Origin of the sequence: Streptomyces phaeoluteigriseus (assembly GCF_001896135.2) — a bacterium.
GTDB classification, from domain to species: Bacteria; Actinomycetota; Actinomycetes; order Streptomycetales; family Streptomycetaceae; genus Streptomyces; species Streptomyces phaeoluteigriseus.
In genome coordinates this window covers 1-57671 of record NZ_MPOH02000004.1, presented here as the reverse complement: position 1 = coordinate 57671, position 57671 = coordinate 1, and the positions used below count along the sequence as shown (strand labels likewise).

The following is a 57671-nucleotide window of genomic DNA, read 5'->3' as shown; positions in this document are numbered from 1 at the left end:
GGAGCCGGGCACGCCGGAAGGCCACGGCGACAGCGACGCGCAGGAGCTGGTCCGGGCTGGGGTCCAGGAACGGGTTGCGCGGGTTCGGTCCGGGAAGTCCCGCGACCACCGCGGCCCGGCAGAAGTCCTCCAGTTGACGTCGGCCCTTCTCCCAGTGCACCGACATCAAGGTGAGGATGAAGTCGGACTGGTTGAGCTTCACTCCCTGGAAGTTGATACGGACGAAGATCTCCGCGACCTGCTCCTCGTCGGCTGCGGCGTCCAACTCCACCACCTGGAAACGGAAGTCGTGCAGGCCCCGGACACGGTCAATCCGCTCTTCCAGCTCGTCCCTCGTCGTGGTCGGCAGGGGCTCGCCTGCGGCCTGTTCGAGCCGGTGGAAGAACTCCCGGACGGCGCCACGGTGGCCGCTCGGGGCCCAGAGCTTGGTGATGTCCGGGATGTAGGCGGTGTCTCGCTCGATTGCCGCGTCCGTGACCTCGAACGTCTGGTCCTGCGGGTGGAAGGCGATCCGCAGTGTGACCTCGTCGAAGGACTTGTTGACGACCTTGCGCCCGGTGAGTACGGCGAACAATGCGGTAAGCCGCTGCTGCCCGTCCACGACCAGCCGTTGGGGCGCCCGGCCGCCCGTTCCCGTCCCGATCTGCCGGGTCCCCACCTCGGCTCCGGTCTCCCAGAACATCAGGGTGCCGATCGGGTAGCCGCGGTACATCGAGTCGAAGAGATCGCGGGTCTTTGTCGCGGACCAGACGAACGGCCGCTGAATGTCGGGAAGTCCGATCCTTCCACCCTCGATGTCCTCTATCAGGTGCCGAAGGGTATAACCCGTGTCGCGGTAGAGGGTGGGTGGCACGGTGCGGGCTCCTCACGTCAGCGGGTCAGTCAGGGCGGATGCTTCGGTTGCTTCAGCGACTGAGACAAACAGAGAAAGAGAACAACATCAGAGACCTACCACGTGAGTTGCTCTTGGTGCAGCAAAGTTGAGATGCCGATGGCTGACCGCTGGCCGTCGATCCAGCAGAGCTAGGTCGTCGTCGATGGCCATCGGGCTGATCTCTGCGGTCGTGCAAGTCACGGCGCTAAGCCGGGCCGTCGGATCATCGGCAGCAGCCCTGCCGCATAGTGGTACCGGCCCCCCGAGCGCCCCGGAGCAGGCGAGAATGGTGCACTCGATCCCGCGGGCCTGGATCCGGGAATACCTACAGCATCAACTGGGTGCCCCCCGATTACCTCTGACCCGCCGCGGGACTCAGTGAGCGTTTGATTCTTGCTTGTCCGTTTCATTTGGCTTAGTTGTCACGCCAGCTGGGGGTGGCTTCGTGGGTGAGGCGACGGGTCATGAGGTTGATGGCGGCGAGTTGGATCATGGCGGCTGAGCGGTGGGGGTGGGTTTCGTAGTCGCGGGCCAGGCGGCGGTGGTGCATAAGCCAGCCGAGGGTGCGTTCGATGACCCAGCGGCGGGGCTGGACGCGAAAGCCGCGGAGGGCGGGATCGCGCTGGACGATTTCCAGGTCGATGCCGATCTCGGCGGCGTGTTCGATGGCTTTGGTCTTGTAGCCGTTGTCGGCCCAGGCTTTGGTGATGGTGGGGTGGCGCTCGCGGACTTGGGTCAGGAGTTGGGTGCCGGCGGCGGAGTCGTGGACGCTGGCGGCGGTGACGGCCACGGCCAGCAGGAGGCCGAGCGTGTCGGTGACGATGTGCCGTTTGCGTCCGATGATTTTCTTGGCGGGGTCGATGCCTTGGCTGGTCAGGGGGACGGTGGCGGAGGTTTTGATGCTCTGGCTGTCGATCAGGCAGGCGCTGGGCTCGCTGGTGCGGCCTTCGGCCTGGCGGACTTTGCCGCGTAAGAGGCCGGTGAGCTGGTCGAAGATGCCGTCGGCTTCCCAGTGGGCGAAGTAGCCGTAGACGGTCTGGTGGGGTGGGAAGTCGTGGGGCAGGTAGCGCCAGGGGATGCCGGTGCGGTCGACGTAGAGGATGGCGTTCATCAGGGCGCGTAGGTCGTGGGTGGGTTTGCGGATGCCGTTGCGGGCTTGGCGCCAGGCTTCGAGGGTGGGGCGGATGAGTTCCCAGCGGGCGTCGGACAGGTCGCTGGGGTAGGGCCGTGAGGGCTGCATGATGCCTGGGTATGCGGTGGCGGCCGGTCTGAGCAGGGCGTGGGCGGGGGTGTTGGGTGCACCGGGGCGTGCGTTCTCCATCTCGGGTGAACCGGTAGGTTTCTAAATGAGACAGGAGCTTTGGTAAGGAACCCGGCGCATAGCTGGTCTGCTGATTGCCGCAGAAGCCGTATTTCCGGCGGATCGCTTGGATCGGCGCTCGCGCTTGGTCGCTGAGAAGCGCTATGAACCGCCCAATAGGCGTATCAAACGCTCACTTAGACGACATGAGTGAAGGCGCGGTACTCCCGAGCCACCAGCTCCACCTCGTGGGAATGCCTGTTGAGGTACTGCCCGATCGAGACGATCTCGCCATCAGCCGCAATGGTTGCGTAAGCCTGTGCGTACCCGCGAGGATCCGTGTCCGAGGAGTAGACGCGAGCACCCTGATCTTGATGTATCCAGATGCGGTGCTCTTCGGCCACTGTCGCCTCGGACCCAACGGGTCCGATTTTCTCCAGGAGCACGTAGTGCAGCCCCAGGAGATCCAAGAGCTCTCGGTCACGTTCCCACACGGCCCCCGCGTACATGTTGCTTATCAGGAACAGCGGATCGCGGTACACGAGCCGTACCGCATCGGGCAACGACATGCCTCGGCCGTTCCAACACAGGGCGCCACGTACCGAGTGGCATAGGCCGTGGCGGGGTACGGCTTCGCCCATGACCATGGGCAGGAGATTCTCCAGGCTGTCTGGCCACCCATGGGTGATTGTTTGCAGGAGGTCACAGGGGTTGTAGACGTGCAGTCCGACGTCTCCCTCACCAACCTTCGGGCCCACTTCGTCGAGCCAACCGGCCACCAGCGAATCCCACTCGTGGTTGCCGGCCAGGCTCTGCCGAGCCTCCTGCCGGAACGCCTTCCAACGGCTGGCTACCTGCGGGCTGGCGGTGCCCGTGTACAGGATCTGACTGTCTCCTCGTTCGTCCCCAGTAAGGAAGCGGAACAGGTCCTGCTCTTCGAAGGCGGCTGTGACGTCGTAGGCGCCGGTACCTCGGAAGCCTTGAATCACCCAGTTGGGGGCGTCACGGAGATTCTTCAACAGCCCTGGCCGTGCGGACTCCATGTTCATTCCGTGCAGCTTGCTGCGCGCAAGACGGTTGCAGATCTCGCAGAGGGCCAGGTACTCCGCCTGGTGCTCGTCGGCGAACGGCTCAGGCCCGTCGTAACCACCCAGGAGATCAACTGCGGCGAATTCCTCGTTCACTCGGCCGATCGCCAGGTAAAGGCCGAAAGGCGCAGGGATGTAGTGCTTCTCCGCTACGCGGTCCAGATCCGCCGCCAACAGGTCGAGCGACCCAAGCTCGTCCGCGACCTTGCTGATGATCCTCCAGCCCTGCTGCCGCTGTTCCTCCGTGGCGAAGAAGAACAGGTTGTGGATGGGGGTGATGCGGGGTTCAAACGCCGGGGGCAGGAGTTCCACCCGCTCAGTCCCGATGGGGGTGCCGTTGTTGTCCAAGAGCAGTCGGTATCCGCGAAGATCATGACTCCAGTCACGCGCGGCATGACTGACGGCGATCAGGAGTTCCTCCCAGTCATCCGGCATGGCGACGATCACCGCACGAATGCGGTCCGGCGCGAGGTTCTTTTCCCGGCAGAGAAGCTCGGTGTACTTGCTGACCTCGTGCAGGGCTTGCCGCGCGCTGGACCGGGACCGCTTCAGCTCGATGACCACCCACATCTGATGGCGATCACGGGCCAGGATGTCGATGCTGCCCCTAGTGCCGTGTGCGTTGGGCAGCGGGTACTCCTCGAACTGAACCGGCCGGAGCCCCGGCTCGATCAGCTCCAGGTTCTGTACAAGCGCATTGCGGAGAACGTTTTCGAGAGGCGGTCGCATGGCCGAAGGCTAGACCGAAGCACTGACAAGGGCCCTGGGGTGGGGCACAGTTGGCAAGTCCCCTGCACCCTTTCGGTCCCCGTGCCAAGCGCGACCGTATCTCGGGCTACTCGTTCTCTTTGCTCTCCGACCCGGGTGCGCCATAAGGCTGGCGATCAGCCTTGGCCTGCTCCAGCGTCTCGGCAATCGCAGCGAACTCCGAGAGAGCAGACTGGAGGTCCTCAACGATCTCAGCCACCAGAAGCTCAAAAGCGGGAGGACTGTCGACATCGTCGAGGCTCGGGTCACACAGTCAGGTGATGTCGAGGTTCGCCTGGCCACGGCCATCATCGTCGCTAGCGGCCTGACCACTCCGTCCCTGGAGGCCGGGCTGCGGGCGCTGTGGCCGAGCCGTGCTGCTCGACGCCCGCCTTCGGCACGCCGCGCTCGACCACGACACCAGCGCGCAGGGACTCCTGTACATCGTCGGGCCTCTGCTCATTGCCGTCCTCGCCTCCCAGTGCAACCCACCCCAACACCACAGATCACACATCAAGATCCGGACCAGGTGCGGGCCAGATCAGCTCAGAAGCAGATGATTTCACTCTTTGCCGCAGGTCAGAGGCGACGGTGAGCGTGTACCACCAGCAGACGATGAACATTCTTTGTTCCTACAGCCCGAAGAAGCTCGGCTTCTTCTAGGGCGTGAGGTCGGTCGCCCGGAGAGGGTCGACCGTCCTTGGATCCGGGAGGGACGTCGACGGAGTGGAGCCAGGATGATCCTGGCTCCACCCGTGGTACAGGCGTCACTGGAACTGTGCGAAGAACCTCCAGATCTCTGCTTTGGTCCAGGTGGCGACGCCGCTTTCGCCGGGGGAGCCGTCGACCGGACCGGGTATGTGGTCCCCGTCGAACGCGGCCCATTGGACCGGGTGTCCGGCACGGCAGCCCGCGTAGGTGGTGGTGAGGTGCGTTCGGCTGCCCGGCGCGGGCTCGCGCGGGCTCTGGGGGGTGCAGCCGTTGGTGCTGACGAATCTGTCGCGCAGGGACCGTCCTTGAGCGATGCTGAGGACGGAGTCGCTGATGCCGTGGATCCCGAAGTAGGCGATGGGCTGGGTGCCTCCGCTGCACCCGCTGATCTGAGCGCCGGAGATGACCGCGACGGCCCTGAAGACGTTCGCCCGGCTGCAGGCGAGGGCGTAACTCATACCGCCGCCCCAGCTGAATCCCGTGGCGAAGCGCTGTGCCGGGTTGACACAGAGGCCGCCCTCGATCCGCCGGATCATGTCGTCGACGAAGGTGACGTCCTCACCGCCCGCGTTGGCCCAGCCGTTGCCGAGGCCCTGGGGGGCGACGAGGATCGCGCCGTTGTTCGACTGTTCCTGTTGGCCGTAATAGGACCAGGCGTTCCCGCTCGTGCCGCCCGAGGCGACGTCGCCGGCGGTTCCGCCCCGCCAGTGGAACGCGAAGATCAGCCGGTACGGGCGGCTGTTGTCGTAGTTGGCGGGAACCCTGAGGATGAAGCTGCGGCTCTTGCCGCCACTCTGCAACGTGTGCGTACCACTCGCCAGAGTCGGGGCACTGCCGCATCCGCCGCCGCCACCGGACGACAGTTTGACCATCTGCCATTGCTGGTTGGCGCCGCCCCAGTCGGTGTACTGGACGACGCTGCCGCCGTCGGCGTGGAGGCGCCCTGCACCTCCACCGTTTTGCCGCTGCTGCGGTTGACCAGCCGGACGTGGCCCGCGTCGGAGTCGGCCAGGCGGAACTGCTGGTTGGCCCCGTTGTGGTCGGCCCACTGCTGGATCGCGGCACCGTCTGCGGTCGAGGCGCCGGCCACGTCGAGAACCTTGCCCGAATGCCGGGCCTTGAGGCGGTAGAAGCCGTCGCCGGAGTCCACGAACTGCCACTGCTGGTTGGCCGCGTCGTTGCGCGTCCACTGGCCGGCCCGCGCGCCGTCGGCGGTGGACGCGCCGGTGACGTCCAGCGCCTTGCCGCTGTTGCGATTGACCAGGACGTACCAGGCATTGGTGTCCACCGTCGCCGCCTCGGCGGGCGCCGGACGCACCGCGGCGAGCATGCCGATCGCGAGGGTCGCCGCCACCACGGCGGCGACCCGGGACCGCCAGGGATGTTTTCGTGGTGGGGCGGGGGAAGCCGCACCGTAGGTCTTCATCGATTCGCCCTTTCGCTCGTGGCAGGTCCCGTCAGGTGCGGGTCCAGCGTTGGTTGCTGCCGTTCGAGCAGGAGTAGAGCTGGATCAGGGTGCCGTTGGCGGTGCCGCCTGAGACGGCGTCGAGGCAGAGGCCGGACTGGACGCCGGCGATGGATCCGTCGGAGTTGAGGCGCCACTTCTGGTTGTCGCCGCCCCAGCAGCTGTAGATCTGGACCTTCGCGCCGTTGCCGGTTCCGGCGGCGTCCAGGCACTTGTTGCCGTAGACCCTCAGCTCGCCGGCGGCGGTGTACGTCCACTGCTGGTTGGTGCCGCTGTGGCAGTCCCACAACTGGAGCTGGGTGCCGTCGGTGGTGCTGGTGCCGGGCACGTCCAGGCAGCGCCCCGACGCGACGCTCTTGATCTGCCCGGAACCCTCAGGGGGCGTGGTGGAGCCGCCGTTGAGTGCGTTGAGGACGGCGGTGTAGGCGGGCTTCTTGCTGCCGTCGCCGTTGAACAGCAGCGGCGTGTGCTCCGGTCGCCAGGAGTCGGTGTCGCGCACACCCCAGACGGTGATGCCGAGGCAGCGCGGGACGGCCAGGCAGTCGTTGGTGACGTTGGCGTAGGTCGTCGCCGGGGCGCCCTGGATGTCGAGTTCGGTGATGGCCACGTCGACGCCGAGGGCGGCGAAGTTCTGCAGTGTGGTGCGGAAGTTGCTGTTGTAGGGGCTGCCGCTGTTGAAGTGCGACTGGAAGCCGACGCAGTCGATCGGCACGCCGCGCTGCTTGAAGTCTCGGACCATGGCGTACATGGCCTGGGTTTTCGCCCAGGTCCAGTCCTCGACGTTGTAGTCGTTGTAGCAGAGCTTGGCTGCCGGGTCGGCGGCGCGCGCGGTGCGGAAGGCGACCTCGATCCAGTCGTTGCCGGTGCGCTGCAGGTTGGAGTCGCGCCGGGCTCCCGAACTGCCGTCGGCGAAGGCCTCGTTCACGACGTCCCACTGGGCGATCTTGCCCTTGTAGTGGGCCATCACGCCGTTGATGTGGCCGATCATCGCCTGGCGCAGCGCGCTGCCGCTGAGGCTCTGCATCCAGCCGGGCTGCTGGGAGTGCCAGGCCAGGGTGTGTCCGCGCACCTGCTTGCCGTTCTGCACCGCCCAGTTGTAGACGCGGTCACCTGCGGTGAAGTTGAACTGGCCCCGCTGCGGTTCGGTGGCGTCGATCTTCATCTCGTTCTCGGCCGTCACCGAGTTGAACTCACGGTTCGCGATCGTCGTGTACGCCGAGTCGCCCAGCCTGCCCGAGGCGATGGCGGTGCCGAAGTAACGGCCGCTCTGCGCCGCCGCGGCGCCGAGGGTGTTCTCGGCGGCGTGTGCGGTCGGCGGCGCGACCAGCGCGGCGACCGTACCAAGGACGCCGACGACCAGCGCCAACAGCAGGCTGCGGATCTTCCGGCGGACAACGGGTCCGAGAAGGGCATACGAGCCCATGACTGTGCCTCCAGGGTGGACATCACGGAAGGACTGAAGCGCGGGGAAGGCGTCGGCCGCTCCCACTCGGCAGACGGACGGGGCGTCCCGAACCCGGTCAGCACGGGTTACCGGACACCGAGGTCATGGAACCGGGACGATCTCAACCGGCAGCGACGTCACCCGCTCGGCCGTCGGGTGACGTACGGCGGGCGGCGTCGGTGTCTCGACACAGGTGTGCGTGGATTCACCGTGCAGCACCCATTGCTCAGGGCCGCCCTAGTTCGACATCTCGAACCAGGGCCGGTTTCTCAGACGGGATGATTGAGGTCTTGACGATGGATCGTCAAGACTCAGCGCAGGAAAACTTTCCGTTCCACCAACGAAACTTTCTGGAATCCCGGCGGGCCGGTCGGCGGACCCCGGCGCTGCCGTCAGCGGATGCCGTACGGGCTGAGGCCCAGACAAGCATGCGGACGCCGCATGCTGGACTTCTCTCCCGCACGCACACCTTGGACCGGTGAGCCGTATCCGGACCCAGGAGTGCCTCCGCTCGGCGCGACAGCTTGCCGATCACGAAGGGGAGGCGCTGTTTGTGGACAGATCGGCGACAGGCCTTGACCGGAGGGCCCCGCATTCCTAGCTTGTGGCGTCGAAGCTTCCGGGAATTCTTCGAAATGTTTCGAGATTACCCCCGCCCCGGCAGCCCCTCCGTGGTTCGTCGGGGTCCTCTCACCCCTGCCCCCAAAGGAGTGCCCTCCGATGTGGTTTCGCCACCCGTCCCCGGTCCGTCCAAGACGCTTACTAGCCGTCCTGGCGCCCCTGCTGCTCGTGGCCACCTTCCTCGGTGCCCAGCCCGCCGGCGCGGCGACCGTAGACCCCAACGCCTCGTATGTGCTGGTCAACCGCAACAGCGGCAAGGCCCTGGACGTCTACAACATGGCGACCAACGACGGCGCCCGCATCACGCAGTGGACCAGGAACGACCAGAACCAGCAGCAGTGGCAGTTCGTCGATTCCGGGGACGGCTACTACCGCATCAAGTCCCGCCACTCGGGCAAGGTGCTGGACGTACACAACTGGTCCACCGCGAACGGCGGCCCGATCGTCCAGTGGACCGACCTGAACGCCACCAACCAGCAGTGGCGGATGGCCGACAGCTCGGACGGCTACGTCAGGTTCATCTCACGCCACAGCAACAAGGCCCTCGAAGTACAGGGCGCCTCCACCGCCGACAACGCGAACACCGTCCAGTACGACGACTGGGGCGGCGCCAACCAGCAGTGGCAGCTCGTCAAGGTCGGCGGCGCCACCCCCGGCCCGTGCGATCTTCCGTCGACATACCGCTGGACATCTACGGGCGCGCTGGCACAGCCCAAGCCGGGGTGGGTCTCGCTCAAGGACTTCACCGTCGTCCCCTACAACGGCAGGCAACTCGTCTATGCGACGACGCACGACACGGGGACGAGTTGGGGTTCGATGAACTTCGGCCTGTTCACCAACTGGTCGGAGATGGCCTCGGCCGGCCAGAACACGATGTCGGCTTCCACCGTCGCGCCCACGCTCTTCTACTTCGCGCCGAAGAACACCTGGGTGCTCGCCTACCAGTGGGGCGGGACCGCCTTCTCCTACCGGACGTCGAGCGACCCCACCAACCCGAATGGCTGGTCATCCCAGCAGGTGCTCTTCTCCGGAAGCATCACCGGCTCCGGAACAGGCCCCATCGACCAGACACTCATCGGCGACGGGACGAACATGTACCTGTTCTTCGCCGGTGACAACGGCAAGATCTACCGGGCCAGTATGCCGATCGGGAACTTCCCTGGCAGCTTCGGCACGACCTCGACAGTGGTCATGAGCGACACGACGAACAACCTGTTCGAGGCCCCGCAGGTCTACAAGCTGCAGGGCCAGAACCGCTACCTCATGATCGTCGAGGCGATCGGCGCGCAGGGCCGCTACTTCCGCTCGTTCACGGCCACCAGTCTGAACGGCTCATGGACCCCCCAGGCCGCGACCGAGAGCAATCCCTTCGCCGGCAAGGCCAACAGCGGCGCCACCTGGACCAACGACATCAGCCACGGCGAACTGATCCGCACCAGCCCCGATCAGACCATGACCGTCGATCCCTGCAATCTGCAGTTGCTCTACCAGGGGCGCAGCCCCAACTCCGGCGGCGACTACGGCCTCCTGCCCTACCGTCCGGGTCTGCTGACACTGCAGCGCTGACGGTGTGACACCGGTCCGGCTCCGGTGGGGAGCCGGCGTCGCGGGCTCGGCGGAAGGCCGAGCCCGCCCGGGTCGCGCGACAACGCCGGCACTCAAACGGCGACGGAGCGCGGGGGCGGACAACGCTTACCAGCCCGAGGGCCATCCCGGTAACGCGGTGCCGCCGCCGGTGGCACTCGCCACGGTCCGGTCCAAGCGCACCGAGCCCCTGGTGCGCCGCGGCGGACGAGTCACCCTTCGGTGCTGTACGTGAACACGCCGCAGCCGCACCGCTCGGGTCCTGGGCGGCGATGCGCACGTACACACGCGGCGATGGCCGTACCAAGCAGGGGCAGTAGCGCCCTGATCGCGGCTCATGCCAAGGGCAGGTGTCTGCGGCGGAGTCCTGCCATCCCGCAGAGAACCTCTCGCCCCAAGGGTCCGCGCCCATGAACGCCGGTCCGGGCGGCCCGAGGGCGACCGGATACAGTGCGCGGGACGGCACCCTGGTCAGGGAGGCAAAGCGTGACCGACACCAGCGACACCCGACCCGCCGACAGTGAAGCGCGGGCTCCGCGGCAGAGCCGACTGCACCGCCTGATGCGCTACCTCCCCCTCATCGCCCCCGTACTGCTGTGGGCCGTGCCCTGCGGGGTGCTCCTGCACACCGGCCAGCACTGGCCGCTGCCCGTCACCCTGGTCGGCACCGCCCTGTTCGCCCTCGGCCTCGTTGGTATGCCGCTCGCGATGGCGCGCGGCCACGGCCGACGTCAGCAGGACCGGGCGGCGATCGTCGGTGACACCCTGCTGGGCACCAGCTGGGTTCTGTTCACCTGGTCCATCCTGCTCGGCGTCCCCTTGCGGCTCGCCCTGACCGTGGCCGGCGTCGACGAGGGTCAGGACCGGGCCCGCATCGTCACCTGGGCCGTCCTCGGCATAACCGCCGTACTACTCGCCTGGGGGTACACCGAAGCCCGCCGCGTGCCGCGCGTGCGGCGACTCGACGTGGAACTCCCGCGACTGGGCGCCGGGTTGGACGGCGTTCGTGTCGTCCTCATCACCGACACCCACTACGGCCCGCTCGATCGCAGGCGCTGGTCGGCGCGGGTGTGCGAGACGGTGAACACTCTGGAAGCCGACCTGGTCTGCCACACCGGCAACATCGCGGACGGTACGGCCGAACGCCGCCGCGCCCAGGCCGTCCCCCTCGGTACCGTGCGGGCCACCCGGGCCCGGGTCTACGTCACCGGCAACCACGAGTACTACAGCGAGGCCCAGGGCTGGGTCGACCTGATGGGCGAGCTGGGCTGGGAGCCGCTGCGCAACCGCCATCTACTGCTCGAACGCGGCGGCGACACCCTCGTGGTCGCCGGCGTGGATGACGTCACCGCCGAGTCCTCCGGTCTGGCAGGCCACCGCGCCCACCTCGCCGGAGCCCTGAACGGCGCCGACCCCGACCTGCCCGTCCTGCTCCTGGCACACCAGCCCAAGTTCGTCGACCGGGCGGCAGCAGCCGGCATCGACCTCCAGCTCTCCGGCCACACCCACGGCGGCCAGATCTGGCCCTTCCATCATCTGGTCCGCGTCGACCAGCCCGCCCTAGCCGGCCTCAGCCACCACGGCACCCGCACCCTCCTCTACACCAGCCGCGGCACCGGCTTCTGGGGCCCGCCGTTCCGTGTCTTCGCCCCCAGCGAGATCACCCTGCTCGTACTCCGCTCCCCGCACCTGCCCACCTCGCCGTAACACTGGGCACTGGGCACTGGGCAGGCCGGCACATCCGCGAGCAGGGCTCGCATCGCCACGCCGTTGCCGTTGTTGTTGGCGTTGTTGTTGCCGTTGCCGTTGTTGTTGGCGTTGTTGTTGCCGTTGCCGTTGCCGTGGTGATCACGACGGTGGCCCGCTCAAGTCGAGCACGGGCCACCGAAAGCCGGCCGACGTGCGCAGGGGGGCGGGCTCCGTGACGTCGCTCGCGGGACCGACGGCGAGCATGCTCCGGCCCTGGCTCGGGGCCGTCCCCATGGCCGGCTCGAAGGCGACGACCTCCGTTCCAACCACCGTCGCAGCAAACGGGCTTGGGCGCGGGCCCAGGGTGATCTCGTCATCGGGCACACCGCCCGGCCCCCCTGACACGAGCCAGGCCGAGGAGGCCGCCACGGCTCGGGCTCCGGGCGGGTGCGGACCGAGTGTCGCCGGGGGCGGCGTCCGCGGTCAACACTTCAAGCAAGACCGAGGCTGCGGACTCCCTCGCGTTCAGCACCCGAATGACCCGATCGTGCGCAGGTCACCGGGAGGGCCACCGCAGGGCCACCGGCTTCAGAGAGACCTCGCACACCCGCCGGCAGCTGATGGGGACGTTCTCGAAGTGGGTGCCCACCTACGCCTACGAGTTCGCCGAGAGCTACACCCCGCACTTCGCCTCCATCGACCTCATCCAGCAGCAGAGCGCGGCCCCCCGGGACTTCCCGTTCGGCGGGGCCATCCACGTGGACGACCTCGGCTACCTCTGGGACTACCTCGGCCAGTCCCTGCCCTACGATCAGCGTGCGCTCCGGTTCCGTGAGGTCTCCGCGGTCGGCCGTACGTGACCTGGGTCGCGCTGTCGTGGCCCCCTCACAGGCGGGGGCCACGACGCCACGCGTCAGGCGTGGTCCGTTCCTGTCGGCTCAGGTGGTCACGCCTTCGCCTTGGTCACCACCCACTTGCCGTGGACCCAGTTGCCGACCGTCTCGTAGCCGGAGCGGAATGAGCCGAGCCAGTCGAGGGTCAGGCCGGCTTCCGCCGTGGACCGGACCGGGGTGTAGCTGGCCGGGTCGTCGGCGGATCCACCGGTGGTGTTCTCGGCGACGTAGGGGAAGGGGTAGGCCGGACGGGCGGAGATGACCTTTCCGCCGCTGTCGAGCGACTCGGTGAGCAGGCTGTCCGGGGCCTGCCCCTCGGTGACCCAGTCGACGATGGCGGTCAGGGCGTCGAGGGTGTCCGGGCCCTGGCCACCGCCGCAGTGCGCGACGCCCGGGAGGAGGAACAGCCGGGCGAAGTCGCTGGTCGCCTCCGCGCCGCCCATCGTCTTCTGCACGGCCTTGTAGTACGCCATGGTGCCGACCGCCGGGATGTGCTGGTCACCCAGTCCGTGCCAGAGGATCAGCTTGCCGCCGGCCTTCTTGAACGCCCTCAGGTCGGGGTCGGTGGCGTCGTACATGCCCTCGCCCAGCCCCATGACCTTCTCGTAGTAGGCCTTGGTGAACTTGATGTCCTTGTAGGTCAGGGTGGGCTGCGGGCTGTCGAAGATCTGGTAGCGGATGGTCTCGCGGACGAAGTTCATGTCGCCGGTGATGCCGGTGGCGGTGGTGGGCACGATGACGTTCGACCAGTTCAGCTCGGAGCCGCGCAGTTGGTAACCCGGGTAGAGCAGCTTGCCGTGTTCGTCGGTCGGGCCGGCGTAGACGCGGCGCAGGGTGGTGACCTGGTCCGCGGTCAGGCAGTAGTCCGAGGCCGTGGAGGTCTGCCCGGTCCTGCACCGGATGCTTGCCGGGTCCCACTGGCAGGCCAGCGGGTCGGCGATGATGCCGTCGGCGGGTGCGCCGCAGCCCTTGAGCACGGCCGCGTGCAGAGGGGCGAGGTCGGCCGTGGTGATGGTCGCCGGGCCGCCGTCGAGGAAGACCGACTGTGCGGTCCAGGCGTGCGAGAAGGTGTTCAGCGCGGTGAAGTTGTTGGCCGGCGCTCCGGCGACGATGCCGTCGAAGTCGGTCGGGTAGCGCTGGGCCTCGGTCAGGGCCTGGTTGCCGCCTTGCGAGCAGCCGTCGAAGTAGGAGTGGGTCGCGGGACGGCCGTAGTACTTCTTGATGATGGCCTTGGCCGCCAGGGCGAGTTCGTGGTCGGACTCGTAGCCGAAGTCGGCGCGCAGGGTGGGGTCGGTGGAGAACAGGCCGTTGCCCTGGTAGTGGCCCTCGTCGCTGGAGGCGACGGCGAAGGCGCCGTCGGTCAGCGGCACGCAGCCGCTGGAGGCGGCGACCCGGTCCGTGTTCACATTGCCGCACAGGCCACCGCAGCCCAGTTGCAGATAGTTCGCCTGCCAGGTCGACCGCGGAAGCCGGAGCTGGAAGTGGATCTGCGGGGCGATCACGCCCTGCACGTCGCAGTACGCCCAGTCGCCGAGGGTGTTGTCGGCGGCGGCCACCTCCTTGGCCGAGGTCACCTGGAAGGGAACGCCGGGAACCGCGGCGGCCAGGTCCAGCGAGGCGACTCCCGAACAGGCCATGGCCGGTGCGATGCCGGAGGCGCCGCTCACGGCGGTGACGGAGGCGGGAGTGGAGGTCCGCGCGCGGTCCGCCGCGGCGTTGGCGAGCGTCATGCTCGCGCCTGTCACGATCGCCAGGCAGGCGGCGAGGACCGCCAGGAACGGCGCGGTCATCCGCCGGCGCCATCTCGAGAGCATGGGCATGCTCAGTCTCCGTTCGATCGTCGCGTGGAAGCCGAGTGGCCGGATCGACAAGACGATGCGGCCATCTGCGGGTACGGGTTGACGTCAAGGAACGTAGTCTCGAGCCTCATCCTCAACAAGAGCGTCGACGAAATTGTTGACGATAATTCCCACCGGCTCCGGCTCCCCGACCCCCTTTGCCACCTGGCCTTCTTCGGAACCTGCCACCGCCAACGGCCACACCGGGAACGAGGACGAGGCCGAAGAGGGCGGCCGCATCCACAGGCCGCGGCGAGGCGGACGAGGGTGCGGTCGGCTCGTACGGATATCACCGATGACGGACGAGGTCATTGACGCGCCCGCGACCACGCCCTAGCTTCTGACCGGCTCACCGAACCATGTTCGGTATTTCGAAGACGTGTCCCTCCCCTTGACCTCGTCCTGAGTGCCCCTCCACCCCCCTTGGAGCACGCATGCCCCCTCGCCCCCTCCCCTCCCGCCGTCTCGTTCTCGGCATGGCAGCCGCCACACCCCTGGCCATGACCGGTGCCCTGACGCTCGGTGCCGGCACCGCGTACGCCGCCGACTCGGCGTACGTGATGTGCTACTTCACCGAGTCGACCAGTCTTGGCGAGGGGACCGACTACGGCCTCCACCTCGCCGTCAGCAAGGACTCCCTGAACTGGACGCCGCTCAACCAGAACAACGCGGTGGTCACCCCCACCGCCGGCGCGCTGGGTCTGCGTGACCCGTTCGTCCTGCGCAAGCAGGACGGCACCTTCGTGGTCCTCGCCACCGACCTGAGGGGCACGGACTGGAACTACGTCAGCCAGTACATCCACGTGTGGGACTCGGCCGACCTGCGCACCTTCACCGGCTATCGGCGGCTGAGGCTGCACGACATGAACACGCACTCCTGGGCACCGGAGGCGTTCTGGGACGCGGGCCGCGGCCAGTACGCGGTCATCTACTCCGCGGTCGACAGCAGCGGCCACAACGTCATCATGGTCAACTACACGACCGACTTCCTGACCGCCTCCGCCCCCCAGGTCTTCTTCGATCCCGGTTACGACGTGATCGACGGTGACATGGCCGTCGGCGTGAACGGCGTCAACTACCTCTACTTCAAGAAGAACCAGACGCTCGTCGGGGCGAGATCCACCTCCCTCGCCCCGGGCAGCTTCCGGGAGTTCACCGCGGGTGTCGCCCACGGCGGCACGGAAGCTCCCACCCTCGTCAAGTCCCTGACGTCCAGCACCTGGTACCTCTGGGGAGACACCTACACCCCCAACGGCGTCTTCTACGTCTGGCAGTCCACCGACCTCGCCTCGGGCACCTGGACCGCCCTCGACCAGAAGACCTACACGCAGCCCCTGAACTCCAAACACTGCGGCATCACGACGATCAGCACGACCGAGTACGACAACCTCGTCGCCAAGTGGGGTGCGCCGGCCTGGAACCGCCTCAAGTCGTACAACTTCCCGGCGCGTTACGTCCGCCACGCCAACTACATCGGCCGCGTCGACGAGTACCCCATCGACCCGCCCTCCGACTCCCAGTGGAAACTCGTCCCCGGTCTCGCCGACCCCACCGGCGTCTCGTTCCAGTCCGTGAAGTTCCCGACGCGGTACCTGCGCCACTACAACTACCAGCTCCAACTCGACGTCAACGACGGTACGTCGACGTTCTCGGCGGACGCCACGTTCCACCGCACGGCGGGCCTGGCGGACGCGAGCTGGGCGTCGTTCCGGTCGTACAACTACCCGACCCGCTACCTCCGCCACTCGAACAACGTGCTGCGCATCGACCCCGTCTCCACGACCACTGAACGGCAGGACGCCACCTTCCGCGTCGGATACTGACCGCGCGCGGTCGCCATCCACACCGGCATGGCCCCACGGCTGCCCGCGCGAAAGGCCGCCGCGAGCCGCGGCGGCGGCTCCGGCGTCACGTGCCGCGGCGCGGCCCGCCCGCGGCCCCGCCACCGTGCGCACGGGCAGCCATGCGGCGGCGGCCACCACGTCGGCGGTGCCGAAAGCTCCCCAGCCGTTCGGCTTCCGCCTCGATGCCGTGCCCTCATGTGACCGCTGTCGGGGCCGGTGCACCGAGGTTGCGGTCAGGAACGCTGCCGGCGGTCGAAGGCCCGCACGCGTCCCGGCCGCTTCTCGACGTCGCGCGCTCCCTCGCTCGCGGACGGCGCGAAGGCCGGTCGGCCGGTCTCCGAGGCGCCCTCCCGCCCCGGTAGGACCCGACCCTCGGTTCACGACACCGTGATCAGAGCATCACCCGATAGTGGCCACCCGAGCCCACCCGGCCGTCCCGTCCGGCCGAGAGCCGGGCGCGGGGGCGTAGGGCGAAAAAGGGGCCGGAAATATAGTTCCGAAGTCGGGCATACCGGCGGTTCGGCCTCCACGGAGACCGCCTCGTCCGTATCCCCCGTACCCTTGACGGTGTCTACGGCGTCACATAGCGGGCGCCAAACCACTGGAGGCAACACCCCGTGCTGATTGCTCAGCGTCCGTCATTGACCGAAGAGGTCGTCGACGAGTTCCGCTCCCGTTTCGTGATCGAGCCGCTGGAGCCGGGCTTCGGCTACACCCTCGGCAACTCCCTGCGTCGTACGCTCCTCTCCTCGATTCCGGGTGCGGCGGTCACGTCCATCCGCGTCGACGGCGTCCTGCACGAGTTCACCACCGTGCCGGGCGTCAAGGAGGACGTCACCGACCTGATCCTCAACATCAAGCAGCTGGTCGTCTCCTCGGAGCACGACGAGCCGGTCGTGATGTACCTGCGCAAGCAGGTCCGGGTCTGGTCACCGCCGCCGACATCGCGCCGCCGGCCGGTGTCGAGGTGCACAACCCCGACCTGGTCCTCGCCACGCTCAACGGCAAGGGTTCCGCCGCCTGCGCATCCGCTGGGAACGACGCGACGACATCCACGAAGCCTTCCTCGGCCTCGCCACCTGCCTCATCACCCACCGACACGTCCAACGCTTTTGTTAGGACCTCTTAGCGGGGCCTGAGTCCGTCGACGACAACGTCCATCATGCGGTTTAGTTGGGGGCGCTGCTCGGGTGCGCCGGCTACGGAAAGCAAACCGGCGAGTATGCCGCCTACGTCGGTCGGGTCGATGTCGCTGCGCAGTTCTCCTGCTGTGGCGCCGGCCTCGAGCACCATCGCCAGGACCTGCTGGACCTCGTCACAGACCGGTCCGGTGCCGAAGCGGCCGGAAGCGCTCATGGCGACCAGGGCCTCGCAGATGCCGCGTCGTTCGCCGGCCCAGTCGGCGAATCGGAGCATCCACGCGTGGAGGGCCTGTGCGGGCGGCTCGGTAGCCAGCAGGGTGCGCGCGTCTTCGCGCAAGGGGCGGATCTGGTCCCGGTAGACCTCTTCCACCAGATCCTCTCGGGTGGGGAAGTGCCGGTACAGGGTGGCGTTCCCTACTCCCGCGCGCTTGGCGATCGCATCCAGCGAGATCGGGCGTCCGGAGGCGAAGGCTTCGGCGGCCGTGACGATCAGCTGCTCGCGGTTTCGCTGCGCGTCGGCGCGCAGGGTGCTGCGTGGAGGTGTCATGACCTTCGCGATCGTGAGTGTCGGATGAGGCTCGGGAGCGAATTGGGGATGTCCCCGGTTCAGTGTACGGTGAGACAAACGGGGAGGCCCCCGCTTGTGAAGTGGTCTCACCCGCTGCTTCAGCGACGAAAGGTCTGCCATGCCCACAGCGCTCATCACCGGGGGGACGACCGGGATCGGCAGAGCGACGGCCGAGCTGCTGCACGCCCGCGGCTACCAGGTCGCGGTCACCGGACAGAATCCTGATTCCCTCGCACGGGCACGGTCCGAGCTCCCCGACAACGTGCTCGTCGTCCGATCCGATGCGCGCGTGCTTGCCGACACCGACGCTCTCATGTCAGCGGTGTCGGCGCGGTTCGGGTCACTGGACCTGCTCTTCCTGAACGCCGGGATATTCCGTCCGGCGCCGGTAGCCGATGTGACGGAGAAATCGTTCGACGAGCACGCCGACCTCAACTTCAAGGGCCAGTACTTCACCCTCCAAAAGGCCCTTCCCCTCATGAACGACGGCAGCTCGATCGTCCTGACCGTGGGCATCGGATCCCGTCGCGGCAGCCCTGGCGCCACAGTGGGGGCGGCGACACGCGGCGCGCTGTTGGCGATGCTGCCCTCACTCGCGCTCGAACTGGCGCCGCGCGGAATTCGCGTCAACGCCGTGAGCCCCGGGGCCACCGACACCCCGCTGTTCGACAAGCTGGGAGTGCCCCAGAGCGGTCGGGACGCCATGCGCGCGAAGATCCCCTTCGAGCGCTTCGCATCCAGCCAGGAAGTTGCGGAAGCAGTCGCCTTCCTCGCCTCGGACGCCGCCGGCTACATCACCGGTCAGGACCTCGCCGTGGCCGGCGGCTACGGGCTCGGCGCCTGACACACGGACACCTGCCGGTCGACCGGCCCGCACCTCTCGAACGCCACGCACCACACCTAGCCACGTACCACAACCACAGGAGAACGTCATGCCACTCACTCTCGACACCTACCGGCTGCTGGGCCGTTCCGGGCTGCGGGTCTCACCGCTGGCGCTGGGCACGGCCACCTTCGGCAACGACTGGGGCTGGGGCGCCGAGCGGGAGGAGGCGCGCAAGCTCTTCGACCGCTACACCGAGCTCGGCGGCAACTTCTTCGACACCGCCAGCACCTACACCAACGGCAGTTCCGAGCGACTGCTGGGCGAGTTCACCCGCACCAACCGCTCCGAAATGGTGCTGGCGACGAAGTACTCGACGCTGCGCCAGCCCGGTGACCCCAATTCCGGGGGTACGCACCGCAAGAGCATGCTGACGTCGGTGGAAGCCAGTCTGCGGCAGCTGAACACGGACTACATCGATCTGCTCTATCTGAACGTATGGGACTTCAGGACGCCGGTGGAGGAGATCCTGCGCGGCCTGGACGACCTGGTGAGGCAGGGCAAGGTTCTGTATGTGGGGATCTCCAGCGCCCCTGCCTGGCAGGTGTCGCGCATGCAGGCGATCGCCGACCTGCGTGGCTGGTCACCGCTGGTCGCACTGGAGACGGAGTACAGCCTGATCGAGCGTACCGGGGAGCGTGATCTGATCCCCATGGCACGCGAGATGGGACTGGGTGTGGTCCCCTTCTCCCCGCTGGGCGGCGGGGTGCTCACCGGCAAGTACAGCAGGGAGGACCAGAACCCGGTGGGCCCGATCGCCGGCGAGACCGCCGGCAACCGCAAAAGCCTCAACGCCGCCCTGGGATGGGTCACCGACCGTAATCTCGCAATCGCCGATGTGGTGAAGGAGGTGGCCTCGGAGCTGGGCCACACACCTGCCCAGGTCGCACTGGCCTGGAACCTGCACTCCACGGGCGTGACGGCACCCATCATCGGCGCCCGCACCATCGCGCAACTGGAAGACAACCTGGGCGCCCTGCAGGTCGACCTCGCTCCTTCCCAACTGGCCCGCCTCGACGAGGTCAGCGCCATCGACCTCGGTAATCCGCACAGCCTGCTCGCCAGCGACCACATCCGCGCCGTCACCACAGGCCACATGAAGATCGAAAACCGCCGTTGATTCAGTTCGCGAACCACCGCATCCAGACATATCACCACGTTTTCGATGATGGAACGGAGCAACCTCGGCATGGGTAAGTACAGCGACAAGAATGTGGTGATCACGGGTGGCAGCAGCGGCATGGGGCTCGCGGTGGCGGAGCTGCTGGTGCGAGGCGGAGCCCGCGTGGTGATCACCGGCCGGTCTCAGGACACGCTCGACGCGGCGCGCAAGCGGCTCGGCGAGAATGCCGTGGCCGTCCGGAGCGATGTGGCCTCACTGCCCGACCTGGACACGCTCGCCGACCGCGTGAAGAGCGAGCTCGGCTCGATCGAGGCTCTGTTCGTCAACGCCGGAATCTCCGCCCTGACGCCCCTGGAGTCGACCACCGAGGAGGCATACGACGAACTGTTCGCGATCAACGTCAAAGGCGCCTTCTTCACCCTGCAGAAACTCGCCCCGCTGCTGAGCACGGACGCCGGCGTCGTCCTCACCACCTCGATCGCGAACGTCATCGGCTTGGTGGACACCAGCGTCTACGCGGCCGGCAAAGCGGCGCTGCGCTCGATGGCCCGCACCTTCTCCCGCGAACTGCTTCCGCGGGGTGTTCGTGTCAACGCGATCAGCCCGGGTCCCATCGACTCGGGGATTCTGGAAAGGATGAACTTGCCCGAAGAGGCCGCCGAACAGTTCAGGGCGGAGCGGACCGCGAGCAACCCCATGGGGCGTTACGGCACGGTCGAGGAGTTCGCCAAGGCGGCCGCATTCCTCGCCTTCGACGCCACGTACACCACCGGCATAGAGCTGGCCGTGGACGGCGGCGAAACCCAGCTCTGAACTCGCCCTGCCGTCCCTCCACGGGGGCTTCGGGCTTGGGCGTCCACAGCTGGCTGCACGTCCGGGGCCGGACCCGGGCCGACCTGGAGACGATCTGCAAGACCGCCCCCGGGCGCTGGAAGTCCGCCGACAGCTTGCACGCGTTGTACAGCCGACTTCCACCGCCGAACAGCGCCTCACTCAGCACGAGTTGGACGCAGGCCAGAGACACCCGGTCCAAGAAGGGGCACCTGCCGAAGCCGGGGGCGAAAGCAGGTCGAGGGCGGGCCGAGGGTGCCGGACCGGGCCGCAGCTTCTTCAGCAGGAGCGTGTGCCGTGGGTCCCAGACCCCGGCCTCGTTCCAGGCCGCGATGGGCGAGTTCCGCTACCTCGTCGAGCAGACCTTCACCCTGCTCCACTACGTCAAAAGGCTCGCTGTCCGATTGGGACGCCACACCGAACTCCACGACGTGTTCGTTCCCTGGCCCGCAGCCTCATCTGCCGGCGACGTCTCAAAAGGCCCGCAACATCCGGTTCGGGAGTGCTTACCGACGGTCTCGATGGTCTCAAGCAGCACCCGGCGTCGGTCGCGCTGCCGCGACATCGGCCGTGCGGGTGCGGGCATTGTCCACGGCAGCAGCGCGGAACGGGCGGTGGCACCCAGCAGGTGCTGAGCCGGTCGGGCCACCAGGGCGGAGACGATCCGGGCTGCGTCGTCCAGCCCCTGCTGAGCTTATGCAGCGGCCCGCTCAGGCTCGCGCTCATTGAACGGCGGCCAGCTCGATCCGGTCCATGACGTGTATCCGGTCGAACCCGGCTTCCTCGGTTCAAGGACATCAGTAGAGTGCGTGGTGGCGGCTCGGGATCGACCGGTCCCGGAGGTCGCGGGCGGAGACCGCACGGGCGTCCGTGTGTTCGGCGGCGTCGCAGTAGCTCACCCACTCCGCGATGTCGTCGCCCAAGCCGGCGGCCATCAGATTGTCGGCGGCGCCGAGATGCTTCTCGGCCTGGCGCTCGTCGCCGAGGCGCGTAGACCCGCCCCGTATGCAAGGCAACCAGCACCGTGGCCGCTGGCAGGCCGACCTTCGCTGCGGGCATGCCCAGCAGTGCAAGCGGCGAGCGCCGCGACGCCTGGTCAGACAGAGGCGAAAGCCTCCTCGGGGGCTTCGTCGAGGACGAATCCGTTGTCGAGCCGGACGCGGACCGTGACGCGGAGCATTCGTCGCTGGTAGGCGGCCCACTGCTCCTCCAAGGCCGCTACCTGCTCATCCAGTCGCTTTCTGCTCTCCGGCGGCATCTGGTGGCCGAAGTCGTCGAGGAGCGACTTGAGGCGCAGGTACTCACGGACCTCGTGGCTCTGCTGCCGGTGATGCTCGTCCACACGCTCGACAGTGCCCTCGATGCCTGCTGCCAGGGCCACAGAAGCGGCGAAGGCACCCGACTCCTCCGGGAGCTCCTCGGCTGGGGTCACCGACCCGGCCAACCGGAGATCCGCCGCCAGCCGCACCCGTTGGCCCACGTTCAGCGTCATCGATCCTTCGTCTTCCTCGTCGGTCACCGGCGATCCGGTAGACGTGGCGTGGCCAGGCGTACCGGAGAGGAGGATCATCCCACCCTCGCCTCCGGCCCCGACACATTCGAGGACCGGCGACCATCGCCTGCACACCGCACGACGGGCGAACAGGAGCCCGATACCGTCTGTCGGACCGGGCGAGAGCGGCTTGGAGAACGTCGAAGATGAAGTTCGCGTCTGCGTCGCGTCCGGTGGGTCCGTGCGGCACCTCGCAAGGACGGTCCTCGCTCAAGACACCGGTGGCGAACCCGGTTGGGAAAGTAGCATCCGGCAATCACCTCCCCCTGTTCAGGAGCGTGCCGTGGCCGCCAGGCCGGAAAGGCCCACCCCGCAGAGTCTCCAGAGCCAGTACGAGGCCCAGTTCGCCAGTCACCTCGCGGACAACCGGGAGGTGACTGGCCACCCTGTGCGCGCGTCTTGAGCAGCTCACCGCGGACGAAACCTGGCTGGTGAAGGCACTGGAGGCGGTGCCTGCCCCGGCAAGGCCGGCATCGGCGCCCAAGCGCCCCGTGGCGGTGTCTGCCCCCGGGCAAGGCCGGCATCGGCGCCCAGGCGCCCGCGGGCGACCGGTGCAGCCACAAGACGAGCCGGCCGCGGTAGCCACGAAGAAGACCACGGCCAGTAAGACCGTGGCCAAACGAGAGCGGCGGTGACGGGGCTGTGCCGAATCTGCGGCTTCCCCGGTTGGTCGGGCGAGAGCGGAGCGGGGCAGGCCGCGCCCGGTACGGCGGCAGGGCCCGGACCACGTGTCGAGGTCCGGGCCCTGCCCCGTGCTGGTGCCGCCCTGCGGCGGCGGTGTATCAGCTCTGTGCGGTGTCGTCGCCCGTCTGCCCGGCGCCCTCGGCTGCGCCTGCCTTCTCGCGCATCTTGCGCAGCAGCTCCGCCTTCTGGTCGGCGGCACTCTGGCGGTCGAGGTTGCGGTGCGGACCGTTGTTCTGCCGTTCGGCGCGGGACAGCTTCTTGCGCTGGCCGCCGCCCATACCCACGGGGTTGTTGATGTTCTTGCTCACGGGTTCTCCCGGAATGATGTGGAGTGATCTACGGATTCATCGGTGGGGGACGGGCGCGGCTACGTCGAAGGACATCAGCAGGGGCCCATCACGCTCTCACTCGTAAATCGGCGTCTGGCAGAACATGACCCAAGACGTTACCCGGTCCCGTCGGCTCCGCACACCAAATTGTTCGCCGTCGCGGCTGTCGGCCGGCCTTCGGTGAGTGCATCGATCACGGCGCCGGTCTGGGCATCGATGCCGAGGTGGTGCAGCGGCCACCGGCGAAGAGGTTCGAGCCCCTGCCCGAGCGGTGGGTCATCGAGCGGACCTTCGGCTGACTGATGCAGCACCGACGCCCTGGCCCAGGGGCTACGTGACCGCCACTTTCGCAGACGCCAGCTTCCGACCCGGACCACGACAGAACCGGACTGGACCACATCGCCCGCCGTAGGGATCGCCACCCTCCAGCCCTCACACCGGCACAGGCGCGGGCGCGGCAGGGGCACGGGCGCGGGCGCGGGCGCCGCCAGATGTCTGCAACGGGAGCACAGGCAATGATTCAAGCTTCAGTGAATTCATCTATTCATGTACTGTTGTTGGTGTGCTGACTCTCGCTGCTGACATCGAGGTGCTGGCGCGGTTCGGCCGCGCCCTCGCCGACCCGATCCGCTGCCGGATCCTCCTCTCCCTGCGCGAGGCACCGGCCCACCCCTCTGACCTCGCCGACATCCTGGAGATTTCCCGCACCCGGCTGTCGAACCACCTGGCGTGCCTGCGCGACTGCGGCCTCGTCGTCGCCGTGCCGGTGGGCCGCCGCACCCGCTACGAGCTCGCCGACGAACGCCTCGGGCACGCGCTGGACGCCCTGCGCACCGCCGTGGTCGCCGTCGAGGCCGACAGGACCTGCGGGGACGCGGACGAGAAGGGCTGCTGCTGAGATGACCGCCGATATATCCATCGGCACAGGCCTTACCCCGATCCGCAGGGATACGCTCGCCAAACGGATACGGCTACTGGTGGCGGCCACCATCACCTACAACGTCATCGAGGCGGTCGTCGCGATCACCGCCGGCACGATCGCCTCCTCCACCGCGCTGATCGGCTTCGGCCTAGACTCCGTCATCGAGGTCTCCTCCGCCGCCGCGGTCGCCTGGCAGTTCTCCGCCTCCGACCACGCCACCCGAGAGGCGCGGGAGAAGCGGACGCTGCGGATCATCGCGGTGTCGTTCTTCGCACTCGCCACGTTCGTCAGCCTCGATGCCGTCCGCGCACTGACCGGCACCGCCGAGGCCGCACGCTCCATCCCCGGCATCATCATCGCCGCCCTCTCCCTCGCGGTCATGCCGTTCCTGTCCGCCGCCCAGCGCCGGGCCGGCCGCGAACTCGGCTCGGCCAGCGCGGTCGCCGACTCCAAACAGACCCTGCTGTGCACATACTTGTCCGCCGTGCTCCTCGTCGGCCTGGTCCTCAACGCCACCCTCGGCTGGTCCTGGGCCGACCCCGTCGCCGCCCTAGCCATCGCCGCCATCGCCATCAAGGAAGGCCGCGACGCCTGGCAGGGCAAAGGCTGCTGCGCGCCCGCTGCCGCGATCCCCACCCAGCAGCAGGAGACGGACGTCTGCGACTGCCGCCCCGTCTGCGACTGCTGCGGCTGAACCGAAGCCACTGAACACGGAGGACCCCGGCGAGCGCATGGCCGGGGTCCTCCGCCGTCCGAGACCGATGACATACACCGACTGGCGGTCCAACCTCAGCGACAGGCACTACCACCAACCTTCGTCTGCCTGGGCAGCCAGGTCGGCCCCTGGACCACCTGCCAGCGCAGAACCCACCGAAAATACGGCCGCGATGGCAGCCCTCTCTGCCAGTGGTGCATGGCCCCCGTCATGCAGGCACGGGGGCAGCACCGTCCACTACACCACCACCCGTCCCCAGACCACCCGCACACGACCCACGGCGGCCAGCAAGGGGCAGCCCTCCAACGGGATGCGCGCGGCGATCTCCTTCGACAGTCCGTCCGCCTCGGCTACGACCGGGCCGCCCTCCGCGGCCACCGTCAGCAGCACCCCGAGAGCAAGGCGTACGCCTCCCCCAGCATCAGCAGAGTCGGCCGCTCCTCGTCATACACCACCGGCGCGAAGTCGATCTCATCAAGGTCACGGTGCTCGTAGTGGTCCGTGACCGGCGCAGCACCCCCAGCCCGGTCACGCACTTTTCCGGCTGCGGAGCCTCCAGGGGCGGTTTGCCGCCAGCGCCGACACGGCCGACACGCTGGCCAAGCACACCTGGTCGGTGTCGTCTTCTGTAACAGGCAGCAGCCGACTCGCGTCGGGTGAACCGGCGTACCGCAACCCACGTTGTGGTCTATCGAAGGAGCCTTCGATGCCGGGGCACACAACTTGGTGCAACACACCCATTCGATCCGAGGGCTCCGGGAGGCGGGAGCCCTCACGGTTTCCGTCCGCGCCGGAACCGCAACCGCGACACCCGGCCCGTCCAACCACCAACTCTTTCAGGGGCGTGATGACGCAGAACTCAAGGCGGCTGTCCGGCATGTGGCCGGGCAGCCGCGGTGACCGCCGTGGCAGGAGCGAGCCTCTTCTCACTCGCGGCGCCGACCCAGGCGGCCACTGACGGCCCGAACTACGTGGCCATGGGCGATTCATACGCCTCGGGAGCCGGTCTCCGGGGGGTGAAGGACGCCGAGTGTGACCGCACCACGGGCAGCTACCCCTCCATCGTCGCTGGTACGTCCGCGGGCGAGAACCGGGCATTCAAGGACGTCACGTGCAGCGGCGCCACGACGCGCAGCATCTGGAACGCCCAGGGGTCGAAGCCGCCGCAGATCAACGCGCTGACGCCGAACACGAAGCTGGTCACCCTGACCATCGGAGGCAACGACGTCGGCTTCACCAGCGTGCTCGCCACCTGCGCGCTGGTGAAGTCCTCGGATCCGAACGGCAGCCCGTGCAAGAAGTACTTCACCACCGCCAAGGACGTGCTCGGTGAGCGCATCAACACGATGGAGGGCCGCGTCCGCGATGTGATCACCGACATCAGGCGGCGCAGCCCGGACGCGAAGATCGTCGTGGTCGGATACCCGGCCCTCTTCCCCGACAACGGCGTGGGTTGCGCCGAAGTTCCGTTTGCCCAGCAGGACTTCGCCTTCCTGCGGGACACGACACTGAAGCTCAACCGCGCTCTGGCCCGTAGGGCGGCCGACGGCGGCACCGGTGTCTCCTACGCGGACACCTACAAAGCCACCATCGGGTACGACATGTGCCAGCCTCGTCAGCGCCGCTACATCGAGTCCCTGACTCCGGGCGCGGGTTCCATGGCGGCCCATCCCAACAGTTACGGCCAGTTGTTGATGTCGGTCGCGACCTTGGACCAGATCCTCAAGCCGTAGGCAGCACGGGGCGGCCCGTGCCATTCGGCACGGGCGCCTCGGCGTTCCTTTGAGCCCTTGCACCAGACATCCTCACCCTGATCTCCGCGGGACTCCCCCACACGGAGATCGCCCAGCCCCTCGGCATCACCGTTGGCACAGTGAAGTCCCACATCGAAGCACTGCTCCGCAACCTCGAACTACGCGACCGGGTCCAGGCGACGATCCTCGCCTACGACCGTGGCCTCGCCCACCCCGGCCGCCCCACTCCCCCGCCTGACAACCCACCGGACACCGGCCACCACCATCCAGGAGTCCACCCCCCATGACCGGCCCCAGTCTCTCCATCCTTCGCGGTGTACGCCGCGCCCTGGGCAACATCGCTGCCCGGGTCTACCTGGCGGCCTGTGCACTGCTGCTCGGATGGGCACTCGTAGCCGCCTCCGACGAATCCATGGCAGCTGTCATCCCCCTGTTCGCCACCATCCCGACCAGCCTCGCGTTGCTACTCGTCCTGCCCGAAGGCACCACGATGTTCCTGCTCTCCATCGTTCTCGGAGCACTGATCAACGCCGTGGTCATCGGCTGGTGCGTCCGTACGCTGCACCGTGGGAGCAACCCGGGCCCGGCATCCTGACGGCGGAGGCCGCTCGGGGCGAGCGGACAGGTCCGCTCGCCCCGAGTTCGGATGTCGCCCGTGCTAGGCGGACGGAGCCACGACCACGGCCGTTCCGTAGGCACAGACTTCGGTGCCGACGTCCTGAGCCGTGGTGACGTCGAAGCGCATGGCGAGCACGGCGTTCGCGCCGCGGGCACCGGCGGCCTCGATCAGGCGCTCCATCGCCTCGTTCCGGGTCTGCACCAGCGTCTTGGTCAGGCCCTTCAGCTCACCGCCGATCACCGACTTCAGTCCGGCGCCGAGCTGCGAGCCCAGGTTGCGGGACCGCACCGTGAGCCCGAACACCTCTCCGATGACCTCCTTCACCTCATATCCGGGCACGTCGTTGGTGGTCACGACCAGAATGTCCGAGCCCTGCGCCGGGCCTCCGGTGTAGTCGTCAATGGGCATGGAACCGCCTTAGGAATGGAAGGAGATGAACGATCGGACACCTGCCCCAACGACGCCGGTACGGTGCCGGTTCACTTCCGTCCCGTCGCGGGGAGACCCGGTGGCGGCCCGGTGCGCCGCGTACCGGGCTACATGAGGGGGCGAGGACCAGCACGACGGCGAGAGCGGCAAGGACCCCGGTGGGGAAGATCCGGGCCGCGGTGCGACAACGGTGTGCTGACTGCATGGTGCTCGAGATCTCCCGCGGCCGGAGCGGCGAGGCGAACCCCGGCCCGTGGGCGCGGAGCGTGCTCCTCCGGCATGGCCTGCCGCTGGTCGGCACGGGTCCGGGCCGTGGTCCCGTCCCGGAGGACGGCCGTGCGGCCGTCTCCACAGGCCTGCGCCCTCTAGTGACGGGACATCACCATGGACTCCCCCGATACGGCGGCGGGCCGAGGCCGGCCACGGCGCCCTGTGGGCAAGGCCGTACGCGCACGGCGCGGACACCGCAAGAACGAGACGGCGGCCGGCCTATTCGCCCGGCACCGGGGCGGGACGGCGCGGACGAGCGGACACTCCGTGTGGTCCGGCCGGTGATCGCTCGGCCGCCCCGGCGCCGGACGGCCCCGGCCGCTCGGCGGGACCGTCCGGGACGGTAGCCGCCGTCGGTGGGCCGGGACTGAGGCCTGTGAGACGTCGTGATCTTTGTGCGCTGGCCCTGCAACGGCCGGATCCCCCGTCGATCCCCCGTCGAACTGATCCCGCAGCCGCTCACCGTGCGGGCCGTACTTGCCTATCGGCAGGAACGGCTCGATCAACTTCCACTTTCGTCGGTGAGTTGCCCGCGCGTCACGACCATCTTCCTACCGGATCGTCCGAATGGCGGATCCGGTAGAAGATGGACGTGACATCACACAGGGCCTACCAGAAGGCGCTGTCCAAATGCAGAAACGTACCGCTCGGTAAGCGGCACCGCGGCGGTGGTCCGGGTTACGGTGCCCGCCGTCCACCGGTTGACGCGGGCGCGACATTTCGTGGGAAGGGACGCAGGCAGGCATGGCAGGGCTGGACAGTACCTCGGGTGAACGGCCCGCCGACCCGGTCGCGGCCGGGGAGCGCGGTGTGCGAGTCTCGGTACTGGGTCCGCTGCTCGTACATCGCGACGGTACGCCGGTGGATCCGGGGCGGCGCAAGCAACGGCTGTTGCTGATCCGGCTGCTGCTGGCCGACGGGCACGCGGTGGCCCCGGAGACCCTGTGCCAGGACCTGTGGCAAGGGCAGCCTCCGGCCTCGGCGATGCCGTCCCTGCACGCGCACGTCAGCAAACTGCGCGCGGTGCTGGAGCGACGGCGCGGCTCCGGGCGCTTCGAGACGCTGGTGAGCGAGCCGGCCGGGTACGCCCTGTGGGTGCCGTCCGAGGGCCGGGACACGGTGCGTTTCACGGAGGCGGTCGCCCGGGCCCGGCAGGAACTCGCGGACGCTCGGCCCGCGGACGCGCTGCGGACCGTCGAGCGGGCACTGGGCATGTGGCGCGGTGCCGCCCTGGCCGACGCCGCCGACCACCCGTTCGCCCGCCCGGAGGCCGCCCGCCTCGAGGACATGCGGCAGAGCGCCACCGAACTGCACGCCACCGCTCTGCTGCTGGACGGGCAGGTCACACAAGCGGTGGCCGCTGCCGAGCAGCTGGCCACCCGGCACCCGCTGCGCGAGACCGGCTGGGCCCTGCTCCTGCGCGCCTTGTATCTGGCGGGCCGTCACCCCGAAGCACTGCGGCGCTATGAGGACGTGCGCCGGCATCTCGCCGACGAACTCGGCCTCGACCCCGGGCCCGAACTGCGTGCCCTCCACCGCGGCATCCTCGACCACGACCTGCCGGCCTTCACCCTGCCGCAGCCGGCGATGGGCGCGCTCACTGCATCACCGCCACGTCGGCTGGTGCCTTCGACCGGTGACGACACCTTTTCAGCATCCGCACCGCTCACCACGGGGAGCGCGGAGCGCCCCGCACCCACCGGTGCGCAGGACCCTCCGAGCGGTCCGTCGCACCGGCCGCGCCCGGCTCAACTACCCAATGATCTGGCGGTCTTCGCCAGCCGGGAGACCGAGTCCGCCTGGGTCCTCACCGCGGGTCGCGTGCCGGAGGGTCCCGGGCCGGGCGCGGCACGCGTCGTGGTCATCGGCGGTGCTGCCGGGGTGGGTAAGACGACCTTCGCGGTTCACCACGCCCACCAGGTCGCCCACCTCTTCCCCGACGGTCAGCTCTTCGTCAACCTGTGCGGTTTCCATCCCCGCACGCCCGCGCTGGATCCCGCTCTCGTCCTGCACGGCTTCCTCACCGCGCTGGGCGTCCCCGCTCAGCGCATCCCGGAGGACACCGCCGCCCGCACCGCCCTGTTCCGCAGCACGCTGGCCGGGCGGCGCGTCCTCGTCGTTCTGGACAACGCCCGCGACGAGGAGCAGGTACGGCCCCTGCTGCCGAACGGGTCCGGCTGCCTGACGCTGGTCACCAGCCGCAGCCGGCTCGCCGGACTCGTCGCCGGCGACGGTGCGCACCCCCTGTCCCTGGCACTGCCGTCGGAGACGGAGGCCTACGAGATGCTGGCCCGCCGCCTGGGACCCGAACGCCTCGACGCCGAACGGGAAGCCACCGCCGACATCGTCCGGCTGTGCGGACGTCTGCCTCTGGCCCTGGCCGTCATCGCCTCCCGTGCCGCCCTCGACCCGGTCTTCCCCCTGAGCACCGTCGCCGACGATCTGAGGGGAACCGACGGACGCCTCGACGCCCTCACCACCTTCGATGCCGACACCGACCTGCGCGCCGTCTTCTCGTGGTCCTACCGAGCCCTGGACCAGCCCTCCGCCCGGCTCTTCCGTCTCCTCGCCCTCCACCCCGGACCCGACATCACCGCTCCCGCCGTCGCCAGTCTGGCCGCGCTCCCCCTTTCCCGAGTCCGCCGCCTGCTCGCCGAACTCACCCGGGTCCGCCTCGTCGAACAGCCCGTCCCGGGCCGCTATACCCTGCACGATCTGCTCCGTGAATACGCCACCGAACTCACCCACGACGAGGACACGCACGCCGAACGCCAGGGCGCCACCGCACGCGTCCTGGACCACTACGTCTTCACCGGCCACGCCGGCAACCGGCTGCTGAACCACGAGCCCAAGCCCGTGGCCCCCGGTCCGCTCAGCCCCGGCACCGCCCCCGAACAGCTCGGGGACTTCGAACAGGTGGCGCGCTGGTTCACCGCGGAACAGCAGGTGCTGGACCGCCTGTTCCGGACCGCCGTCGCCCAGCGCCTCGACCGCCACGTCATCACCCTGGCCCGGATACTCAAGGAGTACCTCAACCGTCACGAACGCTGGCCCGAGGCCGTCGTGGTGCTCACCGCCGCGCTGGACGCGGCCCGCCGCCGGGGCGACCGCCACGAGCAGGGTCGCTGCCTGCGCATGCTCGGCGTCATGCACGGCCAGATGGGCCACCAGGACGAGGCCATGACCCATCTGGACCGCGCTGCCGCCTGCTTCGATCCGCCCGGTGACGAGGAGACCCTCGTCGAGCAGGTCCGCACCCAGTACACCGCCTCGTACGTGCTCGGCCTGTTCGGCCGCAACGAGGAGGCCCTGGCGCGGGCGGAGCGGGCGCTGGTGCTGGCCCGGGAGACGGAGGACCCCTTGTGGATGTCCGACCCCCTGAACGCGGTGGCGAAGTACCACACACTCCTGGGTCTGCCCGAACAGGGCGTCGCCTACAGCCTGGAGGCCATCTCCGTGTTCCAGGGGCTGAACGCGCCCTGGCGGGAGGCGATGTGCTGGGACAGTCTGGGCTGCGCCTACCACGCCATCGGCCGGCATCGGGAGGCGCTGGCCTCCCACCGCCGGGCTCTGGCGGTGTTCGAGGAAGGACGCGACCGCAAACACGCCATCAGGTCGCTGACGTACATCGGCGACACCCATCTGGCCATGGGCGACCGGGCGGCCGCACGAGCGGCCTGGACCCGGGCCCTGGACGACACCGACGGACCGGAGGATGACGCGTTCGAGGGCCTGAGGGGTATACGGGCTCGGCTCGCCGCCCTGGACGCGAAAACAGCTGACGTGGCCACGGGGGACGACACCCCGGATCTCCTGGACGGCGGCCGCCAGGACGGTCTCCGGAGGCGGCTGCACGCGCCGTCCCCTGGCCAAGTGATTGACGCTTGAACCGGACCGCATTTTTTGTCGATGCGTCATTTCCTTGATACGTCGACAAGAACCCCGCTCCCACCCGCGGCACCTGCGGCCACGGGCCGGAGCGGGGAAACGCGCCGTGCCAGATGCAGAAGTGCCCGGAGGAGCACTGGTTGTAGTTGTAGTGGGTTGTGCCGCCGGGGCGTTGACCACCACCAAGCGGCGGCCAGCACTGCCCTGGACAGCAGGGCGGGGCGAAGACGTGAACCGATCAGCCCTGCCCACGGCTCCCACCGTCGGGCGCCGTCGGCCGCGCCGTTCGGTGTCGGCCCCGCTCATCCTGCACGGATCAAGGGGCGGCCCGCCTCGCGAGTCCGGCCGTGTCGCGACCGTCCATCGTCACGGGCGAGGACGCCCCACCCACCGCTGCACGCACCCCTGCCGCGAGCGGCTCCAGGATCTGGCCGAGCAAGTGCGGCGGCCCGGCGGTGATGCCGGCCTGTTCCATGGCCCGCCAGTAGACGAGGGCCGTGGGACCGTCCACCAGGCCCCGCACGAGGGGCACGTCCGCGCCTGAGGCGTGCAGCAGCGACTCCGTCCGGCAGGAGGCCAGCGTGCCGGGGAGCCCGTGTTGCGCCACCGCCTCGGCGGTCGAGACGACCTCGGGCAGCCCTTCGGCCAGGGTGCGCCGAGTGGCGCCGACCGTGAGCAGCCCTCCGCCCAGGACCAGGACGTCCGCGTGCTCACGCATACGGGCGAGCGCGCGGCCGGTGTCGAAGCAGTGCGGGAAGCTGTCGTCCACGACGACGGTGCCGGGACGCAGCCGGTCGACGTCGAGGAGGGTGCTGTGTCCGCTGACCGCCGCGACGATCAGTCCGGCCTCGTGGACCGCGTCGGGCAGGCAGGGGTCCGAGACCTGCACGGTGACTTCTTCGGCCAGACCGCGCTCCCGCAGCGACCGCGCAAGGTCGCGCAGGCGCGGGCCGCTGCCCGGCACGTCGCACAGCACGAGGCGGGCGGGCGGCCGCTCGGCCAGGGTGAGCAGCAGTTCCAGAGAGGAGGCGCCGATGGAACCGAGCCCGACCACGGCCAGGTCCGTGTCGGCCAGGTCCCGGCCGGTGGCCGACAGGGCGACGTGCACCGTGCGCACCACGGAGCCGACCGTGGCCGCGTGCCCGGTGGTGATCGCCGCCGGGGCGCGGGACGCGCGCAGCACGTCGAAGCCGTAGCCGGTGAGTGAGGGGATCATCCCGGCCAGGGAGACGCAGCGGGCGCCCAGTGCAGAGGCCGTCTCCACGGCGCGGACCGTGTGCCCGGCCAGGGCACCGTCGCCGGCTAGTTCGTCGGCGAACAGCGGGACGGCGACGAACCCGGACCGGCCCAGCGGGGTGTGGGTCGTCTCCAGCAGCCGGGGAGCCCCGTCGGGGAACAGCAGTCGGCGGATGTCCTCGCGGACCGTCCTGGTTTCCGGCAGGCCCGCGAGCCGCGCCAGTTGGGCGGGGGCGGGCAGGTAGCCGACGAGCGCGGCGTCCAGGTCCTGCCCGCCGGGGCGCGTGGACCGCCGTACGGGCCGTACCGTCCGGGGGACGAGTCGGTCGCGCAGTCCTCCGGCGAACGCGGCGAGCGCGGACTCGTCGAAGGCCGCCGCCGCACCGCGCACCATGACCCGCAGCCGGTCCCCGTCGGGCCGCACCGCGAGGAAGACGTCCGTGCCGGCGGCGGGCGGCGTGAAGTCGCTCTCCTCCTCGTCCCACCGCACGGCAAGGAGGTCACCGTCCCGGGGACCCAGCGCGCCGAAGTCGAGGAGGGTGAAGAAGAACTGGGACGTCAACGGCAGCCCGCCGGCGTCCCGCGGGACGATGTCCTCGTGGATGCGGGCGGCGATCGTCTCGTCGACGACCCTGCGCACGCGCTGCGGGAAGCCGTCCCCGGGCGGGGCCTGGGTGCTGGGCCCGAAAGGGCGGACGGCGACGGCGGTGGCGAACGGCCCGAAGACTCGGTGGATGTCGGGCAGGGGGTGGTCGCGGCCGGACACGGCCAGCCCTATGACGAGGTCCTCCTGGCCGGTGAGGGTGGTGAGCGCCTGGTGGTAGGCGGCGAGGAGCGGCGCGTACAGGGTGGCGCCCGCCTCGGCGGCGATCTTGCGCAGCGCACCCGTGGCGGTGGCGTCCAGGACGAAGCCGTGGGAGAGGAAGCCATCGGGGATGAAGCTGCGGGTGCTGGACGCGTCGGGCTGTCGCTGCCCGGTACCGCGGGCCGGGGCCCGCAGGTTCGGCTTGGTGTAGGGCGCGCACAGATCGGCCCGGCGCCGCCGCGCGCCGTCCTCCTCCGGCCGCGGGTGCGCGGGCTGCCCGGCGAGGTGTTCCGCGTGCTCGCGGAACGTACCTCGCAGCTCGGGCAGTTCAGGTGCCGCGCCGCGGTTCAGGGCGTCGTGGACGGTGGTCAGTTCCTCCAGGAGCAGGGCCGCGCTGTAACCGTCGCCGATCAGGTGGTGGGCGTGGGCGACGAGCACGTGCTCCTGCGGGGTCAGGGTGAGCACGCTCAGACGCAGCAGCGGCCAGGCCCACGGCTCGAAGCGGCGGCGCCGTTCGTCCTCGACCCGCCGCGCCAGCTCATGCGGCCCGGACACGGTCTCGAAGGCGACCGGCAGCCGCAGCGACGGGGGCAGTTCCTGCTGCACCGGCGGCCTCGCCCCGGCGGGGAAGACCGTGCGCAGCATCGGATGCCGGGCCACCAGGGTGTTGACGGCCCGCTGGAAGCGGTCCCGGTCGAGCGGGCCGGTCAGGCGCAGCCGGGCCAGCCAGGACCCCCCGGTGCCGGGGGCCAGGGCCTCGGCGAGCAGGAAGCCGCGCTGGCCGGGGGTGACGGGGTAGGCGTCCGGGAACTCCGGGTCGCGCTCGCCGGTGGGCAGCCCTGCTGCGCCGGCTGGGGCGTGTGAGCTGCTCTCCTCCGCGCCCTCGGCGCTGACGCCTGCGGTGTCCACGGCTTCGGCGTCCACGGCTTCGGCGTCCACGGCTTCGGCGAGTGCGGCCAGGGTGCGGTGCCGGTAGACGGCGGTGGGCCGCGGCAGCGGGCCGCCGCGCTGACGGGCCAGCAGGTCGAACACCTGAAGGGCCAGCAGGGAGTCGCCGCCGAGTGCGAAGAAGTCGTCGTGGCGTCCGACCCGGTCGACGCCGAGCACCTCGCACCAGATGCGGCCGAGCTGCTCCTCCGTGACCCTCGTCTGCGGGGGCGCGCCCGCTGCCGCTCGCACCCCGGCCCCGGGTAGCCCGCCCGACGCCCGCGGCATGTCCGTGCCCGGTGCCTGGGCCCGCGCGAGCAGCGCCCGCCGGTCGGTCTTGCCCGTGCCGGTCAGGGGCAGGGAGTCCAAAAGGACGATCCGGGCGGGCACCATGTACGGCGGCAGGGAGTCCGCCAGACACCGTCGCAGCGCCACCGCGTCCACGCCCTCCCGCGCACCCTGGGCCGTAAGGGCGACGAAGGCCGACAGGCGCCCCGAGTCGGCCAGTACGGCTGCCTGCGCGACGTCCGGAAGGGCACGCAGCGCTGCCTCCACCTCGCCGGGTTCGACGCGGTGGCCGCGTATCTTGACCTGGTCGTCGATCCGGCCGACGAACCGCAGCGCGCCGTCGGGCAGCACCTCCACCCGGTCCCCGCTGCGGTACCAGCGGCGGCCGTCACGCCACACGAACACGGCCCGTGTCAGCTCGGGTTCGCCCAGGTAGCCGACGGACAGGCCGACGCCCCCGATCAGCAGCTCGCCGGTACTGCCGGGACCGGCCCGCTCACCTTCGGGGCCTGCTACGAGCAGCTCCGTCCCGGCGACGGCGCGGCCGATGGGCAGCGCCGTGACCTCGTCGGCGGGGCGTTCGGTGACCACGTGGTAGGTGGCGTTGACGGTCGTCTCGGTCGGCCCGTAGAGGTTCACGATCCGCTGCTCCGAGCCGAACAGGTCGAACCAGCGGCGCACCCAGTCCGCCCACAGCACCTCCCCTCCGACGTGCACCAGGCGCAGCGCGGACAGGTCCGGCAGGCGCTCACCGCGCCGGAGGCGGTTCTCCGCCGCGGCCAGCAGCCGCTCCCACAACGACGGCACCGAACTCCACACGGTGATCCGCGTCCGCTCCACGTGGTCCAGCAGCAGTTCCGGGTCGCGCACCAGGTCTCGGTCGGCGGTCACCACCGTGGCGCCGGTCAGCAGCGGGGCGAGCAGTTGCCGTACCGAAGCGTCGAAGCACGGGGAGGAGGTGTTCGCGAGCCGGTCGCCGGGGCCGTAGGCAAAGGTGGTCACGGCCCAGTCGAGGTAGTTCTCCATGGCCCGGAAGGTGATGGGGACGGCCTTGGGGCGCCCGGTGGAGCCGGAGGTGAAGATGACGTAGGCCGTCGCGTCGGAGTCCGCGGCGATCTCGTCGAAGGTACCGTCCGGTGGCCCGGCGACCGGTCCGGTGGCGGTGACGGATCCGGTGGGGGTGACGGATCCGTTGGCGGTGACGGATCCGGTGGGGGTGACGGATCCGGTGGCGGTCGCGAAACCCCTGTCGGAGAGGGGTCCGGCGTCGGTGACGACGGGCACGGCTGTCGTGGTCGTGAGCGCCCGCGCCGCCGGCCGGGTGCGGTCGTCGTGCACGACCACGCGGACGCCGCACCGGGCCGTCTGCTCGGCCAGCCGGGCCGCCGGGTGTTCGGCGTCCAACGGCACCCATCCGGCGCCCGACCGCAGGATGCCGACGACGGCGATCAGAGTGCCGGGCCCCGGCGAGGTGAGCACCCCCACCAGGTCGCCCCGCCGCACGCCCTGTTCGCGCAGACGGCGGGCGAGGGATCGGCTGGCCGCGTCCAGGTCCCGGTACGTCAGCGTCAACCGGCCGTCGTCGACGGCGGCCGCGTCGGGATCGGCACGGAACCGTTCCAGCAGACGGCCGACGACGGTCGCCCGGGGAACGCCGGCGGGTACGGGAGCGAAGGGGCCGTTCTGCGCGTCCGGGGAACCGGCATCGCCCGCGAGCGCGCGCAGTTCCCGTTCGAAGTCGGTCGCGTGCCGGGTCGTCGTGGCGGCGGTGAAGAGGCGCTCAGGAGCGTTCCACGACAGCCGTAGCAAGGACCCGTCCTCCCAGACCAACAGGCTCAGCCGGGTGGCGGCCGAGCCGGTGCCCGCAGCGGTCGGCCGCACGTCGACCGGGCACTCGGCGTCCAGCGTGGCCGGGAAGCGGGCGAAGCTGAAGCTCGCCGGGCTCACCGCACGCGGCCCCGATCCGTCGCCCGGCATCATCCGGGCGAGGTCGAAGCTGCTCACCGTGGCGTGCCGCTCGCTCTCCAGCCAGGCCTGTCGCACGCGTTCGGCGAGGCGGGGCAGCGGGTCGTCCGAGTCCGTCTTCAGCAGCAGCGGCAGGGCGTCGGCGAGGGGGCCGACCAGCCGGTCGAGTCCCGGCAGCCGGGCGTCCCGGCCCGCGCGGGCGACGTTGACCGCGACGCCGCTGCCCGCCTCCACCGGGCCAGGCAGCGGGCGTAGGCGGCGAGCAGGAGATGGAAGAGGGAGACGTCCCATCCGGCGGCCCGCTCGCGCAGCGCGGCGACGAGACCCTCGTCCAGGGCGTGGTTCACGGCGACGAGGGGGCCGGGGCCGTCCTCGGCATCGGGACGGCCGTCGTAGGGCAGGGGCAGAGGGGTGTGGTCCGCCAGACGGGCCGTCCAGTAGGCGAGGTCGTCGGCACGGACGGCAGGTCGCCGTGCGTCGGTGACGTAGGAGGCGAAGTCCGCGGCGGGCGGCAGCGCGGAGGGGGCGCGGCCGAGGGCGAGGTCGGTGTAGAGCGTCCACAGTTCCGTGCCGAGCACGTTCAGGCTGTAGCCGTCGGCGGCCACGTGGTGCACGGCGAGGATCAGATGGGCCACCTCGGCGTCCTCGGTCACCAGCAGGGCACGCAAGGGGCGTTCGGCGGTGAGGTCCAGCGGCCGATTGGCGAACTCCGTCTCCAGCGCCTGGAGCGCCGCTCCGCCTCCGGGGCACGTCCGCGTCTCGATCCACGCCTCGGGGGCGGCGCCCGGCGTCACGATCTGGTGCGGTGTCCCGCCGTCATGCCCGATCCGTACCCTCAGCATGCCGTGCCGCCCGGCCAGCGCGGTGAGGGCGCGGCGCAGCAGGGCGGGGTCGAGCGGCCCTCGGATGGTGTGCCGTACCCAGCCTCGGGCCACGGTCTGCGGATACAGGGCGCTGCTGGTGTGCAGGGCCAGTTGGACGGGGGTGAGCGGGAACGGCACGCCTTCCGGGGCGGCGGCCGGGGCGGGCGCGTCGCCGGACGGTGTCGCCGCGGACCGGGTGCCGTCGTCGGCGGGCTGGGGGTCGTCGTCGGGGGCGTCGGTCGGGCGGCGGGCTGGGCCGGCGCCGGGCGGCCTTCCAGTCGATGGCTCCGCGCCGGCGCGGTTCGTTGCCGAGGAAGATGTTCTCGGTGATCGACATGCCGGGCACCAGGGCCAGTTCCTGGTGGATGATCACGATGCCGGCCCGCTCGCTGGCCCGGATGTCGTGGAAGCGGACCTGCTGACCGCGGTAGACGATGTCGCCGGTGTAGCTGCCGTGCGGGTACACACCGCTCAGCACTTTCATCAGGGTGGACTTGCCGGCGCCGTTCTCCCCGCAGATCGCGTGGATCTCGCCCTCCCGCACGGCCAGGCTGACGTCGGCGAGCGCCTTGACGCCCGGGAAGGTCTTGGTGATCGACCGCATCTCCAGCAAGGTCGGGGCGGCGGTCACGAGCACAGCTCCGCGCTGCGGAGGGCACACCGGCCGCTCGGATCCGCGCCGTCGTGCATGCGGCATTTCGTGGACATCAACTTGCCTCCGATGGCACCGCGCTGTGCCGTCGTGTCCGGGGTGTGGTCTGCGGCCGGACACTAAATCCATTTGTTTTACTAAGTCAATGGGCCGGTGAGGATATGTTTGTCGGGGGCAAGCAGAGAGGACCGCTCGTGCGGCAGGCAGGAACGAACCTTCCCAAGGTCGGGCGCTACAACCGGTCCGTGGTCCTGGACCAGATCCAGCTCGCCGACGGCATCAGCCGCGTCGAGATCGCCCAGCACACCGGCCTCACCCCGCAGACGGTCTCCGGCATCGTGCGTCGGCTGCTCGACGAGGGCATCGTGCGGGAGGACGGCGCCAGTCGCGTGGCCAGCGGCGGCAAGCCCCGCACCACGCTGCGGCTCAACGCGGACGCGGGCAGCGCGGTCGGACTCCACTTCGACCCGGTCGAACTCAGCTGCACCGTGGTCGATCTGCTCGGCCGCCCCCTGGTCGTCAGAAGGCGCCCCCTGGATCCGGGAGCCGACCCCGCGCTCGTCGTGAAGGCCATGGCCGAGCTGGTCGCCGAGGTGCTGGCGGAGGCGGGGGTCGCGCGCGACAAGGTCCTCGGGCTGGGGCTCGCCACCCCGGGACCGATGGACCTGCAGCACGGGACGATCGTCCGCGCGCCCCAGCTCGCCCACTGGACGCATGTGCCGGTGCAAAGAATGTTGAGCGAGGCGACCGGCCTGCCGGTGACCCTCGACAACGACGCCACCGCGGCCGCCGTCGGCGAGCGCTGGTCGGGCGCAGGCAAGGGCGTGGCGGACTTCGCCTACTTCTTCTTCGGTACCGGCGTCGGCGGCGGTCTCGTCCTCAACCACCAGGTGTACAGGGGTGGTTCACTCAACGCGGGCGAGTTCGGCCACTCCTCCGTGCTGCCCGACGGGCCGGAGTGCTACTGCGGCAACCGGGGCTGCCTGGAGCGGCTCGTCAACCCCTCGGCGATCGTCGCCGAGGTGCATCGCCGGCTCGTCGACGACCCCGCCACGGTCAGTGTGCTGTCGCGACCGTTCGCGCAGGATCCCGCCTCGGTGGACCATGCCGCGATCCGGATCGCCGCCGCCGCGGGCGACCCGGTCGCCGCCGCGGTCATCGACGCGACCGCGGAACACGTCGCCTCGGTCGCGGTCGACATCGCCAACTTCATCGACGTCGACCTCATCGTCCTCGGCGGTCACGGCATCCAGCACGTGGAGTCCCGTTACGTCGACGTCGTCGCCGCCGTGCTGGCCCGCCGCCCGCTGTCGCGGCACGTCCGGGTCGTCCGGGTCGAGGCGTCACCACTCGGCACGGACGCCGCGGTGGTGGGCAGCGCCGCGCTCGTCCTGCACGCCACCTACTCACCGCGGCTGTCGGCACTGCTCGCGGAGTGAGCACCGCTCGTCACGCCGGATCCGCCCCATGACAGGGCGTGCCGGCGCGGAACGGTTCCAGCGCCTCGTCGAGGCCGCGCTCGGCCGGGGCCGGCCCCCCGCCGCGGCCGTCCGGTCGGTGCGGCGGCGCCTCCCGTCACCGTCAACGGTGTTGGTTCCGGCGACATCCCGTCACCAAGCTGTGAAGAACGCGCGGGACTCTGGAGCAGCAGTCCGCACCAGCACGCTTCACGTCGGGGGAACCACGCCATGAGCACCGTACGCAGATCCGCACTCGTCCTCACCGCCCTTTCCGCGCTGGCACTGACCGGCTGCGGGCCCGCCGAGGACGACGCCGCGGGCGGGACCGGCACGACACCGGCCGCGAGCCCGTCGACGACACCTTCCAAGACACCGTCGACACCGTCGACTCCCTCCGCCGGAAGCTCGTCGTCCGGTGGCGGCTCCTCGGCCGACCACGACGTCTTCCCGTGCAGCACCCACGACGTCACGTTCACCGCGAGCCTCGCCGAACCGACCACCAGCAGCTATCTGCTGAAGGTCACCAACAGGAGCACGAAGGCCTGCCGGGCGCTCGGCCACCCGGTCGTGACCTTCGGCGACCTGGACGGCCAGGCCACGGAGCGGGGCACGGCCCCCGGCATCGAGGACGCGCTCAGGCTGGAGCCGGGTGAGTCGGCCTACGCCGGCCTCATGGGCGGCGCCGACGACGGCAGGGGCAGGACGGTCGGTTCGATCGCCATGACCATGAACACCGAGTCCGATCTCGAACAGACGCCCCTCGGCGCCACGACACCCGGCCTGTACGTCGCGCCCGACACCAACTCCGTGACCCCGTGGGTGAACAACGTGGAGGACGCGCTCAGCCTGTAGGCCGGACGCATCCCCTGCCGACCCGGGAGCCGCGACCGGGCGGCGGTGCTCCGTGGCCGGGCGCTCGGCCGAGGCCGGCGTGAACCGCACCGCCCTCCGTCGACAGGTACCGGCCACGTCGCCCGCCACGACCGGAAGGCCGCCGCCCTGATCGGCCCCGGCGTCGCCGACCACCGCCTCACCCGCGACCACCACGTCACCGCCACCCAGGCCACCCACGTCCGAGCCGTACTCCCGACCCCGACGGACTCCCCCCGCAACCGGCACGGAGACGCCGCACCGCCCGGTGTCTTCTGCGCGCGGGAGCGTGCGGGCTACGGTGCGCAGGGTCGGCAGCGCGTGGGTCCGTCGAGGTGGGGAGCGCGCCATGAGAGCGGTCGTCGTGGGGGCGGGTATCGGCGGGCTGGCCGCGGCGCTGAGCCTGCGCCGTGCGGGCTGCGAGGTCACCCTCGTCGAGCGGACGCCCCGGTTCACCGAGGTCGGAGCCGGGATCCAGCTCGCGCCCAACGCCACGCGTGCGCTGCGCCGGCTGGGCCTGCTGGACGCCGTCGCCGCGCGGGCGAGCCGTCCCGCCGCCCTGAGTTTCCGCGGCTGGTCCGACGGCGCCGAGATCTGCCGCTACGCGCTCGCGCGCGGCCGAGGAGGAGTTCGGGGCGCCGTACCTGCAACTGCACCGGGCCGATCTGCATCACGTCCTCGCCACGGCGGTGCCGCCCGAGGCAGTACGGCTACACACCGAGGTCGTCGGCATCGGCCAGGACGACAAGTCCGCCCACGTCCTGACGGCGGGCGGCGAGCGGCTGGAGGCGGACCTGGTCGTGGCCGCGGACGGGGTGCGCTCCACGGCCCGTCAGTGGCTCTTCGGCGCGGACCAGCCCCTCTTCTCGGGCACCGCCGCCTACCGGGCGCTGCTTCCGGCCGCGCGGGCGGCCCCTCTGGACCTGCCCGACTACGCGCTCTGGCTCGGGCCGGACCGGCACTTCGTCCACTACTGGGTGCGCCGGGGCGAACTGCTCAACATCGTGGCGGTGTTCCGGGCCGAGGCCGGGCAGGAGTCGTGGACGGCGTCGGCGGAACCGGGCGAACAGATGCGCGAGTTCGCCGGGTGGGACCCGCGGGTGCTCACACTGCTCGGACACGCGGGGCAGATGTTCCGCTACGGCCTCTACACACGGGCCCCGCTCGTGCGATGGAACGTCGGGCGGGTGACGCTGCTGGGCGACAGCGCCCACGCGATGGTGCCGTTCCAGGCCCAGGGCGCCGCGCAGGCCCTCCTGGACGCGGTCGTGCTCGGTGACAGTCTCGAGGACGCCTCGCCGGCGGAGGTGCCCGCGGCGCTCGACCGGTACGTGGCCCGGCGCATCGGGAGCACCACGCGCGTGCAGGCCGGTTCCGCACGGGCCGGGGAGGACTACCACCTCCCCGACGGGCCCGCGGCCCGGGCGAGGAACGCCCGCATGGCGTCGTACACCGCCGAGAACAGGTTCGGTCCGCACGCGACCGTCTGGGCAGCCGACATCCTCGCCGAGGAGACGCCCTCGTGACTGGTCCCGCCGACAGTGCAACCATTCGGCCGGTCGGGCTGTCCTAGCTAATATCAGTCACACGCACCTCAAGGGGGACACCATGGTGCGAACCAGAACCATTTGGGCCACCGCCGCTCTCATGACCGCCACGCTCGGCGTGGCCGCGATCCCGGCCCAGGCCGCCCCGGCCGCCGCCACACGCGCGGCCACCGCCTGCCCCATCGGCTGGGGCAGCGTCGCCAAGACGTACAGCGCCGGCACGATGGCGCCGGTGCGCAACGCCCGGTCCGGACAGCACGCCTGCCACGACCGGCTCGTCATCGACGTCCCGGGCGCGACCGCCGCCGAACTCGGCTACTCGGTCCGGTACGTCGACCGGCTCTACCAGGACGGTTCGGGCCGCTACATCCCGGTCGCCGGCGGAGCGATCCTGGAGGTGCGGGTGAGCGCGCCCGCCTACGACCCCGAGACCGGCACGCCGACGTATCCCGCCCGGATCGCCCAGCCGCTGCCCGGCGTCGACATCACGGGCTACCGCACGTTCCGCGACACGCGGTACGCCGGCAGCTTCGAGGGCGAGACGCAGATCGGGCTCGGCGTGCGTGCGCGGTTGCCGTTCCGGGTGCAGCAGCTCGACGGCCGCCTCGTGATCGACGTCGCCCACAGCTGGACCGCCACCCGCTGACGCCGCCCGCTCCACCGCCCCGGTGTTCCCCAGGCCCACGGCGGGCCGACGGCACCGGGGCAGGGGCCGGTCCTGACGGGAGGAACCCTGCCGCCTCGTACGGGCGGCCCGGCATCGTGATCGGTTCCTCGCCGCTCCGCTGCCGAAGGTCGCTCCGCTGCCGAAGGTCGCCCTGCTGCGAGGTCGTCTGCTGCCGCAGATCACACCACCGTGGTGCCCGGCAGCGTGTACTCGTCCCTGCGGCCGCACATCCCGAAGCCTTCGAGCCGGGTCGGCGCGGCTCGGTGAGCGGTCGCGTCGCCGAGGTACGACGGCTCCCCCGCCGCCAGCGCGTCCAACTGGGCGCCGGTGCGTTCGGCCGTGGCCAGCGCACCCGTCCGCCACAGCTCACGCCACACCGGCACCCGCGTGCGCACCAGCGCGGCGGCGGCCCGCTGGAAGGCCAGGAACGGCTCGGCATCCCCGGCGACGAGCGCCTTCCGCAGACCCAGGTAGCCCTCGACCGCGAGGTCCCGGCGGCGGCGTGCGACGCAGCCACCTCCGCACCGGTGCCGGGCGGGAGTACGGCGGCTGCCGCGTACCTCTCCGGATCGGCGAGCACCTCGGGCGGGAACGTGAAGACGGCGTCCCCCGCCTCGGGCAGGCCGCTGTTCTGCATCAGCACCGTGACGCGCAGTCCGCCGCCCTGCACCATCCGGTGCACGGTGCCCGGCGTGAACCAGGCCACCGAGCCGGGCTCCAGGGGGATGTTCCGGTAGCCGTCGGGGCTCAGGGTCTGCACCGCTCCCCGCCCGCCGGTGACGACGTACGCCTCCGTGCACACCAGGTGCAGATGAGGGCTGCCGCCGCATACGCCGTCGGCCGCCTCCCAGTCGTACGCGGTCAGGTGGGACAGGCCGACGGCGCCGGGCAGCGGGTGCGCGAGCGCGGACCCGGACTCGCTCACCATGGCTGACCCCTCAGGCTAGAAAGCGCTTACCCCCCCCCGTCTCATGAGCCTAGGTCAGGGGCCGGGGCGGGACAAGCCCGGTCGCCTCCGCGAGGCCGATGCCCTCGATCCCGGACGCCCGCCGCCGCGAGGCCCGATGCCCTCGCCGGCCGCCGCGGAGGGTCTCAACCAGTGGTGCAGGCGGTGCCGTTGAGGGTGAACGCGCTCGGTGCCGTGTTGGTGGCGCCCTTGGTGCCGATGAAGCCGATGGTCACCGTGCCGCCGACCGGGACGGCCGAGGTGTAGGACGCCGCGGCCACGCTGACCGTGTTCCCGGTCTGGGTGGGGGTCCCGCCCCACATGTTCGACACCGTCTGGCCGTCGGCGAAGGCGAAGCCGAGGGTCCAGCCGCTGACCGGCGCGGTGCCGCTGTTGCGGAGGACTATCTCGCCCTGGAATCCACCGGGCCACTGCCCCACGACGCGGTAGCCGACCGAGCATGCCGCGCCCGGGGTCCCGCCGTCCTCGTCCGTGGTGACGTTCACCGTGGCCGAGCGCGCCGAGCGGTTGCCGGCCGCGTCACGGGCGTAGACCGCGAACGCGTACGCGGTGTCCGGGGTGAGGCCGGTCAGGGTCGCGGTGTTCGTCGTGGACGCGGCGACCGTGGTCTCCGTGGTGCCGCTGATCCGTACGACGTCGTAACCGCTTACGCCAACGTTGTCCGAGGCCGCACCCCAGGTGAGGGTCGCGGAGGTGGCCGAGACGGCGGAAGCCACGGGAGCGCCGGGGGCGGTCGGTGCCTGGGTGTCGCCCGGATTGCCGCCGCCGAACACGGTGGCTTCCTCGGCGGTCTGGGCGATGCCGTTGACGCCGTGGAAGATGCGTTGGCCCCAGGAGCTGAGGCGGGTCGGGTCGAAGTCGATGGCGAGGTCGAGGATCGGGTCGGTGTTTCCGCTCCAGGACCAGGCCAGGTAGCCGAGGTCGAACTGTTCGGCGGCGGCCATCATGGTGTCCTCGTCGGGGTCGCCCCACTGGTCGGCGGGTCCGCCGAACTCACCGATGAGAAGGGGCAGTCCGGCGCTGACGAAGGCGCTGAGATAGTCGGTGATCTCCGCCGCGGTGTCGAAGACGCTGTACATGTGGATGGAGAAGACCAGGTTGCCGGTGGGGTCGGCGTCGTAGACGGTCCGGGCGTTGGCGCGCATGACGCCCTGCCAGTCCTGTCCCCAGTTGGGCGCGTCGACCATGATCGTGTGCTGGAAACCGGCGTTGCGGAGCTTCGTCACGGCGGCGACCGTCGGGTCGGTCCAGCCCTGCGGGTTGGTGTTCCCCCAGGGCTCGTTGCCGATGTTGACGATGACGTAGTCCTCCTGGCCGGCCAGGACGTTCTTCAGGCCGATCCAGTAGTCGGCGGCGTGGTCGAGGGTGCCGGCGGCGGCCTCCTCGCCGTAACCGGTGGTGTCGTGCACCTCCAGGACGCAGATCAGGCGGTTGGCCTTGCACTGCGCGATGACGGCGGCCACGTCCTCGGGGGTGTTCCTCGTCCAGCGGTGACCGTCGGAGAGGACGACGCGGACGGTGTTGGCGCCCAGCGCCTTGACGTCGGCGAGGGACTGCGTCTCGCCGGGATACCAGGTGTGGGCGTGGTTGACGCCGCGCATGACGAAGTCGTTGCCGTTGCCCTCCAGCAGGCGTCCGTTGCTGATGTGCAGGCCGGTGGCGAGGGCGCGGGGCGATTCGGCGGCCTGTACGCCGGCCGGGGCGAGGAGGCCCAGGACGACGGCGAGCGCGAACAGAGCGGCCAGGACGGGCAGACGCGCCGGGGCGGGCAGGCCTGCGGGGGCGGACGGGAACCTCTTCCGTGTCGTGCTGCGTGCTCTTCTCACTGCGACTCCAGGAGTGAGCGCCAGAAACTCAGGCATCGGGAGGACGGGTGGGGAGCGATGGGTGGGACCGAAGTGGTGGAGCGATGGGTGGGAGCGCTCCCATGAAGCCACTGCGGCAAGTACACGTCAAGGCGTAGCGCACAGGCCGGTTCATGGCGTTTTAGTCGGGGTCTTCAGCGCACTCCCCGGCGGTCTGCCGGGCGACCGCGGGCCGCGGTCTCAGCGGGTCACGACGTGCCGTTCGTTCGGGACGCAGTGGGTCATGGTGAGGCCCTCGACGTCGCGGGGCGGGTTCTTGCCCAGGTGGGCGAGCCGGTCACGGTCCTCGTCGGTCAAATCCTGGCTGGCCAGGGGTTCGAGGCCGGCGACATCCTCCGGGGTGATACCGAGGCCTTCACCGATCCGGAGGCCGAGGTCGTTCTCGACCAGGAGGAAGTGCCACACCATGCGCTCCTGCACCGGCCGGTCGCACTGGGCGAGCGCCGACGTGAGGTTCTTGACCAGGTCGTCGCGCTCCCACTGCTCCATCAGCAGATAGCGCTGGCCGGCCTGCTGGTAGTCGTTGGTGCGAGGGATGCGCTTGCGGGTGAGCCGGCCGTGGATCTCCGGGCCCTGCTCGTCGTGCGTGGGGTACTCGCTCTCCCGCAGGCCTCCCGTGATCGAGGGTTCGTAGTTGACGCTCGGGTTCTCGCCGCCGCCGTCGACGTGGTACGTCATCTGCCCGTCGCGCTGGTTGGTGCGCACCTCGGCGTTCTTCGCGTGGTTGACCGGCAGCTGGAGGTAGTTGGGGCCGACGCGGTGGCGCTGGGTGTCGCTGTAGGAGAAGGTGCGACCGATGAGCATCTTGTCGTCGGAGAAGTCCAGGCCGTCGACGAGGACTCCGGTGCCGAAGGAGATCTGCTCGTTCTCGGCGAAGAAGTTCTCCGGCATGCGGTCCAGCACCATCCTGCCGACCGGCTTGGGCGGGAACTCCTGCTCCGGCCAGGTCTTGGTGTCGTCGAGCGGGTCGAAGTCCAGCTCCGGGTGCTCACCGTCGTCCATCATCTGCACGACCAGCTCCCACTCCGGGTGGTCGCCGCGCGCGACGCTCTCGTACAGGTCCTTGGTGGCGTGCCCGAGGGAGTCGGCCTGCACGTTCGCGGCGTCCTCCTCGGTCATGCTGCGCACGCCGGCCTTGGGCATCCAGTGGTACTTGACCAGCTTGGTCCCGCCCTCGGCGTCGACCCACTTGTAGGTGTTGACGCCGAAGCCCTGCATGTGGCGGTAGTCGGCGGGGATGCCGCGCGGGCTGAACAGGTTGACCAGCATGTGCATGGCCTCGGGGGTCTGCGACATGAAGTCGAAGATGCGGCGCGGCTGCTGCTCGAAGGTGACCGGGTCGGGCTTGAGGGCGTGGATGACGTCGGGGAACTTGATCGCGTCCCGGATGAAGAAGACGCCCAGGTTGTTGCCGACGAGGTCCCAGTTGCCGTCCTCGGTGTAGAACTTCACCGCGAAGCCGCGGGGGTCCCTGGCGGCCTCGGAGGAGTCGCGTCCGCCGATCACCGTGGAGAAGCGGACCGCCAGGTCGGTGCGCTTGCCACGCTCCTGGAAGAGCTTGGCGCGGGTGTACCGGCTGATCGGCTCGTCGCCCCAGGCCCCGTACGCCTCGAAGTAGCCGTACGCCGTGACGCCGCGGGCGTGCACGACGCGCTCGGGGATGCGCTCCCGGTCGAAGTGGCTGATCTTCTCGAGGAACTGGTAGTTCTCCAGCGTGGCGGGGCCCCGGGCGCCGACGGTGCGCTGGTTCTGGTTGTCGTAGACCGGGTGCCCCTGCCGGTTGGTGAGCACCTTCCGGTCGTCTCCGGGACCGGGCCCCTGGCTCGATACGTCGGTCATGTCCGTGCGCTCCTTCGGTTCGGTCCCCCGCGGTCACGGGGTGCGGGGCTGCCGGGCAACCGCCGCCGGATCTCGGACGGACGTCCGGGTACCCGCCGGGCGGCCGGCCGTCACACGCGAGTCGCGGAAGGAACGCGTGAGGGCACCGGCAGGTGGGGCGTGGTCGGACGCAATCTCGTTGGACAGCCGTCGCGTCGATCACCTGGAATGAGCGGCATGTGTGCTGTGAAGATGCGCCCGGACGAGGTCGACGTCGACTCCGAGCTGGTACGGCGGCTCGTGGCCGCGCGGTTCCCTCGGTGGGCCTCGCTGCCCGTGGAGCGGCTGGTGTCCTCCGGGACGGAGAACGCGATGTTCCGGCTGGGCACCGACAAGGTCGTGCGGCTGCCCCGCCATCCGGGGGCGGTGGAGAGCGTGGCGTACGAGTCGCACTGGCTGGAGCGGCTGGGGCCGCGGCTGTCCGTCGCCTCGCCGGTGCCGCTGGCGCAGGGCGGCCCCGGCGAGGGGTTCCCCTGGCCGTGGTCCGTCTACCGGTGGCTGGACGGCCGTAATCCCGTCGCCGGAGCCCTGGAGCGTCCGGAGTCGCTGGCCTCCGACCTGGGGACGTTCGTCGCCGGGCTGCGCCGGGTCGACGCGCGGGGCGGGCCGCCCGGGCACCGGGGTGTGCCGCTGGCGGAACGGGACGCGCCCACCCGCTCGGCCCTGGGCCGGTTGGAGGGCCGGATCGACACCGCCGCGGTCACCGCCCTCTGGGAGGAGGCGCTGCGCGCGCCCGGCCGTACGGCGCCGCCGCGTGGGCCCACGCCGATCTGTCGCCCGGGAACGTGCTGGTCAGGGACGGCCGGCTCGCCGCGGTGATCGACTTCGGCTGTGTGGGGGTCGGGGACCCGGCCGTCGACCTGATCGTGGCGTGGAACCTGCTGCCGGCGTCGGCCCGCGCCACCTTCCGGGAGGCGGTGGGCGCGGACGACGCCGAGTGGGCACGCGGCCGTGGCTGGGCGCTGTCGATCTCGCTGATCCAGCTTCCGTACTACTGGGAGACCAACCCGCCCCTGGCGGAGAACTCCCGGCATGTGATCAGAGAGATTTTGGCGGAGGCCGGAGGCTGACGCGGTTGCGGCTCACCTACTCCCCGTCGTACGCCTTGCGCAGGGCGGCGATGTCCAGCTTGCCCATGGAGAGCATGGCCTTCATGGCGCGGGCGGCCTTCTCCTGGTCCGGGCCGGTGACCATCTCGGTCAGCTCGGTGGGCACGACCTGCCAGGACACCCCGAACCTGTCCTTGAGCCAGCCGCAGGGGCCGTGCTCGCCGCCGCCCTCGACGAGCTTGGTCCAGTAGTAGTCGACCTCTTCCTGGTCGGCGCAGTCGATCTGGAAGGAGATCGCCTCGTTGAACGTGAACTGCGGGCCGCCGTTCAGCCCGACGAACTTCTGGCCGTTGGCCGTGAAGTCCACCGTGACCACGGAGCCGACGGGGCCCGGGCCCGCCTCGGTGTAGCGGGCGACGTTGCCGACGCTGGAGTTCTTGAAGATCGACACGTAGTGGTGGGCGGCCTCCTCGGCCTGGCCGTCGAACCAGAGACATGTGGTGAATCCGTCGGTGGTCATGAGTTCCTCCGGGAGCGCGGGAGTGCGTGGAGCGTGGTCATCAGTGTCGACCGGCCCGCGCCCCGGAACTCATCGCTCGTAGGCGTACTCGTTCGACCGGCTTCCCTCTGCTGTCGGCGAATCTGCCCAGGGCAGGGAAACCCGCCGCGCGGGCGGTCACGCACCGAGGGTGGGTGGCGCGGCAGGGACGCTGCCGCGCCACCCCTCGACAAGGAGCGCCCATGTCCCCGTTCCCCACCGGTCCCGCACCGGCCCTGCTGCCTCGCGCCGAGGAGGGCGACACCTCTCCCGGCCGCTTCGACGACCAGCTCGCGGCCCAACTGCTCAACCAGCGCATCGTGCTGCTCGGCACCCAGGTCGACGAGGTGTCCGCGAACCGGGTCTGCGCGCAGTTGCTGATCCTGTCGGCGGAGGACCCGCGCACCGACATCAGCCTCTGCATCAACAGCCCCGGCGGCTCGGTCCACGCGGGGCTCGCCATCTACGACACGATGCGGCTCGTCCCCAACGACGTGTCGACGCTGGCGATGGGGTTCGCGGCCAGCATGGGACAGTTCCTGCTGAGCGTCGGCACGGCGGGCAAGCGGTACGCGCTGCCGAACGCGCGGGTCATGATGCACCAGCCGTCGGCCGGGATCGGCGGCACGACCGCGGACATCGAGATCCAGGCGGAGAACCTGGAGTTCACCAAGCGGACCATCGAGCGGATCACCGCCGAGCACACCGGTCAGAGCCCGGAGACCATCTCCCGGGACGGCGACCGCGACCGCTGGTTCACGGCCGAGGAGGCCAGGGAGTACGGCATCGTCGACCGGGTCGTGGAGTCCCTGGCCGACGTCCGCCCGGCCGCCTCTAAGCGACGGATGGGGCTCTGAGATGGGGACGTACATGATTCCGAACGTGGTCGAGCGGACCCCGCAGGGCGAGCGGTCCTACGACGTCTACAGCCGACTGCTGGCCGAGCGGATCATCTTCCTCGGCACCGAGATCGACGACGGCGTCGCCAACGTCGTCATCGCGCAACTCCTCCATCTGGAGTCGTCGGCGCCGGAGAACGAGATCGCGATCTACATCAACTCCCCCGGCGGCTCGTTCACTTCACTGATGGCGATCTACGACACGATGACGTTCGTGCAGGCGCCCATCGCGACGTTCTGCGTCGGTCAGGCGGCGTCCACCGCGGCCGTACTGCTGGCGGGCGGGGACCCGGGGCGGCGGTTCGCGCTGGAGCACGCGCGGGTGCTGCTCGGGCAGCCGGCCAGTGGCGGGCGGCAGGGCACGGTGTCGGACCTGGCGCTCCAGGCCAAGGAGATGGTCCGCATCCGAGCCCAGGTCGAGGAGGTGCTGAGCCGGCACACCCACCACGACGTGGCGACGCTGCGCGCGGACATGGACCGCGACAAGGTGTTCACCGCGCAGGAGGCGGTGGCCTACGGCCTGGCCGACGAGGTACTGGGCCGGCGTCCCGTGCGGGTGTGAGCGCCGGCCCGCACCTGCGTCAGGCGGCCAGGCAGAGTCCGTTGTGCGAGGACGTGGTCGCCGTACGACTCGTGTGCGAGGTGTGCGGGGTGTGCGAGGTCCGGCTGGTGAGGCGGATCAGCTCGCCCTGGGCGCGCGCCAGCAGGTCGCCGAGGCTCAGGCCGAGCGCGCGGGCGCGGCCGCCAGGACCTCCGAGGAGGCCTCCTTGCGGCCGCGCTCCACCTCCGACAGATACGGCATGGAGATGCGGGCGGTGTCGGCGACGTCCTTCAACGTGCGCTCCTGGGCCTGGCGTTCGCGGCGCAGGACGTCGCCGACCAGGTCGCGCCAGAGCGGTTCCCTGGGGGTGGGCGGCCGGTCGCGGGGCGGGCGGTTCCCGGGCGGCCCCGCCGAGGGGCGCAGCGGGATCACGCGGGCGTGGTTCGGCGCTTGGTTGCTCACCTTCCCAGCCTAGGAGGACCGGCCGCCGCAGGGAGGGCCCCGGCGTTCCGCCCTCAGGGAAATCGCGGCCGGTTCACGGGCCGGGTAGGGAGGTTCACGGGCCGGGCGCGGGGGTGCACAGGCCGGGTACGGAGGTGCACAGGCCGGGTACGGAGGTGCACAGGCCGGGCGCGGAGGTGCACGGGCGGGTACGGAGGTTCACGGGCGGGGCGCGGAGTAGGAGGACTGCTGCGCGATCACCATGCGGGCGCCGACCGCGTGGGGGCGACGTCGACGAAGGCCGCCTCGAACAGACAGTGGTGCGAGGCGGACGCCAGCACGGTCCTGGGGTGTCGAAGGCGCGGGTGACGTCGGCCGGGAGGCGGATCAGCACTCCGGTGAGGGTGGCGGCGGACATCCACCAGAAGCCGGAGGCCCCCGCGAGCAGCGCGGCGCGGGCGAGGGTGGGCGCCCACAGCAGTCCGAGGCCGATCCATGACGGCGCACAGGGTGGCGGGCGTCCATCGTCCGACGACCTTCAGCGTGTGGCCGAGCCGGTCCAGCACGTCGTCCCGGCGCCGGCGTCCGACCCCGCGGTCCGCGGCCCCGGCGCGCCCGCGCGTGGCTCCCCCGACGTGCTCATGCGCAGCTCCCCCGTGTGCGTGCCGTGAAGGTAGCGCTCGGGTCGGCCGGAGGGGAGACACCGTGCACGGCCGGGCACGGAAGGTGAGCATCCGGTGCGGCCGACCGTCTTCCGGCGGCCGCGTGAGCCGGATCGGAACCGGTGGAAAATTGGTGGCATGTGTTCGCCGACTCGGGGTATCCGCCCCATGAGCGGGCTCGCGGGCACCGGGACCGCTCACCGAGCGGGTACAGCAGACGTCGAACCGTGTCCGTGGGAGAGGAAATGCACACCGCCGTGATCGGGTCGCAGGCACAGGTCGTCGAGGACACCGCCGGAGCCGGCACGGGCGGCGTAGCGCTGCCGGGAGTCGGGGACCCCAGCCGCGTGGCCCCCCGCGACGCACGTGAGCTGTCGCGTCAGTTCTTCAAGCGCCTTACGGAGCTGGAGGAGGGCACGCACGAGTACCAGTACGCGCGCAACACCCTCATCGAGATGAACATGTCGCTGGTGCGGTTCGCCGCCGGTCGGTTCCGGGGCCGCGGCGACGACATGGAGGACATCGTCCAGACCGGGATGATCGGCCTGATCAAGGCCATCGACCGGTTCGAGATCTCGCGCGAGGTCGAGTTCACCTCCTTCGCGCTGCCCTACATCGTGGGCGAGATCAAGCGCTTCTTCCGGGACACGACCTGGGCCGTGCACGTGCCGCGGCGGCTCCAGGAGCTGCGGGTGGAACTGGCCAAGGCGCGCGACGAACTCGCCGGCCGCCTGGACCGGGAGCCGACCGTCGCGGAGCTGGCCACGCTGATGAACCTCACGGAGCGTGAGGTGGTCGAGGCGCAGATCGCGTCCAACGGCTACAACTCCTCCTCCCTGGACGCGCCCTCACCGGTGACGGCCCGGAGGGCGGCGAGGCGGTGCTGGCCGACTTCATCGGCGTGGAGGAGGACGGGCTGCGGCTCGTCGAGGACTTCCACTCGCTGGCCCCGCTGATGGCCGAGCTGAGTGAGCGCGACCGGCAGATCCTGCACATGCGGTTCGTGGAGGAGGCCACCCAGGCGGAGATCGGTGAGCGGCTCGGCTGCTCCCAGATGCACGTCTCCCGCCTGATCAAGCGGATCATCGCGCGGTTGCGCGAGGGGATGCTGGGGGAGCTGGGCTGCGCCTGAGGCGTAGCCCCCCGGGGCTCAGCCGGTGTCGACTCCGAGGACGGCGCGGACGCGCTTGCCGACCGGGATGCGTTCGGCGGTGACCTCCGCCGCGAGGGCGTGCACGATCTCCAGTCCGTGCCGCCCGATGCGCCGGGGGTCCTTGGGGAACCGCATGGGCAGGGCGTCGCTGCTGTCGTAGACGGCGACCGTCACCGACTTGTCGCTGCCCTCGAGTTCCAGGATGTACGGGCCGTTGCTGTGCCGGTCGGCGTTGGTGGTCAGCTCGCTGACGACCAGCATCACGTCGTCGCAGAAGCGTTCGTCCATACGGGCGCACCACTCCGTCCTGAGCTGGTCGACGAAGTGTGCGGCGAAGTCGCGGGCCTCGGCGATGGAGCCGGAGTCGCCGGTGAAGTGCGCGGCTCGACGGAGCGGCTCCACGGGTACGTCGAAACCGGTCGATATCACTGCCCCGCCCAGGTGCTTGATCATGCTGTTCTCTCTCGGAGGCCGGACTGGCCGGACGCTGCTGCACCCGTCCTCGTACCCCGTCCCGGGCCGTGCAGTCCTCCGGCTCGGCGGGAATGGGCTCCCTCACAATACGGGTGCACTGCTCGGGGACCGCGCGCCGGGCGAGGGCACCCCGGACCGGGAGGTGGTGTCGGCCGTCTCGGAGGGAGTGCCGTTCTCCGGCTCCGGTTCGCTCGACGGCCCCGGCGACGGGGGCGGTTCCTCGGAGTCCGGGGGTGGCGAGGGGCTCGTCGAGTCCGGCGGGCACGAGGCGGGCGGCCCGTCCCCGTCCGCGCACGGCGGATCGGGGCTGCGGGAGGTCGAGGGCGAGGTGGGCGGCGAGGTCGAGGTGGGCGAAGTGGGCGAGGAGTCGCTCGCGGACGGCTTCGGCGGGGCCACCGGGGGCTTGGCGGGCCGGTCCTCGCGGCCGGTGTCGCCGCGCTGCCGGGCGAACCAGCGGTCGTCGCCGGGGTCGTAGAGGACGAAGACGTCGACGACGGTCGTGGACGGGGTGACCACGACGACGTTCGCGGGGTGGTACGACGGCCAGGAGTCGCCGGTGCGCTTCGGGGTGGTCTGCTGCGCGACGGGCGGGGTGAGCGGGTTGCCGCAGGCGCAGCGCACGCGGGGCACGCCGCGGCCGTCGACGAGGACGGCGGTGCCGGACTGCAGGACGGCCTGGTAGGGGGCGGCGGCGCCGTCGCGGTAGCCGTGGTTGGTGACGCGGGTGTCCATGCGCAGCTGCACGGGGGTGAGGGAGCGCAGGTGGGCGGGGACCTCGGCGGGGTCGATGCCGGGGACGGACGCGAACGCCCCGGTTCTTCCCGGGGTCCGCCCGGAGTGCCTTGATCTGCTTCTCCACGTCGCAGGCGGAGACGTCCTGGGTGCCGCCGTACAGTCCGGGGGCGCCGCCGTCGACACCCCGTACGGCGTTGGCCGGTGCGGAGGTCGCCGCCGGGGCCTTGGAGGCGGGCGGGGTCGAGGCCCCGGTGGCGGTGGACTCGGTGAAGGGGTCCGGGCCCGTTTTGCCCGCGGCCTGGAGGAAGACCTCGCTGTCGCCGCCGGAGCCGCCTCCGTCGGAGCGCATCGTCAGGACGAGCGCGACGGCCACGGCGACGACGAGGGCGGTGGTGAGCAGCGCGACGCGGGACGCGGACCGCCACCACGGCCGGCGGGGCTCGGGTGCGCCGCCGGTCGAGGTCGAGCCGCCCGGGGGTCCGCCCGGAGGCGGGGTGGGCGGTCCCGAGGGTGGCTGCGAGGGGCCCGACAGCGGCCCGGAGGGCGGTCCGGTGGGGCGGCCCGAGGAGGGCGGTTCGACAGTCACGGGCACTCCCGACGTGGTTCCCCGCGACGCACCTCGGACAGCGGTGTGCGCCGCTTGTTCCCCAACACCCATACTGTGCGCTTTTTCTCCACTTCGCCCGATAATGGGCGCGGACGGCCCTCCCGGCAGGCGTGTGGACCTGGCGCTGCTTAGCGTGGCGAGGGTGAGCCCCGACCTCCCGAACCCCTCCCCCGGCCAGGCGGTGGCCCGTCACGGCTGGTTGCAGGCGGTCCCCGCGGCACTGGCCGGGATGATCGCCATGGTGATCACGGCCGCGCTGGGGCTGTGGGGGGCCGGCGCCGCGGATCTGCCCGACGGGGCCTACCCGAGGGTGGTCGCGGCGACCGTCGTCACGGCCGTCGGGGGTTCGGTCGAACTCTCCGGGAACGCCGGGGGAATCGCCGACACCCGGGCGGGCCTCACGGTGGTGCCGCTGTCCGTGGCGCTCGTCGGCGCCCTGGTGACGGCCGCCGGGTTCCTGCGGCCGCTGCGGCACCGGGCGGTCGCCTCGGCGGCCGAGCTGGCCGGCTGGGCGGCCCGCATCGCCGTGGTGTGGGTGCTCGCCCTGCTGGCCCTGGCCTTCGCCGCCCGCCGGACGTTCGCGGTGTCCCTGGGCGACGCCACGCTGGACGACCTCGGTGAGGTGTTCGGCGTGACCCCGAGGGCCGGGTTCACCGCCGACGTACCCCTCACACTGCTGTTCGGGCTGCTGTGGCTGGCCGGTGTGCTCGTGCTGGCGCTGCTGGTCTCCCGCGGGGCCCCGCTGCCGCCGAGGCTGCTGCGCTTCCAGGAGTCGGTACGGCCGGCGGCGTACGCGATGGTCGTGCTGCTGCTCGTGTGCGTCGCGCTGGGTGTCGTCATCGCGCTCGTGACCGCGGCGACCCGCGGCCATGCCCCGGAGACCCTCGCGGTGGTGTTCCTCGGCCTGCCCAACCTGGTGTGGCTCGCGTTCACCATCGGGCTGGGCGCCACCTGGGAGGGCCGGGTGCAGGGGCCGTTCGGGCTGCCGATGCCGCGTGTGCTGGACGAGGTCCTGCGCGGCTCGGAGACCGCCACGCTGAACCTGCGCACGCTCACCGAGCAGGACGGCCGGGTGTGGTGGCTCGTCGCCGTGGACGCGGTGCTGCTGACGGCGGCGGCGTTCGTGATGGCCGCCCGCTCCCCGGCCCGCACGCCGGCCTGGCGTAACGCCGTGCACACGGCGGTGGCGCTGGTGCTGACGGTGCTGACGATCTGCCTCGTCGGCCGCGTCTCCGCGCACTACGGCCTGACGCTGTTCGGCATCGGCGACCTGGGCGGCACGGGCCTCACCGGTGACCTCTTCCTGCGCCCCCGGGTGTGGTCGGCGCTGGGCCTGGCCGCCCTGTGGGGGCTGGTCGCCGGTTTCCTGGGCGGGCTCCTGGCACGGGGAAAGGCCGGTCGGGGCAGGGTGGGCGACGGCAGCGGGTAGTCCGACCGGGTAGTCCGCGTCAGGCTCGGCCGCCGGCGAACGGGTCGAACACCGGCGCCGCCCAGGAGGGTGGAGGCTTCGGCCGTCCCTCCCCCGCCGCCGCGACCCTCCGGTCCACCTCCGTGGGCGGGTGCCGCTCGGGTGGGCCGCCCAGGAGGGCCGTCCGCAGGGCGGCGACGAACGTGAGGCAGGTGGCGTGACGGGCGTCCGGGGTCTTGGCGAGGGCCTGGGCGAAGACCCCGTCGACGACGGACGGCAGGTCGGGGCGGGCTGCGGTGAGCGGGGGCGGCTCGTCGTACTGGTGGGCCCACAGCAGGGCCATGTCGTCGTCCCGGCGGAACGGCGGGTGGCCCGCGAGGGTCTCGTAGACGACGCAGGCCAGGCCGTACACGTCGCAGCGGCCGTCGACCGGGCGGCCGGAGATCTGCTCCGGGGCGACGTAGTCGAGGGTGCCGACGAACTGGCCGACGGTGGTGAGGCCGGTGAGGGACAGCGACTTCTTCGTCAGGCCGAAGTCCGTCAGGTAGACGTGCTCGGGGTGGTCGCTGTCGGTGCCGCGGTCCACGAGGATGTTCCCGGGTTTGACGTCGCGGTGGACCAGGCCGTGATCGTGGGCGGCGTCGAGGGCGGAGGCGACCTGCGCGGCGATGCGGGCGGCGGTGGCCGGGGGCAGTGGTCCGCGGCCGTCGAGGAGGTGGCGCAGGTCGCTGCCGGCGACGTACCGCATGGCGATGTAGAGCAGCCCGTCGGTCTCGCCGGCCTCGAAGACCGGGACGATGTGCGGGTGGTCGATCGCGGCGGCGACCCGGGACTCGTGGGTGAAACGCTTGCGGAAGGTGTCGTTGCGGGCCAGTTCGGGGGCGAGCAGTTTGAGCGCGACGGTCCGTTCCAGGCGCAGGTCGCGGGCGCGGTAGACGACGGCCATGCCGCCGCGTCCGATCTCCCGTTCGATGCGGTAGCCCGCCACCTGCCGGCCGATCAGGTCGGAGGGCCGGCCGGAGAACAGACTCGACTCGCGGCCCATCAGGGCTCACCCTCGGGCGTCACGACCCGGGTCGGGGCGTGGCCGAGGTCCGCGGCGGGCGGGGCGTCGGCCGCGTAGGTGCTCAGCCGGGTGCCGTCGCCGTACGCCCAGCGGGCCTGGGCGGGGTCGTACAGCCACATGGACTCGCCGTCGACGACCACGCCGATCCGCAGGCCCTGGGTGCGGCGGCGGAAGGTCTCGCCGTCGAGGCCGCCCGTGGCGAGTTCCTCGACGGCGGCCCGGTAGCGCGCGAGGGCCTGCTCGGTGCGGCCGAGCAGCGGGCGGGGGTCTGCGGCGGTGGTGGAGGGGGCCGGCGGAGAGG

37 protein-coding genes and 13 pseudogenes (1 of these 50 running past the window's edge) are annotated in these 57671 nt (G+C 70.5%); 26 read left to right on the top strand and 24 right to left on the bottom strand.

The features are described 5' to 3' along the window. The 5 genes and pseudogenes from BM536_RS02975 to BM536_RS02950 all read right to left on the bottom strand — a co-directional run. Positions 1 to 853 carry the 5' end (the start) of a GmrSD restriction endonuclease domain-containing protein gene (locus BM536_RS02975; RefSeq protein WP_073491068.1) on the bottom strand. The gene continues 1424 nt to the left of window position 1, outside the view, so only the first 853 of its 2277 coding nucleotides appear in the window; its start codon is at positions 851 to 853; its stop codon lies beyond the left edge, outside the window. 436 nt (positions 854 to 1289) lie between these two features. Continuing rightward, entirely contained in the window at positions 1290 to 2114 is an 825-nt protein-coding gene (locus BM536_RS02970; protein ID WP_073491081.1) for an IS5 family transposase, read from the bottom strand. Between the two features lie 257 nt (positions 2115 to 2371). Continuing rightward, positions 2372 to 3991 carry an endonuclease NucS domain-containing protein gene (locus BM536_RS02965; protein WP_073491070.1) on the bottom strand — a complete coding sequence of 540 codons (1620 nt, stop codon included), beginning with the start codon at positions 3989 to 3991 and terminating at the stop codon, positions 2372 to 2374. Positions 3992 to 4776: 785 nt separating this feature from the next. Further along, positions 4777 to 6077, bottom strand: a pseudogene (locus tag BM536_RS02955) (RICIN domain-containing protein). A gap of 100 nt (positions 6078 to 6177) precedes the next feature. Beyond that, positions 6178 to 7608 carry an endo-1,4-beta-xylanase gene (locus BM536_RS02950; RefSeq protein ID WP_073491074.1) on the bottom strand — a complete coding sequence of 477 codons (1431 nt, stop codon included), beginning with the start codon at positions 7606 to 7608 and terminating at the stop codon, positions 6178 to 6180. Between the two features lie 741 nt (positions 7609 to 8349). On the opposite strand from BM536_RS02950, the gene BM536_RS02945 reads away from it, so the two are divergent. The 3 genes from BM536_RS02945 (at position 8350) to BM536_RS02930 (ending at position 12383) form a co-directional block, all read left to right on the top strand. Next, positions 8350 to 9816: a non-reducing end alpha-L-arabinofuranosidase family hydrolase gene (locus tag BM536_RS02945; protein WP_073491075.1), complete on the top strand. Its 1467-nt coding sequence runs from the start codon at positions 8350 to 8352 to the stop codon at positions 9814 to 9816. Positions 9817 to 10320: 504 nt separating this feature from the next. Continuing rightward, the gene (locus tag BM536_RS02940) at positions 10321 to 11541 is read left to right on the top strand and encodes a metallophosphoesterase (RefSeq protein ID WP_073491076.1); all 1221 of its coding nucleotides are present in this window, start codon (positions 10321 to 10323) and stop codon (positions 11539 to 11541) included. Between the two features lie 518 nt (positions 11542 to 12059). After that, on the top strand, positions 12060 to 12383 hold the full coding sequence (locus tag BM536_RS02930) for a hypothetical protein (RefSeq protein ID WP_245873246.1): 324 nt from the start codon (positions 12060 to 12062) through the stop codon (positions 12381 to 12383). A gap of 86 nt (positions 12384 to 12469) precedes the next feature. Here BM536_RS02930 and BM536_RS02925 read toward each other — a convergent pair whose 3' ends face one another. Continuing rightward, on the bottom strand, positions 12470 to 14236 hold the full coding sequence (locus BM536_RS02925) for a tannase/feruloyl esterase family alpha/beta hydrolase (protein WP_073491082.1): 1767 nt from the start codon (positions 14234 to 14236) through the stop codon (positions 12470 to 12472). Between the two features lie 494 nt (positions 14237 to 14730). Here BM536_RS02925 and BM536_RS02920 point away from each other — a divergent pair, with 494 nt between their 5' ends. From BM536_RS02920 to BM536_RS02910, 3 genes and pseudogenes are all read left to right on the top strand, one after another. Continuing rightward, positions 14731 to 16077 (top strand): glycoside hydrolase family 43 protein, encoded by a 1347-nt coding sequence (locus BM536_RS02920; RefSeq protein ID WP_245873245.1) that lies wholly within the window; start codon positions 14731 to 14733, stop codon positions 16075 to 16077. Between the two features lie 638 nt (positions 16078 to 16715). Next, positions 16716 to 17110 (top strand): annotated as a pseudogene (locus BM536_RS02915) (DNA-directed RNA polymerase subunit alpha); the annotation flags it as partial. Beyond that, positions 17107 to 17217: pseudogene (locus BM536_RS02910) on the top strand (IS5/IS1182 family transposase); the annotation flags it as partial. The pseudogenes BM536_RS02915 and BM536_RS02910, both read left to right, overlap by 4 nt. A 6-nt stretch (positions 17218 to 17223) precedes the next feature. On the opposite strand, the gene BM536_RS02905 reads toward BM536_RS02910, so the two are convergent. Continuing rightward, positions 17224 to 17787: a TetR/AcrR family transcriptional regulator gene (locus tag BM536_RS02905; RefSeq protein WP_073496662.1), complete on the bottom strand. Its 564-nt coding sequence runs from the start codon at positions 17785 to 17787 to the stop codon at positions 17224 to 17226. A 139-nt stretch (positions 17788 to 17926) separates the two neighbouring features. Between BM536_RS02905 and BM536_RS02900 the strand changes: the two genes are divergently transcribed. The 3 genes from BM536_RS02900 (at position 17927) to BM536_RS02890 (ending at position 20627) form a co-directional block, all read left to right on the top strand. After that, positions 17927 to 18652 (top strand): SDR family oxidoreductase, encoded by a 726-nt coding sequence (locus BM536_RS02900; RefSeq protein WP_073496664.1) that lies wholly within the window; start codon positions 17927 to 17929, stop codon positions 18650 to 18652. Positions 18653 to 18740: 88 nt separating this feature from the next. After that, complete coding sequence (locus tag BM536_RS02895; protein WP_073496666.1) at positions 18741 to 19811, top strand: aldo/keto reductase; 1071 nt, start codon at positions 18741 to 18743, stop codon at positions 19809 to 19811. 69 nt (positions 19812 to 19880) lie between these two features. Further along, a complete protein-coding gene (locus tag BM536_RS02890) occupies positions 19881 to 20627 on the top strand; it encodes an SDR family oxidoreductase (RefSeq protein ID WP_073496690.1) in 747 nt (248 codons plus the stop codon). A gap of 815 nt (positions 20628 to 21442) precedes the next feature. Here BM536_RS02890 and BM536_RS40175 read toward each other — a convergent pair. From BM536_RS40175 to BM536_RS02880, 3 genes are all read right to left on the bottom strand, one after another. After that, entirely contained in the window at positions 21443 to 21661 is a 219-nt protein-coding gene (locus BM536_RS40175) for a hypothetical protein (protein ID WP_143650770.1), read from the bottom strand. Positions 21662 to 21741: 80 nt separating this feature from the next. Beyond that, a complete protein-coding gene (locus BM536_RS02885) occupies positions 21742 to 22164 on the bottom strand; it encodes a hypothetical protein (protein ID WP_245873244.1) in 423 nt (140 codons plus the stop codon). An 815-nt stretch (positions 22165 to 22979) separates the two neighbouring features. Next, positions 22980 to 23189 carry a DUF6243 family protein gene (locus BM536_RS02880; protein ID WP_073496670.1) on the bottom strand — a complete coding sequence of 70 codons (210 nt, stop codon included), beginning with the start codon at positions 23187 to 23189 and terminating at the stop codon, positions 22980 to 22982. Between the two features lie 209 nt (positions 23190 to 23398). Here BM536_RS02880 and BM536_RS42260 point away from each other — a divergent pair. The 3 genes and pseudogenes from BM536_RS42260 to BM536_RS02870 all read left to right on the top strand — a co-directional run. After that, a pseudogene (locus BM536_RS42260) lies at positions 23399 to 23506 on the top strand (IS5 family transposase); the annotation flags it as partial. A 266-nt stretch (positions 23507 to 23772) separates the two neighbouring features. Further along, positions 23773 to 24108: an ArsR/SmtB family transcription factor gene (locus tag BM536_RS02875; protein WP_073496672.1), complete on the top strand. Its 336-nt coding sequence runs from the start codon at positions 23773 to 23775 to the stop codon at positions 24106 to 24108. 1 nt (position 24109) lies between these two features. Further along, positions 24110 to 24826, top strand: a complete 717-nt coding sequence (locus BM536_RS02870; RefSeq protein WP_073496675.1) for a cation efflux transmembrane domain-containing protein — start codon at positions 24110 to 24112, stop codon at positions 24824 to 24826. A gap of 258 nt (positions 24827 to 25084) precedes the next feature. Here the strand turns inward: BM536_RS02870 and BM536_RS40660 are convergent, their stop codons facing one another. Continuing rightward, positions 25085 to 25237, bottom strand: a complete 153-nt coding sequence (locus BM536_RS40660; protein WP_158086484.1) for a DUF6417 family protein — start codon at positions 25235 to 25237, stop codon at positions 25085 to 25087. Between the two features lie 515 nt (positions 25238 to 25752). On the opposite strand from BM536_RS40660, the gene BM536_RS02860 reads away from it, so the two are divergent. From BM536_RS02860 to BM536_RS02850, 3 genes and pseudogenes are all read left to right on the top strand, one after another. Continuing rightward, positions 25753 to 26580 (top strand): SGNH/GDSL hydrolase family protein, encoded by an 828-nt coding sequence (locus BM536_RS02860; protein WP_245873243.1) that lies wholly within the window; start codon positions 25753 to 25755, stop codon positions 26578 to 26580. Between the two features lie 68 nt (positions 26581 to 26648). After that, positions 26649 to 26888, top strand: a pseudogene (locus BM536_RS02855) (response regulator transcription factor); the annotation flags it as partial. Further along, complete coding sequence (locus BM536_RS02850) at positions 26885 to 27196, top strand: SCO4225 family membrane protein (protein ID WP_073496677.1); 312 nt, start codon at positions 26885 to 26887, stop codon at positions 27194 to 27196. The pseudogene BM536_RS02855 and the gene BM536_RS02850, both read left to right, overlap by 4 nt. 63 nt (positions 27197 to 27259) lie before the next feature. On the opposite strand, the gene BM536_RS02845 is transcribed toward BM536_RS02850, so the two are convergent. Continuing rightward, positions 27260 to 27628 (bottom strand): YbjQ family protein, encoded by a 369-nt coding sequence (locus BM536_RS02845; RefSeq protein WP_073496679.1) that lies wholly within the window; start codon positions 27626 to 27628, stop codon positions 27260 to 27262. A gap of 1035 nt (positions 27629 to 28663) precedes the next feature. On the opposite strand from BM536_RS02845, the gene BM536_RS02840 reads away from it, so the two are divergent. After that, positions 28664 to 31807 (top strand): AfsR/SARP family transcriptional regulator, encoded by a 3144-nt coding sequence (locus tag BM536_RS02840; RefSeq protein WP_094102470.1) that lies wholly within the window; start codon positions 28664 to 28666, stop codon positions 31805 to 31807. 316 nt (positions 31808 to 32123) lie between these two features. On the opposite strand, the gene BM536_RS02835 is transcribed toward BM536_RS02840, so the two are convergent. From BM536_RS02835 to BM536_RS02830, 3 genes and pseudogenes are all read right to left on the bottom strand, one after another. Further along, entirely contained in the window at positions 32124 to 37262 is a 5139-nt protein-coding gene (locus tag BM536_RS02835) for an amino acid adenylation domain-containing protein (protein ID WP_342748772.1), read from the bottom strand. Further along, on the bottom strand, positions 37148 to 38029 hold the full coding sequence (locus tag BM536_RS44235; protein ID WP_342748771.1) for a condensation domain-containing protein: 882 nt from the start codon (positions 38027 to 38029) through the stop codon (positions 37148 to 37150). Before BM536_RS44235 ends, BM536_RS02835 begins: the two co-directional genes overlap by 115 nt. A gap of 205 nt (positions 38030 to 38234) precedes the next feature. Then, positions 38235 to 38456, bottom strand: a pseudogene (locus tag BM536_RS02830) (ATP-binding cassette domain-containing protein); the annotation flags it as partial. 281 nt (positions 38457 to 38737) lie between these two features. Between BM536_RS02830 and BM536_RS02825 the strand changes: the two are divergent. From BM536_RS02825 to BM536_RS02810, 5 genes and pseudogenes are all read left to right on the top strand, one after another. Then, positions 38738 to 39982 carry an ROK family transcriptional regulator gene (locus BM536_RS02825; protein ID WP_094102469.1) on the top strand — a complete coding sequence of 415 codons (1245 nt, stop codon included), beginning with the start codon at positions 38738 to 38740 and terminating at the stop codon, positions 39980 to 39982. 249 nt (positions 39983 to 40231) lie between these two features. Continuing rightward, the gene (locus BM536_RS02820; RefSeq protein WP_094102468.1) at positions 40232 to 40855 is read left to right on the top strand and encodes a DUF4232 domain-containing protein; all 624 of its coding nucleotides are present in this window, start codon (positions 40232 to 40234) and stop codon (positions 40853 to 40855) included. 286 nt (positions 40856 to 41141) lie between these two features. After that, positions 41142 to 41375: pseudogene (locus tag BM536_RS44230) on the top strand (FAD-dependent oxidoreductase); the annotation flags it as partial. Between the two features lie 187 nt (positions 41376 to 41562). Next, on the top strand, positions 41563 to 42399 hold the full coding sequence (locus tag BM536_RS02815; protein WP_342748770.1) for an FAD-dependent monooxygenase: 837 nt from the start codon (positions 41563 to 41565) through the stop codon (positions 42397 to 42399). Between the two features lie 82 nt (positions 42400 to 42481). Further along, the gene (locus tag BM536_RS02810) at positions 42482 to 43066 is read left to right on the top strand and encodes an AMIN-like domain-containing (lipo)protein (protein ID WP_073497084.1); all 585 of its coding nucleotides are present in this window, start codon (positions 42482 to 42484) and stop codon (positions 43064 to 43066) included. Between the two features lie 200 nt (positions 43067 to 43266). Here the strand turns inward: BM536_RS02810 and BM536_RS02805 are convergent. The 3 genes and pseudogenes from BM536_RS02805 to BM536_RS02795 form a co-directional block, all read right to left on the bottom strand. Continuing rightward, positions 43267 to 44015 (bottom strand): annotated as a pseudogene (locus tag BM536_RS02805) (cupin domain-containing protein). Positions 44016 to 44179: 164 nt separating this feature from the next. Next, entirely contained in the window at positions 44180 to 45880 is a 1701-nt protein-coding gene (locus tag BM536_RS02800; protein ID WP_425444596.1) for a cellulase family glycosylhydrolase, read from the bottom strand. Positions 45881 to 46099: 219 nt separating this feature from the next. Continuing rightward, positions 46100 to 47758: a catalase gene (locus BM536_RS02795; protein WP_073497082.1), complete on the bottom strand. Its 1659-nt coding sequence runs from the start codon at positions 47756 to 47758 to the stop codon at positions 46100 to 46102. 216 nt (positions 47759 to 47974) lie between these two features. Between BM536_RS02795 and BM536_RS02790 the strand changes: the two are divergent. Further along, positions 47975 to 48867: pseudogene (locus BM536_RS02790) on the top strand (aminoglycoside phosphotransferase family protein). Between the two features lie 16 nt (positions 48868 to 48883). On the opposite strand, the gene BM536_RS02785 reads toward BM536_RS02790, so the two are convergent. Beyond that, positions 48884 to 49366 carry a VOC family protein gene (locus BM536_RS02785; protein ID WP_073497081.1) on the bottom strand — a complete coding sequence of 161 codons (483 nt, stop codon included), beginning with the start codon at positions 49364 to 49366 and terminating at the stop codon, positions 48884 to 48886. A gap of 221 nt (positions 49367 to 49587) precedes the next feature. Here BM536_RS02785 and BM536_RS02780 point away from each other — a divergent pair, with 221 nt between their 5' ends. Continuing rightward, a complete protein-coding gene (locus BM536_RS02780) occupies positions 49588 to 50241 on the top strand; it encodes an ATP-dependent Clp protease proteolytic subunit (RefSeq protein WP_073497079.1) in 654 nt (217 codons plus the stop codon). A gap of 1 nt (position 50242) precedes the next feature. Further along, positions 50243 to 50845: a ClpP family protease gene (locus tag BM536_RS02775; protein ID WP_094102466.1), complete on the top strand. Its 603-nt coding sequence runs from the start codon at positions 50243 to 50245 to the stop codon at positions 50843 to 50845. 19 nt (positions 50846 to 50864) lie between these two features. Here BM536_RS02775 and BM536_RS41630 read toward each other — a convergent pair. After that, positions 50865 to 51286: pseudogene (locus BM536_RS41630) on the bottom strand (helix-turn-helix domain-containing protein). A gap of 886 nt (positions 51287 to 52172) precedes the next feature. Here BM536_RS41630 and BM536_RS02760 point away from each other — a divergent pair. Beyond that, positions 52173 to 53059: pseudogene (locus tag BM536_RS02760) on the top strand (RNA polymerase sigma factor SigF). 18 nt (positions 53060 to 53077) lie between these two features. Here the strand turns inward: BM536_RS02760 and BM536_RS02755 are convergent. After that, positions 53078 to 53533: an ATP-binding protein gene (locus tag BM536_RS02755; RefSeq protein WP_073497071.1), complete on the bottom strand. Its 456-nt coding sequence runs from the start codon at positions 53531 to 53533 to the stop codon at positions 53078 to 53080. Between the two features lie 102 nt (positions 53534 to 53635). After that, a pseudogene (locus BM536_RS02750) lies at positions 53636 to 54875 on the bottom strand (DUF6777 domain-containing protein). A gap of 163 nt (positions 54876 to 55038) precedes the next feature. Here BM536_RS02750 and BM536_RS02745 point away from each other — a divergent pair. Then, a complete protein-coding gene (locus BM536_RS02745; RefSeq protein WP_094102464.1) occupies positions 55039 to 56325 on the top strand; it encodes a streptophobe family protein in 1287 nt (428 codons plus the stop codon). A 19-nt stretch (positions 56326 to 56344) separates the two neighbouring features. Here the strand turns inward: BM536_RS02745 and BM536_RS02740 are convergent, their stop codons facing one another. Continuing rightward, the gene (locus BM536_RS02740; RefSeq protein WP_094102463.1) at positions 56345 to 57349 is read right to left on the bottom strand and encodes a serine/threonine-protein kinase; all 1005 of its coding nucleotides are present in this window, start codon (positions 57347 to 57349) and stop codon (positions 56345 to 56347) included. Continuing rightward, a pseudogene (locus tag BM536_RS02735) lies at positions 57349 to 57671 on the bottom strand (hypothetical protein); the annotation flags it as partial. The gene BM536_RS02740 and the pseudogene BM536_RS02735, both read right to left, overlap by 1 nt.

Excerpts from the sequence above, each read along its gene's own strand:
- BM536_RS02970 (WP_073491081.1), bottom strand. The coding sequence starts at position 2,114 with ATGCAGCCCTCACGGCCCTACCCCAGCGACCTGTCCGACGCCCGCTGG.
- BM536_RS02965 (WP_073491070.1), bottom strand. The coding sequence starts at position 3,991 with ATGCGACCGCCTCTCGAAAACGTTCTCCGCAATGCGCTTGTACAGAAC.
- BM536_RS02950 (WP_073491074.1), bottom strand. The coding sequence starts at position 7,608 with ATGGGCTCGTATGCCCTTCTCGGACCCGTTGTCCGCCGGAAGATCCGC.
- BM536_RS02945 (WP_073491075.1), top strand. The coding sequence starts at position 8,350 with ATGTGGTTTCGCCACCCGTCCCCGGTCCGTCCAAGACGCTTACTAGCC.
- BM536_RS02930 (WP_245873246.1), top strand. The coding sequence starts at position 12,060 with ATGACCCGATCGTGCGCAGGTCACCGGGAGGGCCACCGCAGGGCCACC.
- BM536_RS02925 (WP_073491082.1), bottom strand. The coding sequence starts at position 14,236 with ATGCCCATGCTCTCGAGATGGCGCCGGCGGATGACCGCGCCGTTCCTG.
- BM536_RS02920 (WP_245873245.1), top strand. The coding sequence starts at position 14,731 with ATGGCAGCCGCCACACCCCTGGCCATGACCGGTGCCCTGACGCTCGGT.
- BM536_RS02905 (WP_073496662.1), bottom strand. The coding sequence starts at position 17,787 with ATGACACCTCCACGCAGCACCCTGCGCGCCGACGCGCAGCGAAACCGC.
- BM536_RS02900 (WP_073496664.1), top strand. The coding sequence starts at position 17,927 with ATGCCCACAGCGCTCATCACCGGGGGGACGACCGGGATCGGCAGAGCG.
- BM536_RS02895 (WP_073496666.1), top strand. The coding sequence starts at position 18,741 with ATGCCACTCACTCTCGACACCTACCGGCTGCTGGGCCGTTCCGGGCTG.
- BM536_RS02890 (WP_073496690.1), top strand. The coding sequence starts at position 19,881 with ATGGGTAAGTACAGCGACAAGAATGTGGTGATCACGGGTGGCAGCAGC.
- BM536_RS02870 (WP_073496675.1), top strand. The coding sequence starts at position 24,110 with ATGACCGCCGATATATCCATCGGCACAGGCCTTACCCCGATCCGCAGG.
- BM536_RS02850 (WP_073496677.1), top strand. The coding sequence starts at position 26,885 with ATGACCGGCCCCAGTCTCTCCATCCTTCGCGGTGTACGCCGCGCCCTG.
- BM536_RS02845 (WP_073496679.1), bottom strand. The coding sequence starts at position 27,628 with ATGCCCATTGACGACTACACCGGAGGCCCGGCGCAGGGCTCGGACATT.
- BM536_RS02840 (WP_094102470.1), top strand. The coding sequence starts at position 28,664 with ATGGCAGGGCTGGACAGTACCTCGGGTGAACGGCCCGCCGACCCGGTC.
- BM536_RS02820 (WP_094102468.1), top strand. The coding sequence starts at position 40,232 with ATGAGCACCGTACGCAGATCCGCACTCGTCCTCACCGCCCTTTCCGCG.
- BM536_RS02810 (WP_073497084.1), top strand. The coding sequence starts at position 42,482 with ATGGTGCGAACCAGAACCATTTGGGCCACCGCCGCTCTCATGACCGCC.
- BM536_RS02795 (WP_073497082.1), bottom strand. The coding sequence starts at position 47,758 with ATGACCGACGTATCGAGCCAGGGGCCCGGTCCCGGAGACGACCGGAAG.
- BM536_RS02785 (WP_073497081.1), bottom strand. The coding sequence starts at position 49,366 with ATGACCACCGACGGATTCACCACATGTCTCTGGTTCGACGGCCAGGCC.
- BM536_RS02780 (WP_073497079.1), top strand. The coding sequence starts at position 49,588 with ATGTCCCCGTTCCCCACCGGTCCCGCACCGGCCCTGCTGCCTCGCGCC.
- BM536_RS02775 (WP_094102466.1), top strand. The coding sequence starts at position 50,243 with ATGGGGACGTACATGATTCCGAACGTGGTCGAGCGGACCCCGCAGGGC.
- BM536_RS02755 (WP_073497071.1), bottom strand. The coding sequence starts at position 53,533 with ATGATCAAGCACCTGGGCGGGGCAGTGATATCGACCGGTTTCGACGTA.
- BM536_RS02740 (WP_094102463.1), bottom strand. The coding sequence starts at position 57,349 with ATGGGCCGCGAGTCGAGTCTGTTCTCCGGCCGGCCCTCCGACCTGATC.